Origin of the sequence: Pseudonocardia hispaniensis, assembly GCF_042658695.1 — a bacterium.
Taxonomy (GTDB): Bacteria; Actinomycetota; Actinomycetes; order Mycobacteriales; family Pseudonocardiaceae; genus Pseudonocardia; species Pseudonocardia hispaniensis.
Genome location: NZ_JBHSQW010000031.1, coordinates 32,524 through 89,364 on the forward strand (window position 1 = coordinate 32,524; position 56,841 = coordinate 89,364).

The 56,841-nt window shown below is 72.8% G+C and carries 52 protein-coding genes, 1 pseudogene and 2 riboswitches; of the genes and pseudogenes, 27 read left to right on the plus strand and 26 right to left on the minus strand.

From position 1 onward, the window contains the following. A partial coding sequence (locus ACFQE5_RS14405) for a thiamine phosphate synthase (protein WP_379585429.1) occupies positions 1 to 296 on the minus strand: 296 nt, incomplete at its 3' end. 31 nt (positions 297 to 327) lie between these two features. Continuing rightward, a riboswitch (TPP riboswitch) is annotated at positions 328 to 437 on the plus strand. Between ACFQE5_RS14405 and thiO the strand changes: the two genes are divergently transcribed. The 3 genes from thiO (at position 434) to thiG (ending at position 2,560) form a co-directional block, all read left to right on the plus strand. After that, a complete protein-coding gene (gene thiO / locus ACFQE5_RS14410; protein WP_379585684.1) occupies positions 434 to 1,591 on the plus strand; it encodes a glycine oxidase ThiO in 1,158 nt (385 codons plus the stop codon). Its footprint overlaps the riboswitch before it by 4 nt. Then, the gene (gene thiS / locus ACFQE5_RS14415) at positions 1,569 to 1,769 is read left to right on the plus strand and encodes a sulfur carrier protein ThiS (protein ID WP_379585431.1); all 201 of its coding nucleotides are present in this window, start codon (positions 1,569 to 1,571) and stop codon (positions 1,767 to 1,769) included. The genes thiO and thiS overlap by 23 nt, the downstream gene beginning before the upstream one ends. Positions 1,770 to 1,771: 2 nt before the next feature. After that, on the plus strand, positions 1,772 to 2,560 hold the full coding sequence (thiG, locus tag ACFQE5_RS14420; protein WP_379585433.1) for a thiazole synthase: 789 nt from the start codon (positions 1,772 to 1,774) through the stop codon (positions 2,558 to 2,560). A 26-nt stretch (positions 2,561 to 2,586) separates the two neighbouring features. On the opposite strand, the gene ACFQE5_RS14425 is transcribed toward thiG, so the two are convergent. The 8 genes from ACFQE5_RS14425 to ACFQE5_RS14460 form a co-directional block, all read right to left on the minus strand. Further along, the gene (locus ACFQE5_RS14425) at positions 2,587 to 3,087 is read right to left on the minus strand and encodes a MarR family winged helix-turn-helix transcriptional regulator (RefSeq protein ID WP_379585434.1); all 501 of its coding nucleotides are present in this window, start codon (positions 3,085 to 3,087) and stop codon (positions 2,587 to 2,589) included. A gap of 10 nt (positions 3,088 to 3,097) precedes the next feature. Beyond that, entirely contained in the window at positions 3,098 to 3,937 is an 840-nt protein-coding gene (locus ACFQE5_RS14430; protein ID WP_379585686.1) for an ion transporter, read from the minus strand. 53 nt (positions 3,938 to 3,990) lie between these two features. Next, positions 3,991 to 4,674: a MadR family response regulator transcription factor gene (locus ACFQE5_RS14435; protein ID WP_379585436.1), complete on the minus strand. Its 684-nt coding sequence runs from the start codon at positions 4,672 to 4,674 to the stop codon at positions 3,991 to 3,993. Further along, positions 4,671 to 6,035: a MadS family sensor histidine kinase gene (locus ACFQE5_RS14440; RefSeq protein WP_379585438.1), complete on the minus strand. Its 1,365-nt coding sequence runs from the start codon at positions 6,033 to 6,035 to the stop codon at positions 4,671 to 4,673. The genes ACFQE5_RS14435 and ACFQE5_RS14440 overlap by 4 nt, the downstream gene beginning before the upstream one ends. Positions 6,036 to 6,102: 67 nt before the next feature. Then, on the minus strand, positions 6,103 to 7,353 hold the full coding sequence (locus ACFQE5_RS14445) for an iron-containing alcohol dehydrogenase (protein ID WP_379585439.1): 1,251 nt from the start codon (positions 7,351 to 7,353) through the stop codon (positions 6,103 to 6,105). 282 nt (positions 7,354 to 7,635) lie between these two features. Further along, complete coding sequence (locus ACFQE5_RS14450; protein WP_379585441.1) at positions 7,636 to 8,751, minus strand: XdhC family protein; 1,116 nt, start codon at positions 8,749 to 8,751, stop codon at positions 7,636 to 7,638. Then, positions 8,744 to 9,946 carry a vWA domain-containing protein gene (locus ACFQE5_RS14455; protein WP_379585443.1) on the minus strand — a complete coding sequence of 401 codons (1,203 nt, stop codon included), beginning with the start codon at positions 9,944 to 9,946 and terminating at the stop codon, positions 8,744 to 8,746. The genes ACFQE5_RS14450 and ACFQE5_RS14455 overlap by 8 nt, the downstream gene beginning before the upstream one ends. A gap of 11 nt (positions 9,947 to 9,957) precedes the next feature. Further along, entirely contained in the window at positions 9,958 to 10,860 is a 903-nt protein-coding gene (locus ACFQE5_RS14460; protein WP_379585688.1) for an AAA family ATPase, read from the minus strand. Between the two features lie 564 nt (positions 10,861 to 11,424). Here ACFQE5_RS14460 and ACFQE5_RS14465 point away from each other — a divergent pair. Further along, on the plus strand, positions 11,425 to 12,036 hold the full coding sequence (locus ACFQE5_RS14465; protein ID WP_379585444.1) for a LysM peptidoglycan-binding domain-containing protein: 612 nt from the start codon (positions 11,425 to 11,427) through the stop codon (positions 12,034 to 12,036). 61 nt (positions 12,037 to 12,097) lie between these two features. On the opposite strand, the pseudogene ACFQE5_RS14470 reads toward ACFQE5_RS14465, so the two are convergent. After that, positions 12,098 to 13,002: pseudogene (locus ACFQE5_RS14470) on the minus strand (molybdenum cofactor biosynthesis protein MoaE). A gap of 32 nt (positions 13,003 to 13,034) precedes the next feature. Then, positions 13,035 to 13,514 (minus strand): cyclic pyranopterin monophosphate synthase MoaC, encoded by a 480-nt coding sequence (gene moaC, locus ACFQE5_RS14475; RefSeq protein WP_379585445.1) that lies wholly within the window; start codon positions 13,512 to 13,514, stop codon positions 13,035 to 13,037. A 422-nt stretch (positions 13,515 to 13,936) separates the two neighbouring features. Here moaC and ACFQE5_RS14480 point away from each other — a divergent pair, with 422 nt between their 5' ends. Next, positions 13,937 to 14,542 carry a transglycosylase family protein gene (locus ACFQE5_RS14480; RefSeq protein ID WP_379585446.1) on the plus strand — a complete coding sequence of 202 codons (606 nt, stop codon included), beginning with the start codon at positions 13,937 to 13,939 and terminating at the stop codon, positions 14,540 to 14,542. 78 nt (positions 14,543 to 14,620) lie between these two features. On the opposite strand, the gene ACFQE5_RS14485 is transcribed toward ACFQE5_RS14480, so the two are convergent. Beyond that, on the minus strand, positions 14,621 to 15,205 hold the full coding sequence (locus ACFQE5_RS14485; RefSeq protein ID WP_379585447.1) for a nucleotidyltransferase family protein: 585 nt from the start codon (positions 15,203 to 15,205) through the stop codon (positions 14,621 to 14,623). A 2-nt stretch (positions 15,206 to 15,207) separates the two neighbouring features. Then, a complete protein-coding gene (locus ACFQE5_RS14490; protein WP_379585448.1) occupies positions 15,208 to 15,387 on the minus strand; it encodes a hypothetical protein in 180 nt (59 codons plus the stop codon). Positions 15,388 to 15,500: 113 nt separating this feature from the next. On the opposite strand from ACFQE5_RS14490, the gene ACFQE5_RS14495 reads away from it, so the two are divergent. Beyond that, positions 15,501 to 17,741, plus strand: coding sequence for a helicase-associated domain-containing protein (locus ACFQE5_RS14495; protein ID WP_379585450.1), 2,241 nt, complete (start codon positions 15,501 to 15,503; stop codon positions 17,739 to 17,741). A gap of 11 nt (positions 17,742 to 17,752) precedes the next feature. On the opposite strand, the gene ACFQE5_RS14500 is transcribed toward ACFQE5_RS14495, so the two are convergent. The 4 genes from ACFQE5_RS14500 to ACFQE5_RS14515 form a co-directional block, all read right to left on the minus strand. Next, entirely contained in the window at positions 17,753 to 18,340 is a 588-nt protein-coding gene (locus tag ACFQE5_RS14500) for a GTP-binding protein (protein ID WP_379585453.1), read from the minus strand. Next, positions 18,321 to 18,893 (minus strand): DUF742 domain-containing protein, encoded by a 573-nt coding sequence (locus ACFQE5_RS14505; protein ID WP_379585454.1) that lies wholly within the window; start codon positions 18,891 to 18,893, stop codon positions 18,321 to 18,323. The genes ACFQE5_RS14500 and ACFQE5_RS14505 overlap by 20 nt, the downstream gene beginning before the upstream one ends. 54 nt (positions 18,894 to 18,947) lie before the next feature. Further along, a complete protein-coding gene (locus ACFQE5_RS14510; protein ID WP_379585456.1) occupies positions 18,948 to 19,370 on the minus strand; it encodes a roadblock/LC7 domain-containing protein in 423 nt (140 codons plus the stop codon). Between the two features lie 73 nt (positions 19,371 to 19,443). Continuing rightward, positions 19,444 to 22,884 carry a sensor histidine kinase gene (locus ACFQE5_RS14515; protein ID WP_379585458.1) on the minus strand — a complete coding sequence of 1,147 codons (3,441 nt, stop codon included), beginning with the start codon at positions 22,882 to 22,884 and terminating at the stop codon, positions 19,444 to 19,446. 507 nt (positions 22,885 to 23,391) lie between these two features. Between ACFQE5_RS14515 and ACFQE5_RS14520 the strand changes: the two genes are divergently transcribed. The 5 genes from ACFQE5_RS14520 (at position 23,392) to ACFQE5_RS14540 (ending at position 29,116) form a co-directional block, all read left to right on the plus strand. Next, a complete protein-coding gene (locus tag ACFQE5_RS14520) occupies positions 23,392 to 24,699 on the plus strand; it encodes an ABC transporter substrate-binding protein (RefSeq protein ID WP_379585459.1) in 1,308 nt (435 codons plus the stop codon). 83 nt (positions 24,700 to 24,782) lie between these two features. Continuing rightward, complete coding sequence (locus ACFQE5_RS14525; protein WP_379585461.1) at positions 24,783 to 26,444, plus strand: DNA repair helicase XPB; 1,662 nt, start codon at positions 24,783 to 24,785, stop codon at positions 26,442 to 26,444. 369 nt (positions 26,445 to 26,813) lie between these two features. Then, on the plus strand, positions 26,814 to 28,007 hold the full coding sequence (locus ACFQE5_RS14530) for a GAF domain-containing sensor histidine kinase (RefSeq protein WP_379585463.1): 1,194 nt from the start codon (positions 26,814 to 26,816) through the stop codon (positions 28,005 to 28,007). Positions 28,008 to 28,021: 14 nt separating this feature from the next. Further along, positions 28,022 to 28,627 (plus strand): response regulator, encoded by a 606-nt coding sequence (locus tag ACFQE5_RS14535; protein ID WP_379585690.1) that lies wholly within the window; start codon positions 28,022 to 28,024, stop codon positions 28,625 to 28,627. A gap of 168 nt (positions 28,628 to 28,795) precedes the next feature. After that, entirely contained in the window at positions 28,796 to 29,116 is a 321-nt protein-coding gene (locus tag ACFQE5_RS14540) for a PspC domain-containing protein (protein WP_379585465.1), read from the plus strand. 258 nt (positions 29,117 to 29,374) lie between these two features. Here the strand turns inward: ACFQE5_RS14540 and groL are convergent, their stop codons facing one another. Next, positions 29,375 to 31,003 (minus strand): chaperonin GroEL, encoded by a 1,629-nt coding sequence (groL, locus tag ACFQE5_RS14545; protein WP_379585467.1) that lies wholly within the window; start codon positions 31,001 to 31,003, stop codon positions 29,375 to 29,377. Between the two features lie 309 nt (positions 31,004 to 31,312). Beyond that, positions 31,313 to 31,516 carry a cold-shock protein gene (locus ACFQE5_RS14550; RefSeq protein ID WP_013677741.1) on the minus strand — a complete coding sequence of 68 codons (204 nt, stop codon included), beginning with the start codon at positions 31,514 to 31,516 and terminating at the stop codon, positions 31,313 to 31,315. 135 nt (positions 31,517 to 31,651) lie between these two features. Between ACFQE5_RS14550 and moeA the strand changes: the two genes are divergently transcribed. From moeA to ACFQE5_RS14570, 4 genes are all read left to right on the plus strand, one after another. Next, positions 31,652 to 32,881 (plus strand): molybdopterin molybdotransferase MoeA, encoded by a 1,230-nt coding sequence (gene moeA / locus ACFQE5_RS14555; protein ID WP_379585692.1) that lies wholly within the window; start codon positions 31,652 to 31,654, stop codon positions 32,879 to 32,881. A gap of 361 nt (positions 32,882 to 33,242) precedes the next feature. After that, positions 33,243 to 33,983 (plus strand): phosphatidylserine decarboxylase, encoded by a 741-nt coding sequence (locus ACFQE5_RS14560; RefSeq protein WP_379585469.1) that lies wholly within the window; start codon positions 33,243 to 33,245, stop codon positions 33,981 to 33,983. Positions 33,984 to 33,986: 3 nt separating this feature from the next. Continuing rightward, positions 33,987 to 34,973, plus strand: a complete 987-nt coding sequence (locus tag ACFQE5_RS14565) for a CDP-alcohol phosphatidyltransferase family protein (protein WP_379585471.1) — start codon at positions 33,987 to 33,989, stop codon at positions 34,971 to 34,973. A 41-nt stretch (positions 34,974 to 35,014) separates the two neighbouring features. Beyond that, positions 35,015 to 37,306, plus strand: a complete 2,292-nt coding sequence (locus ACFQE5_RS14570) for an AAA family ATPase (RefSeq protein ID WP_379585473.1) — start codon at positions 35,015 to 35,017, stop codon at positions 37,304 to 37,306. 60 nt (positions 37,307 to 37,366) lie between these two features. On the opposite strand, the gene ACFQE5_RS14575 is transcribed toward ACFQE5_RS14570, so the two are convergent. Both ACFQE5_RS14575 and ACFQE5_RS14580 read right to left on the minus strand, forming a co-directional pair. Beyond that, on the minus strand, positions 37,367 to 37,990 hold the full coding sequence (locus ACFQE5_RS14575; RefSeq protein WP_379585475.1) for a LytR C-terminal domain-containing protein: 624 nt from the start codon (positions 37,988 to 37,990) through the stop codon (positions 37,367 to 37,369). A 65-nt stretch (positions 37,991 to 38,055) separates the two neighbouring features. After that, a complete protein-coding gene (locus tag ACFQE5_RS14580) occupies positions 38,056 to 38,364 on the minus strand; it encodes a DUF3263 domain-containing protein (protein WP_379585476.1) in 309 nt (102 codons plus the stop codon). 203 nt (positions 38,365 to 38,567) lie between these two features. Between ACFQE5_RS14580 and ACFQE5_RS14585 the strand changes: the two genes are divergently transcribed. Then, positions 38,568 to 39,140 (plus strand): peptide deformylase, encoded by a 573-nt coding sequence (locus ACFQE5_RS14585; RefSeq protein ID WP_379585477.1) that lies wholly within the window; start codon positions 38,568 to 38,570, stop codon positions 39,138 to 39,140. A 74-nt stretch (positions 39,141 to 39,214) separates the two neighbouring features. Then, positions 39,215 to 40,120, plus strand: coding sequence for a S1C family serine protease (locus ACFQE5_RS14590; protein WP_379585479.1), 906 nt, complete (start codon positions 39,215 to 39,217; stop codon positions 40,118 to 40,120). Positions 40,121 to 40,160: 40 nt separating this feature from the next. Here the strand turns inward: ACFQE5_RS14590 and ACFQE5_RS14595 are convergent, their stop codons facing one another. Beyond that, entirely contained in the window at positions 40,161 to 40,799 is a 639-nt protein-coding gene (locus tag ACFQE5_RS14595) for a response regulator (RefSeq protein WP_379585481.1), read from the minus strand. Further along, positions 40,796 to 41,986 carry a sensor histidine kinase gene (locus tag ACFQE5_RS14600; protein ID WP_379585483.1) on the minus strand — a complete coding sequence of 397 codons (1,191 nt, stop codon included), beginning with the start codon at positions 41,984 to 41,986 and terminating at the stop codon, positions 40,796 to 40,798. Before ACFQE5_RS14600 ends, ACFQE5_RS14595 begins: the two co-directional genes overlap by 4 nt. A gap of 120 nt (positions 41,987 to 42,106) precedes the next feature. Here ACFQE5_RS14600 and ACFQE5_RS14605 point away from each other — a divergent pair, with 120 nt between their 5' ends. From ACFQE5_RS14605 to ACFQE5_RS14625, 5 genes are read left to right on the plus strand one after another with little or no spacing between them, the layout of a single operon-like run. Beyond that, complete coding sequence (locus ACFQE5_RS14605) at positions 42,107 to 42,244, plus strand: hypothetical protein (protein WP_379585485.1); 138 nt, start codon at positions 42,107 to 42,109, stop codon at positions 42,242 to 42,244. A gap of 14 nt (positions 42,245 to 42,258) precedes the next feature. Further along, on the plus strand, positions 42,259 to 42,936 hold the full coding sequence (locus ACFQE5_RS14610) for an ABC transporter ATP-binding protein (RefSeq protein WP_379585694.1): 678 nt from the start codon (positions 42,259 to 42,261) through the stop codon (positions 42,934 to 42,936). Beyond that, positions 42,933 to 44,906, plus strand: a complete 1,974-nt coding sequence (locus ACFQE5_RS14615) for an FtsX-like permease family protein (RefSeq protein ID WP_379585487.1) — start codon at positions 42,933 to 42,935, stop codon at positions 44,904 to 44,906. The genes ACFQE5_RS14610 and ACFQE5_RS14615 overlap by 4 nt, the downstream gene beginning before the upstream one ends. Further along, on the plus strand, positions 44,903 to 45,655 hold the full coding sequence (locus tag ACFQE5_RS14620) for an ABC transporter ATP-binding protein (RefSeq protein ID WP_379585489.1): 753 nt from the start codon (positions 44,903 to 44,905) through the stop codon (positions 45,653 to 45,655). Before ACFQE5_RS14615 ends, ACFQE5_RS14620 begins: the two co-directional genes overlap by 4 nt. Continuing rightward, a complete protein-coding gene (locus tag ACFQE5_RS14625; protein WP_379585491.1) occupies positions 45,652 to 47,799 on the plus strand; it encodes an FtsX-like permease family protein in 2,148 nt (715 codons plus the stop codon). Before ACFQE5_RS14620 ends, ACFQE5_RS14625 begins: the two co-directional genes overlap by 4 nt. A gap of 24 nt (positions 47,800 to 47,823) precedes the next feature. Here the strand turns inward: ACFQE5_RS14625 and ACFQE5_RS14630 are convergent, their stop codons facing one another. Next, entirely contained in the window at positions 47,824 to 48,273 is a 450-nt protein-coding gene (locus ACFQE5_RS14630) for a nitroreductase family deazaflavin-dependent oxidoreductase (protein WP_379585493.1), read from the minus strand. A 149-nt stretch (positions 48,274 to 48,422) separates the two neighbouring features. After that, positions 48,423 to 48,532, plus strand: a riboswitch (TPP riboswitch). On the opposite strand from ACFQE5_RS14630, the gene thiC reads away from it, so the two are divergent. The 5 genes from thiC to ACFQE5_RS14655 all read left to right on the plus strand — a co-directional run bounded on the left by thiC (position 48,522) and on the right by ACFQE5_RS14655 (position 54,728). Further along, the gene (gene thiC / locus ACFQE5_RS14635) at positions 48,522 to 50,168 is read left to right on the plus strand and encodes a phosphomethylpyrimidine synthase ThiC (RefSeq protein WP_379585494.1); all 1,647 of its coding nucleotides are present in this window, start codon (positions 48,522 to 48,524) and stop codon (positions 50,166 to 50,168) included. Its footprint overlaps the riboswitch before it by 11 nt. 41 nt (positions 50,169 to 50,209) lie before the next feature. Beyond that, positions 50,210 to 51,031, plus strand: a complete 822-nt coding sequence (thiD, locus tag ACFQE5_RS14640; protein WP_379585696.1) for a bifunctional hydroxymethylpyrimidine kinase/phosphomethylpyrimidine kinase — start codon at positions 50,210 to 50,212, stop codon at positions 51,029 to 51,031. Between the two features lie 51 nt (positions 51,032 to 51,082). Next, complete coding sequence (locus ACFQE5_RS14645; RefSeq protein ID WP_379585495.1) at positions 51,083 to 53,356, plus strand: xanthine dehydrogenase family protein molybdopterin-binding subunit; 2,274 nt, start codon at positions 51,083 to 51,085, stop codon at positions 53,354 to 53,356. An 8-nt stretch (positions 53,357 to 53,364) separates the two neighbouring features. Further along, positions 53,365 to 53,913 carry a (2Fe-2S)-binding protein gene (locus ACFQE5_RS14650; RefSeq protein ID WP_379585698.1) on the plus strand — a complete coding sequence of 183 codons (549 nt, stop codon included), beginning with the start codon at positions 53,365 to 53,367 and terminating at the stop codon, positions 53,911 to 53,913. Next, positions 53,910 to 54,728 (plus strand): FAD binding domain-containing protein, encoded by an 819-nt coding sequence (locus ACFQE5_RS14655; protein ID WP_379585496.1) that lies wholly within the window; start codon positions 53,910 to 53,912, stop codon positions 54,726 to 54,728. Before ACFQE5_RS14650 ends, ACFQE5_RS14655 begins: the two co-directional genes overlap by 4 nt. Before the next feature lie 134 nt (positions 54,729 to 54,862). Here ACFQE5_RS14655 and ACFQE5_RS14660 read toward each other — a convergent pair whose 3' ends face one another. Further along, the gene (locus tag ACFQE5_RS14660; protein ID WP_379585498.1) at positions 54,863 to 55,510 is read right to left on the minus strand and encodes a response regulator; all 648 of its coding nucleotides are present in this window, start codon (positions 55,508 to 55,510) and stop codon (positions 54,863 to 54,865) included. Further along, positions 55,507 to 56,739, minus strand: a complete 1,233-nt coding sequence (locus tag ACFQE5_RS14665) for a sensor histidine kinase (RefSeq protein WP_379585500.1) — start codon at positions 56,737 to 56,739, stop codon at positions 55,507 to 55,509. Before ACFQE5_RS14665 ends, ACFQE5_RS14660 begins: the two co-directional genes overlap by 4 nt. Positions 56,740 to 56,841 lie beyond the last annotated feature (102 nt).

Below are 56,841 nucleotides of genomic sequence, written 5' to 3' on the forward strand. Positions count from 1 at the left end.
AGGTGCAGCACGTCGGCGCCCGCGGCGAGGGCGACGTCCGCGCGGTCGTTGACCGCCAGCAGCGCACCGTGCCGCGCGCACGCCTCGGCCAGCACCTCCAGCGCCGCCAGCTCGGCGCGGGCCTCCAGCGGGCCGTCCGGGCCCTTGTCGCGCAGCTGCACGATGTCGACCCCGCCGGCGAGCGCCGCGTCGGCGAACTCGGCGAGGTCGCCCTGGCGGCGTCGGGCATCGGTGCACAGGTACAGGCGCGCGTCGGCAAGCCGGGCGCGCCGGGAATCACCGTCCAGTCCGGGCACGTTCGCAGACCTTACGGCGTAGAGTCGATCGAGGGTGACGCACGGGAGCCCGAGCTGCGGGCTGAGAGGGGACGCTCCGACGTCCCGACCGTCGAACCTGATCCGGGTCATGCCGGCGCAGGGAGCGGATGGTGGTTATGGGTAGTGGACGGTTGGCCGTCATCGGGGGCGGCGTGATCGGGCTGAGCTGCGCCTGGCGGGCGGCAGCGGACGGCTGGACGGTCACCGTGGTCGATCCGGCGCCGCGTTCGGGCGCATCCTGGGTCGCGGGCGGCATGCTCGCCCCGGTGACCGAGGCCTGGCCCGGTGAGGAGGACCTGCTCGCGCTCGGCGTCGAGTCGGTGGCGCGCTGGCCCGCGTTCGCGGCCGCGGCCGGCGAGGCCGCGGGAGCTCCGGTCGGGCTGCGCAGCGACGGGACGATCGTCGCGGCGACGGGCAGCGGCGACCGCGCGGAGCTCGACGCGCTGGCCGCGTATCTGGCCAGGCTGGACCGGCCCGTCGAATCGCTGTCCGGGCGAGCGTTGCGCAGGCTCGAGCCCGCGATCGGACCGGATGTGCGGGCTGGGCTCTCGGTGCCCGACGATCTCGCCGTCGACAACCGGATGTTGCTGGCCGCGCTGCAGGTCGCGGGGGAGAAGGCCGGGGTGGAGTTCGCCACGCGCTCGGCCACCGGGGTCCTGACCCAGGCCGGGCGGGCCAGCGGGGTGCGCTGCGCCGAGGGTCCCGACGTCGCCGCCGATGTGGTGCTCGTCTGCGCGGGCGCCCATTCCGGCATCGTGCATCCCGCCCTGGATGGCCTGGTCCGGCCGGTCAAGGGGGAGATCCTGCGGCTGGTCCGACGGCCGGGGGCGCTTCCGGCGCCGCGCCGCACGGTGCGCGCGCTGGTCGACGGCAGGCCGGTGTACGCGGTCCCGCGCGATGGCGACGGGCTCGTCGTCGGCGCGACCCAGGCCGAACAGGGCTTCGACACCACGGTGACCGTCGGAGGGGTCCGCGACCTGCTGCGCGACGTCGAGCGGGTGCTTCCGGGGGTCGCCGAGTACGCGTTGCTCGAGGCGGCCGCGGGGCTGCGGCCCGGCAGCCCGGACAACCTGCCGCTGATCGGCCGTCTCGGGGACGGTCTGCTCGTCGCCACCGGGCACCACCGCAACGGCATCCTGCTGACCCCGATCACCGTGGACGCGGTGCTGGCGCTGCTGCGGGGCGAGCCGGTCCCGGAGCCGGTCCGGGCCGCCGACCCCGCTCGTTTCACTCACGGAAAGGAGAACCCGGGTGCACGTGTGGATCAACGGTGAGCGTCATGAGCTGGCCGTCGGCGCGAACGTGCTGGACGCGCTCGACACGCTCGGCGCACCTCGCTCGGGGGTGGCCGTCGCGGTGGACGGCGAGGTCGTACCGCGGGCCGGCTGGGCGTCCACCCGGCTGGCCGCCGACGCGCGCATCGAGGTGCTGACCGCGGTGCAGGGAGGATGACGATGCTGACCGATGATCCCTTGGTCGTGGGCGGACACAAGATCGACTCTCGGTTGATCATGGGAACCGGCGGTGCCGGGAACCTGGAGATCCTCGAGCGCGCCCTGCTGGCGTCGGGGACCGCGCTGACCACGGTCGCGATGCGCCGCATCGACGCCGCGAGCGGGACCGGCGTGCTCGACCTGCTGCGCAGGCTCGGGATCGCGGTGCTGCCCAACACCGCCGGTTGTCGCACCGCCGCCGAGGCCGTCCTCACCGCGCGGCTCGCCCGGGAGGCACTGGAGACCGATCTGGTCAAACTCGAGGTCATCGCGGACGAGCGCACCCTGCTGCCGGACCCGATCGAGCTGCTCGACGCCGCCGAGCAGCTCGTCGACGACGGGTTCACCGTGCTGCCCTACACCAATGACGACCCGGTGCTGGCCCGCAAGCTCGAGGGCGCCGGCTGCGCGGCGGTGATGCCGTTGGGTTCGCCGATCGGCACGGGCCTCGGCATTCGCAACCCACACAACATCGCCATGATCGTCGAGCAGGCCGGGGTGCCGGTGGTGCTCGACGCGGGGATCGGAACCGCCTCCGAGGCGGCGCAGGCGATGGAGCTCGGCTGCGACGCCGTGCTGCTGGCCAGCGCGGTCACCCGGGCCGCAGACCCCGAGCGGATGGCCCACGCCATGCGCCTTGCGGTTGAGGCGGGGCGGGCCGCGCACGGGGCAGGCCGGATACCGCGGCGGTACTGGGCGAAGGCGTCCTCCCCGGACCCGGATGGCGCCAACGACGTCCTGGCTCCATGACGCGCTGAGCTGCCGGGCGCTGGGGTTCAGCGCTGGTCGGGGTCCGGCTGCTCGGCGCCCAGCCGCTCCAGCCCGTCGGCGAGACCGGCGATCTCGGCCGTCGACCAGTGCGCCAGCTTCTCCCGCCAGCCGCGTCGCCGGCACTCGTTGAGTTCGGCGAACCGCTCCCGGCCCATCGGGCTCAGCTCCAGCAGGAACGCGCGACCGTCCGCCGGGTCGGGCCTGCGTTCGACGAGGCCAAGCCGCAGCAGGGCCCAGACCTGACGGCTCATCGTCGACTTGTCGAGGCCGAGCTCCTCGGCGAGCTCCACCAGTCGCAGCGGGCCCGCCTGCGCGATCACCAGCAGCACGGCGTAGGCGCCCGCGTCGATCTCGGGGTGGATTCGGCCCGCGGCCTCACGCATCATCCGCCGCGCGCGGCGCAGCAACAGACTCAGTTGCTGGGCAAGGCGCTCCACCTGTGCGTCGTGATCGGACGTGCCGGGATCGTGCGGCGTCTCGCCCTCGGACGGCCCGACCGGATCCATGCCGCCGACCCTAAACCAGTCGTGTTTCCCCGGCCGGGCGTCCGTCGGCCGGAACGCTGTCGCGCAGCGCGGCCACCTCGGCCCGCAGCTCGCGCAGCTCGGCGAGGATCTCCCGGTTGGCGATCTGCTCCTCGGCGGCGTACTCGGCCTCCTTGGCCCTGGCCTCGGCCATGACCTCGTTCTCCATCGCGCTGACGACGACCGCGATGAACAGATTCAGCACCATGAACGAGGAGATCAGGATGTAGACCACGAAGAAGATCCACGCGAGCGGCACGGCCTGCATCACCTCACGCGCGACGTCCGGCCAGCCTTCGCCGGTCATCGTCTGGAACAGCGTGAACAGGGTGGTACCGAGATCTCCGAAGTACGTCGGCGCCACCGTCCCGAACAGCGCCGTCCCCATCACCCCGGCCACGTAGAGGATCAGCGCGAGAAGCACGGTGATCGACATCATTCCCGGCATGGCGGTGAGCAGTCCGCCGATCACCCGGCGCAGGCTCGGCACGGCCGAGACCAACCGCAGCGCCCGCAACACCCGCAGCGACCGCAGCACCGCGAACGGTCCCGATGCCGGGACCAGCGCGACCGCCACGACGACGAAGTCGAACGTGTTCCACGGATCGCGCCAGAACCCGCGCCCGTAGGCGATGAGGCGAAGCGCGACGTCGAGCACGAAGATCACCAGCGTGGCGTGGTCCACGAAGCGCGGCAAGCCGCCCATCGCGGCGGCGATCGAGGAGGTCTCCAGGCCCAGCGCGACCGCGTTGAGCACGATCACCGTGATCACCATGGGCTGAAACGCCGGGTGCTCGACGACCGACCGGGCTGCCCGATGTATCCGCTCCATCACGCAATGACATTACTGAGGGCATTTGTCGCCTTCGTGCCGACTCGGCCGGGTTAGAGCAGCCCCAGCTTCGTCGCCGCGTACACGGCCTCGGCGCGGCGCGACACCATCAACTTGCGCATCAGGTTCCCGACGTGGAACTTGACCGTCGTCTCGGAGACGAACAGCTCGGCCCCGATCGCCCGGTTCGACAGCCCACGTGCGAGCAGCCGCAAGACGTCGAGTTCGCGGTCGGTGAGCCGCTCCCGCTCGGGGGCTCCGCCCGAAAGCGAGCGCACCATCGCCGAGGCGCTGCGGGCGTCGAACGCGCTCTCGCCGCGCGAGACGGTGCGGATCGCGCGCACGAGCTCGGTTGTGTCGACGTCCTTGACGACGTAGCCGCGGGCCCCGGCCTGCACCGCCTCGACGACGAACCGGTCCTCGGCGAAGGTGGTCAGCACGAGCACCCCCAGCCCGGGATGCGCGGCGCACAGCCTGCGGCACACGTCCAGACCGTCGGCCTGCGGGCCCGCGGTCAGCTTGAGGTCCAACAGCACGACATGCGGGCGCGACGCGGCGACCGCGGCGATGGCGTCGGCGGGGGTGCCAGCCTCACCGACCACCCGCAGGTCCTCCTCGCGCTCCAGCACCGCGCGCAGTCCCTGGCGCAGGATCGAATGGTCGTCGACGAGCACGATCCGGACCGGCTCGGGCCGGGTCCGCGCGCCCGCAGGCAGCGTCCGCTGCGCCGGGCTCATCCTGCCCCCTCAGCGTGTGTCCCGGCGGCGTCCGCGCGCCCGGGAACCGGGATGTCCACCTGCACCTGCAGCCCACCGAGCCGGGCCCGCCGGAACGTCAGGGCGCCGTTCATCTCGCGGGCCCGCGCCTGCATGTTCACCAGGCCCCGATGTTCGCCGGACGGCCCGCCGAGGGTGGCCGCCCGCAGCCCGCGGCGCACCGCGTCGGGGCTGCCCCGGCCGTCGTCGGAGATGGTGAGCCGGATCCGGTCGGGCCGGTAGGCCAACCGCACCACCGCGCGGGCCGCTTCGGCGTGCACGGCGGTGTTGAACAGCGCCTCGCCCGCGATCCGGAACAGCGACTGCTCGGTCTCCGCGGGCAGGGCCACCGGCTTGCCGCCGATCCGCACCTCGACGTGCAGCTCGTCGGGCATATGCACCGTGGAGAGCCGGCGCAGCATCGCCGGCAGGTCCCTGTCATGGCTGCCGTCGTCGTTGAGCGCGTAGATCGCCGAGCGGAGTTGCTCCACGGCGCGGCGGGTGAGGTCCTTGGCGGTGTCGAGCTGGGCGCGCAGCCGCGCGTCGTCGATCTCCGAGCGCACCACCTCGATGTGCATGCCGGCCGACAGCGCGTACTGGGTGACGCTGTCGTGCAGCTCGCGGGCGATCCGGTGCCGTTCGTTGTCGAGTACCTCGCGCTGCCGGGCCGCGCCCAGCTCCAACTGAGCCGCCTCGAGTTCGGCGTTGCGCTGCTTCAGATCGGCGGCTTGGCGCGCGGTACGGGCGTACAGCCGCTCGGAGCGGTCGAGCAGCGCACAGTTCTGCAGCGCCGCCGCGGTCTGCCCGGCGAGGATGCGCAGCACCGATCTGTCGGTGTCGTCGATCTCGCGTTCGGGCGACGTCCACGCGACGAACCCGCCGACCGCGCGGCCGTCGAGCTCGATCGGAGCGTGCAGGTGGCTGCGCCTGGTCGCATCGCCGTGGTCAATCCCTTCGCCGGTGCCGTGGCCTGCGCGAATCCGTTCGACGTGGCGACGAATCTGCTCGGGGAGCTGGTCGAGGCGCGCCCCCTGCGTGCCGTCCGGGCCGAGCACGAGGTGCCGCGGCCGGGAGTCGGGCAACTCACCGTCGAGCAGGGCGAACACGACCCAGTCCGCGGACAGGTGATCCGCGACGGCCTCGACGACCGCCCGCACCAGCGCCGCGGAGCCCTCCATGCTGCGCACCAGCGCGGCGGAGATGCGGTCCAGCGCGACGATCACCCGGCGCAGTCGTTCGGCGGAGATCCGGTACTCGGGGTAGAAGGACGGCTTGCTGGAACGCAACCCGGTGAGCGCGTCGAGGTCCGGGCCGCGCGCGATCTGCCGCGTGTCGGGCCCCATCCGCCGCGGGTCGACCCGCCGGGGCGGGCGGGCCGCGGCCGTCATGTGCCCGCCGGCGGACACACCCTCACAGCGCCGCCTCGAACAGCTCTGCCACGTCGTCGACCGACGCCGGGCGTGGGTTGGTCGTGATGCAGGCGTCGCCGAGGGTCAGCTGTGCAAGCCGGGGGATGTCCGCGGCGGTCACGCCGAGCATGGCGAGCCCCTTGGGTACGCCGACCTCGTCGCCGAGGGCGCGGACCTGGTCGGCGACGGCCGCGACGGCGTCCAGCGGGCGGCTGCGTGACGCCGGCAGCCCCATGGCCTGTGCGATCGGCACGAACCGTTCCGGGGCCACCGCGCCGTTGAACCGGATGACGTGCGGCAGCAGAACCCCGTTGACCACGCCGTGCGGCAGGTCGAGCATGCCGCCGACCTGGTGGCTCATCGCGTGGGTCGCGCCGAGGATCGCATTGGTGAAGGCGAGCCCGGCCTCGAGCGCGGCCTGCGCCATCGCACAGCGGGCACCGCCGTCCGTGGGGCGGTGCATGGTCCGCGCCAGGTTGGCGTTGACCATCGAGACGGCCTGGAGCGCGTGGTGGTCGGTGAGCGGACCGTGGGCGAGCGAGACGAAGGCCTCGATACCGTGGGTGAGGGCGTCGAGTCCGGTGGCGGCGTTGAGCCACTCGGGCATCGTGAGCAGCAGCCGCGGGTCGATGATCGACACATCCGGCACGAGGGCCCGGCCCATGATCGTGATCTTGGTGCGCCGTTGGGTGTCTGTCACGATGCAGAACTGGGAAACGTCCGCACCGGTGCCCGAGGTGGACGGAATCATGACCATCGGCGGCACCGGGTTGGCCATCCGGTCGATGCCCTCGTAGTCGAGGATCCGCCCACCGTTGGCCGCCAGCAGCGCCACCCCCTTCGCCGCGTCGATCACCGAACCTCCGCCGATGCCGACCACGACGTCGCAGCCCGTGGCGGCGTACCGCTGGTAGCCGTCCTCGATCTCGTGGTCCTTCGGGTTGGGCGTGAGGTCGAGCCACAATCCCGGCTCGAGCCGGGCCTGGCGCAGGTGCCGCAGCAGCTCCGCGGGCCAGCCGGCCTCGAACAACCCTGGGTCGGTGACGATGAACGGCCTGCGGGCGCCCAGCCGGACCGCCGCGTGCGCCGCCTCGCCGAGGGAGTCCGGGCCGAAGACGATCTCCGGGGCGTGGAACTTCGACAACCGCCGAGGCGGCAGCGTCAGTCCCCGCTCGGGTCCGGCCGGATCGGCAGGTTGCTGGTCGAGGAGCACCGTCTCACCCGCTCGCCGGGCCTCGTTGATGAGGACCACATCGCCCTCCTACCGCAGGTCATGGCGTCCGGACCGCGTTCGGGCAAGCGGACCGCGCGTGACGAGGAGGTTACAAGAGGTGGCACGTCGCCGACAGGTTTGCCGAACCCGCGGCCGCGGCACCCGGACCTCCTCACCGGGCTGGGCTCACCCGCCCCTGGTCGGCGCTCGGGCGAGGACGTGCCGCCCTCCTCGACGGTGCGGGCGAACCATAGCCGTTCCCGCCCGGGGGGCGAACCCGCCGGGCGGGGTGGATCCGCCTGTCCGTTCGGACGGGTCGGGTCAGCTTGCGTGAATGGGTCCCTCGCGTTCGGCCAGCCGGACGCCCTCGCCGCCCCAGTGCAGCGCGATCATTTCCGCGGCGATCGAGACCGCGGTCTCCTCGGGGGTCCGGGCGCCGAGGTCGAGCCCGATGGGGCTGGACATCCGGGCCAGCTCCGCCTCGGTGAGCCCGGCCTCGCGCAGCCGGGCGAGGCGGTCGTCGTGGGTGCGTCGCGAGCCCATCGCACCGATGTAGCCGACCTCCGGCAGCCGCAGCGCGATCTCGAGCACCGGCACGTCGAACTTCGGGTCGTGGGTGAGCACCGTGATCACCGTGCGCCGGTCGATCCGTCCCGCCTCGGCCTCGGCCCGCAGGTAGCGGTGCGGCCATTCGACGACGACCTCGTTCGCGCTGGGGAAGCGGCTGGCCGTGGCGAACACCGGCCGCGCATCGCACACCGTGACGCGGTAGCCGAGGAACGTACCGATCTTGGCCACCGCGGCGGCGAAGTCGATCGCGCCGAACACGATCATGCGGGGCGGTGGGGCGAACGACTCGACGAACACATCGAGTCCTTCGCCGCGGCGCTGACCCTCGACGCCGTAGTGCAGCATCGCGTTGCGGCCCGCGTCGAGCAGCCCCCGGGCGTCGTCGCGGATGGCGTCGTCGATCCGGGCCGAGCCGGTACCGGCCGCGACCCGGTCGGGCCAGACGATCAGCCGCTTGCCGAGCCGCTCCGCCGGGCCGGCCACCACGGTCGCTACCGCGACCGGGGACTCCGCCCGGACGGCTTCGGTGACCTGGTCGAGCTGGGAGAAGGTCTCGGGCGAGACCTTCTCCACGAAGATGTCCAGGATCCCGCCGCAGGTCAGCCCGACGGCGAACGCGTCGTCATCGGATACCCCGTAACGTTGCAGCACCGGGCGGCCATCGGCGAGAACCTGTTCGCCGAGCTCGTACACCGCGCCCTCGACGCAGCCGCCCGACACGCTCCCGACCGCCTCCCCGCCCGACCCGACCAGCATCGAGGCGCCGGGCTGGCGCGGAGCGGAGCGGAACGTGTTGACCACCGTCGCCAGCGCCGCCGGCTCACCGTTCTTCCACCAGCCCTCGAGCTGATCCATCACGTCACGCATGATTCATCCCACCCCGCCGGCTCCGCCGGCCTCCGTCCTCCTGGCGCACCACCTTCAGCAACTCTTCCAGCGTGGCCAGGCTGTGCCCTGCCAACAACTCGTCCAAGTACGGCAATACCGCAACTATTCCGCCCTGCACCGGCGCGTAGCCCTGCTTACCTGCGTGCGGGTTGACCCAGATCAGCCGGTAGGCCAACCGGCGCAGCCGCTGCATCTGCTGACGGAGAAGATCGGGTTCGCCGCGTTCCCAGCCGTCGGAGAAGATCACCACGACGGCCCGGCGGGCCGCGCCCCGCTGCCCCCAGCGGTCCAGGAACGCCCGCAGCGCCTCACCCAGACGGGTGCCACCCGACCAGTCAGGAATCGCCCGGCCGGTGGCCCGCAACGCCCGTTCCGGATCGCGCTGGCGCAGCTCGCGGGTCACCCGGGTCAACCGGGTGCCGAGGGTGAACACCTCGATCGCGCCGGGCGCCCGCCGGACGACGATGTGCGCGAACCGCAGCAGCGCGTCCGCGTACGGCTCCATCGACCCGGACACGTCGATGAGCAGCACCAGTTTGCGCGGGCGCCGGGAGCGGTCCCGGCGACGCAGGTCGCGCAGCTCACCCTGGTTGCGCAGCGCGGCGCGCAGGGTACGGCCGGGATCGGCCTCGCCGTGCTTGCGCGGCCGTCGCCGCCGCGAGGTCCGGGTCGGCGGTTCGGGCCGCAGCAGCGCCAGCAGCCTGCGCAGATGCTCGCGTTCGGCCGGGGAGAGCTCACCGAGGTCACGGTGGCGCAACACCTCGGTTCCGCTGGCCGTGGCCCGGATCTCGGGCCCCTGCTCGGACTGCTCGTCGTCACCGTCGCGTCCGTTCGTGGGCATCAGCGAGGCGAGCTTGGGAGGTGGCGGTGGCCGCTCGTCCCTGATGGTCGTCTGGCTGCGGCCGGGTGGGTCGAACCAGGCCTCGAACGCCGCGTCGTAGCGTGGGATGTCGTCCGGGTCCGAGCACAGCGTCAACCGGCCCGCCCAGTAGGTCTGCACCTTGCTGGTGACGTCGAGGGAGTCCAGAGCGGACAGGAACGCCGCGACGCGGTCGGTCGTGATCGGCAGCCCGGCGTGCCGGAGCACCGCGGTGAAGCCGACCAGGCCGGGGATCGGGTCCGGGCGGTGGGTGTCGTCGGCCGCGATGCCGGCGACCGGAACGGTGCGTGCCACGCGGGCCCCGCTCAGGACGCGAGCAGCGAGTCGAGCTGGTTGCGCACCCGGTCCGCGTCCTCGCGGTACTTCAACACCGCGCCCAGCGTGGCGGCGGCGGTGTCGACGTCGAGGGTCCGTGCCCCGACCAGCTGCAGCGCCCGCGCCCAGTCCAGCGACTCGGCGACGCCGGGTGGCTTGAGCAGCTCGGCCTGGCGCAGCTTGTGCACGGTGCCCGCGACCTGCGCGGCCAGCCGGTCGGGCAGGCCGGGCAGCCGGCTGTGCAGGATCTCGACCTCACGCGCGACGTCCGGGTGGTCCAGCCACAGGTACAGACAGCGACGCTTGAGCGCGTCGTGCACCTCGCGGGTCCGGTTCGAGGTGAGCACGACGACCGGCGGCGTCGCCGCGCGGACCTCTCCGAGCTCGGGGATCGTCACCGCGTGTTCGGTGAGGACCTCCAGCAGGAACGCCTCGAACTCGTCGTCGGCGCGGTCGATCTCGTCGACCAGCAGCACGCTGGGCGAGGTCTGCAGCGCGCGCAGGATCGGCCGGGCCAGCAGGAACCGCTTGGAGTAGAGGGAGGCCTCGACGGCGTCGGCGTCGAGCTGTCCATTGCCGAGGCTGGAGGTGGTCTCGAGCGCTCGTAGGTGCAGGAGCTGGCGCGGGAAGTCCCAGTCGTAGAGCGCCTGGGCGGCGTCGATGCCATCGTGGCACTGCAGCCGGATGAGCTCGGCGCCGAGGATCTGCGCCAACGCCTGGGCCAGCGCGGTCTTGCCCGTGCCCGGCTCGCCCTCGCAGAACAGCGGACGGTTCATCTTCATGGCCAGGAACGCCGCCGTGGCCAGGCCCTCGTCGGCGAGGTAGCCGGTGGTGCGCAGGGCCGCGGCCAGCGCCGCGGGCGAGGAGTGGGCCCCGGTGATGGCGCCGTTCATCGGTGCGGTCGCGGGGCCGCTCACGGCTGCGATCCAACAGCTGCGCGGATGATCCGGGTACGTTCGTTCACGACTCCAGCATGACTCACCGGGTGCTCATCGGCCAGCCTGGGCGCCGAGACGCCTGTGCCCTGTGTGATGATCCGGTCACCGACGGTGCAGTAATTCGGTGTGACTCGATCGACAACATTTCCAGTTCGGCTTTAAAATCTTGACCGAGATCAGATTGTGATAAGGATACGCTGACCAGCGAAGATGTGGCCGTCGGCCAAAGCTGCGCGCGTGTTACAGTGACGATCATCACTCGCGATTGATTTGACGCATTCCGCCCCGGCAAACGTAGCGTCCGTGCTCGGTCGTTCCCGATGAGCGATCGGAATACATCCGGAACCGTCGCGCCAGGCCCCTGTCCCGCGGTTACCGGTCCGTCGACGTAAAGGACGGGACAGGGGTGAGGAAACAATTTCCGAGATGCAAGCAATTGTGTCCGGGATTGGGTCGGCCTCGACCGGCCGCCGGGTGCTCCCCGCCCGGACCCTCTTGGCGCGTAGGAGACCATCCGACATGACGCTCCTCTCGAAGCGAAGTTTCGCGCGTCTGGCCGTGGCCGGTGCGGTCGCGATCGGCGCCCCGGTCGCCGTCGCCGGCACCGCCAACGCCGCTCCGGCGAACACCTGGGACCAGCTCGCCCAGTGCGAGAGCGGCGGGAACTGGTCCATCAACACCGGCAACGGCTTCTCCGGCGGCCTGCAGTTCACGCCGAGCACCTGGCGGGCCTACGGCGGCACCGGATCCGCGCACAACGCCTCCCGCGAGCAGCAGATCGCCGTCGCGGAGCGTGTTCTGGCCGGTCAGGGCTGGGGCGCCTGGCCCGCCTGCTCCAAGAAGCTCGGCCTGCGCGGCACCCCGGCCACGCAGAATGCCGGGACCCAGCCGGTCAAGCGGCCCGCGGCCGCGCCTGCCCCGAAGAAGCCGGTCGCGAGCCGGCCCGCCGCGACGAAGCAGGTCCGGACGGGGCCGGCCGGCGGTCCGTCCTACACCGTCGTCGCAGGCGACACCCTGTCGAAGATCGCCACCGCGAACGGCACCACGTGGCAGGCGCTCCACGCGAAGAACCGCAGCGTCGTGAGCGACCCCAACCTGATCTTCGTCGGGCAGGTCCTGCAGATCGGCTGAGCCGATCCCGATCGCCCTGGGCGGGCGGTGCCGCTGCACGCCGGCCGCCCGTGGGCGGTGATCAGGTCGAGTTGACCCATTCGTCCGAACCATCGGTGAAGACCTGGTGCTTCCAGACCGGAAGCCTGCGCTTCACCTCTTCCACCAGCTCGGCGCACACCGCGAAGGCCGCACCGCGATGATCGGCGGCCACGGCGCAGGCCAGCGCCACATCGCCGATCTCGAGGCGACCGATGCGATGGCTCACCGCGATCGCCCGCACACCTCGTGCCCGGCCGGCAACGTCGCCGGCCACCTCGGCCACGATCTTCTGTGCCGTCGGATGGGCGCTGTACTCCAGGTGGCCCACGGACCGTCCGCCGTCGTGGTTGCGGACCACACCGGCGAAGGTGACCACGGCGCCCGCGGCCGCATCGTCGACCAGGCGGGCGTGCTCCTCGACGTCGAGGGGTTGCTCCCCGACGGCCGCGCGCAGCACCGCGACCTCGGCCTGGGTACCGTGCGGGCTCATCTGTGATCTCCTCCTCGGAGTTGGTCCACGGCGTGGTCGAGGACGTCCGCAAGCACGCCGAGGCCGTCGCGGACGCCGCCGGTCGAGCCCGGCAGGTTCACCACCAGTGTGCGTCCGGCGACGCCGGCGACGCCGCGCGACAGCACGGCCGTCGGGACCTTCGGCGCGCCGGCCCGGCGAATCGCGTCGGCCAGTCCCGGTACCTCGTAGTCCAGCAGGGCGCGGGTGACCTCCGGGGTGGAGTCGGTGGGCGAGATGCCGGTGCCACCGGTGGTGATCACGACGTCGACGCCGGTGGAGATCGCTGCGCGCAGCGCGTCGGACACGGGTTCGCCGTCGGGCGTCACGGTGGCGTCGGGGCAGTCGTACCCACGTTCGCGCAGCCACTCCACGATGATCGGGCCCCCGCGATCGGGGTAGACGCCCGCCGCGGCCCGGTTCGACGCGGTCACCACGTGGGCCCGGCGGACGGGGTCGGACGAGTCGGTCACGAACGCTCCTCGGGGCGGGTCCAGTGCCCGGTCTTGCCGCCTTCCTTGCGTTCGACGCGCACTCGGTCCAGCACGGCGGCCGGGTCGACGGCCTTGATCATGTCGTGCAGGGCGAGTCCGGCCACCGCGACGGCGGTGAGAGCTTCCATCTCCACGCCGGTCCGGTCGGTGGTGCGCACGGTTGCGCGGATCCGCACCTCGGCGCCGGTGGGCTCGAGGTCGAGCACCACGCCGCTGAGCGCGATCGGATGGCACAGCGGGACGAGATCGGGGGTGCGCTTCGCGCCCATGATCCCCGCGATACGAGCCGTGGCCAGGGCGTCGCCCTTGGGCAGCCCGTCGCGACGCAGCAACTCCACCACCTCGGCCGTCGTGCGCACGACGCCGGTGGCCACCGCGGTGCGCGCGGTGGGTTCCTTGCCGGAGACGTCCACCATCCGAGCGGCTCCGGTGCTGTCGACGTGGGTCAGCTCCACGGGCAGGACTCTACGGCGTCGCGCGACCCGTGGCGGGATGCGGTGCAACTCACGAACGCGGCCGACCCTGAGGTGATTCATATCACGTCAGGGCAACTGTGGCGTTCCGTATTCGTGCCGTTTTCTTCTCGTTATATGCCGCGCTGACCTGGGAGAACTGCGGACGCTGCACATCTGGACGTCGAAAACTACGTCGATGTCGTTCTCGATCGAGGGGTTTCCCCGGCGCGGTCGCGGACGTACCGTTTCCGGCGGCTCGATCCACCCCCGACACGGACGGGCCCCGGCACCGCAGCGCAATCCCTGTCCGGCGGTGACGGCCCCCGGAATTCGACGTGGGACAGGGACGGATCGAGCGAGCCAATTGGTTCGCCCTGCCCTCCCCAGGCAGCGCATCCGACGCGCAGCGGTGGAGAAAAGTCATGCCTCGCTACCGCGGTCAGCACCGAAAGCCGGTTGCGGCCGGTCGCGCCATTGCCCGCGCCGCCCTGGCCGGTGCCGTTGCGGGTGCTCCGATCGTCGTCGTCGCCCCGGCCGCGCACGCCGCCCCAGACGCGACGTGGGACCGGGTCGCCCAGTGCGAGAGCGGTGGGAACTGGTCCATCAACACCGGGAACGGCTATTCCGGTGGGCTGCAGTTCGCCCATCAGACCTGGCGAGGCTTCGGCGGCGGCGAGTTCGCTCCGGCCGCGCATCAGGCGACCAGGGCCGAGCAGATCGTCGTCGCCGAGCGGGTGCTGGCGAAGCAGGGCTGGGGTGCCTGGCCGGTCTGCTCGCGCAAGGCCGGCGCCGTCGGCCAGCCGGCCACCCCGCGCAACGTTCCGGCCGCTCCGGCGGCCCCGCAGCCCCGGCCGAGCCAGCCGGCCGCCCCCGCCGTCGGCACCTACGTCGTCAAGGCCGGTGACACGCTGAGCGGCATTGCCGCCGCGCACAACATCGCGGGCGGTTGGCAGGCGCTGTTGGCCAAGAACGCCGCACTGGTCAACGATCCCCACCGGATCTTCCCGGGCCAACTGCTCGCTCTCTGAGCCCGGTCCGTCGAACCAACGTCATGGAGTCACCGCACGCCTGAGCGTGCGGTGGCTCCATACGCGTGGGTGGGCGGGTCAGGCGCCGCGCAGCCGCGCCAACTGCTCAGGGGTGTCGACGTCGTCGGGCTCGGCGAGGTCGCCGCATTCGACGAGCCGTAGCCCGGGATGATCGGCGAGATAGCCGCGGGCACCGGCGTCGCCGACGGCGGCCTCGCACACCGCGCCCCAATGCCGCCGACCGATCAGGACGGGATGCCCAGGGCGACCCTGGTAGGCCGCCCGCAGCAGCGCCTCCGGCCCGGTTGCGGCCACCGCCAGTCTGGCGATGGCGCCGGACGTGACCCCCGGCAGATCCACCAGGTGCACCAGCGCCGCCTCGGGGACGGGGTCGAGCGCCGCGAGGGCGTCCAGCCCGGCCCGCAGCGAGGCACCCATGCCGTCCGCCCAGTCGCGGGCCTGGACGGCGAGCACGCCGGGTGGCAGCAGCGCCCGCACCTCATCCGCGGCCGCGCCCAGCACGACCAGGAGCGGGGCGGCCCCGCCGTCGCCGAGCACCCGCAGCGCCCGCCGGACGAACGGCTCGTCCTCGAACTCGATCAGTGCCTTGGGCCTGCCCATCCGTCGGCCGGCACCGGCCGCCAGCAACAGACCCGCCGGCACGACTACCGGTTGATCTCGGTGACGGGGTGCTCGTAGGGCACCTTGTCCAGGGGGAACTCCAGGTCGCCGAACGGCGACAGCGATCCCTGCAACGGCGCGGCGAGCTCGGTGACGGGGTGCTCGCCGTCGGGCAGCTCCGGCCAGGACGGGTCGATCCGGCCCGGGCGGTCGGGCTTCGCCACAGTGACCTCCTACGAGATTCGATCCCGGGGGGAGTTCCGGGTGATCGTTGCTCCAGTATCCCTCATCCGGATTGCGCGGCGACGCCGGGACGGCGGCCGCTACCGTGGACACGATGCCCATCTCGCTGGTCGACTGGCTGCGCGCCCAGGACGACGAGACCCTTGCCGCACTGCTGCGGTTGCGCCCCGACCTGGCTGTGCCGGTGCCCGCCGACATCTCCGTGCTGGCGACTCGGGTGGGGATCAGGGCGTCGGTGCACCGCGCCTGCGACGACCTGGATACCGCGACGCTGGCCGTCCTCGAGGCGCTCGCGGTGACCGACGCCGATGCCGCGCCCGTGCCCCGCGAGGAGATCGGCAGGATGCTCGGGGCTGACGTACCCACCGAGGTGCTCGACGCCGCACTGGCGGCGCTGCGCGAGCGGGCGTTGATCTGGGACACCGACAGCGGCCTCGCGCTCGTGCCCGCCGCCCGGGACGTACTGCCCGGCTACCCCGGTGGTCTCGGCCGGTCCGCCCCCAACCTGGCCGACTCGACCGCGCTGGCTGAGCTGCTCGCCGGGCTGGCCCCCGACGAGCGGCGAGTGCTCGAGGCACTCGCCGTAGGCCCGCCGGTCGGGCGCAGCCGTGGCAGCGCCGACCCCACCAGCCCGGTCGGCCGGCTGCTCGCCCGCGGGCTGTTGCTGTGTGTCGACCCCGAGACGGTGGAGCTGCCCCGTGAGGTCGGCCTCGCCTTGCGGGGCGAGCACCCCCTGGGTCGTGTCGAGCACACACCACCGGTACCCGCGACGATCGAGCGGGGCGCCGACGTCGTCGACCGCACCGCCGCCGGCGCCGCGCTGGACGTGCTGCGCAGGCTGGACCTGCTCGTTTCGGCCTGGAGCGAGGCCCCGCCACCGGCGCTGCGCTCGGGTGGGCTCGGCGTGCGCGAGCTGCGCCGCGCCGCAAAGGAGATGGGCATCGACGAGTCGGCCGCGGCGTTGCTGGTCGAGCTGCTCGTGGCCGCCGACCTGGTCGGTATCAGCGAGGGCCCCGCGCCGGAGTGGGTGCCGACCACCTCCTGCGACATCTGGGCCGCGGCCGGGCCCGAACAGCGCTGGTCGCTGCTGGCCCGGACCTGGCTCGAGCTACCCCGGCTACCCGGCCTGGTCGGGCGCCGTGACGAGGCGGACCGGCCGATCCCCGTGTTGTCCGACGCGGCGCGCCGGCCCCGCGCCGGGCGAGACCGCCGCCGGGTGCTCCTGGGCCTTGCCGAGCTGCCCCCGGGCACCGCCGTGCGCTCCCCGGCGGAGCTGAGTGGCCTGCTGGCCTGGCGCGCTCCCCGCCGGGGCGGGCGGCTGCGTGACGAGATCGTCGCCTGGACGCTCGCCGAGGCCACGGTGCTCGGTGTCGTCGCGCTCGACGCGCTGTCGGCGGCCGGCCGGGCGCTGCTGGACGACGGGGCCGATCCGGTTGCGGCGCTTCGCGCGGCCCTGCCCGAACCGGTCGGTCACGTTGTCCTGCAGGCCGACCTCACCGCGATCGCGCCCGGCCCGCTGGTGCCCGAGCTCGCCCATGAGCTGAACGTGATGGCCGATATCGAGTCGGCGGGCGGGGCGACCGTCTTCCGGTTCAGCGACGCGAGCGTGCGGCGCGCGCTGGACGCCGGACGTTCCGCCGACGATCTGCGTGAGTTGCTCGCCACCCGCTCGACCACCCCGGTGCCGCACGCGCTGAGCTACCTCATCGACGACGCCGCTCGCCGGCACGGGCGGCTGCGCGGCGGGGTTGCGTCATCATTCCTGCGGTCCGACGACGAGGTGCTGCTCTCGGAGGTCATGGCCCATCCCGAGGCGAGGGCGCTGGAGTTGCGCAGGCTCGCGCCCAGCGTCGCGATCAGCCCGCTGCCGCTGGCCGAGGTCCTCGACGGGCTGCGCGCGGCCGGGTTCAGCCCAGCCGCGGAGGATGCCGCCGGTGGGGTGCTCGACCTGGGCGAGCGCGGTCGCCGGATCGAGGCGCGCCGCCGACCGGCGACCAGGGGCACGGTCTCGTCCGCCGAACCCGACAGCGCCCGGCTGCAGGCCATCGTGTCCAAGATGCGGGCCGGCGATGCGATGGCCGGGGTGCGGCGCAGCGTCGCGGCCGCCACGACCCCGAACAACGGTTCCGGCACCACCCCGGCCGTTCTCCTCGACGCGGTGCGGGCCAGCGACACGGTCTGGATCGGCTTCGTCGACAGCCACGGGGTGGCCGGGGAACGGGTGCTGAAGCCGACCAGCCTCGGCGGCGGAATCGTCGAGGGCCGCGACGTCGTCGACGGCAACATCTACCGAGTTCCGCTGCACCGGATCACCTCGGTCGCCGTCGTCGAGTGACCCGTGCGTACTCAGCAGGCGCCCGCAGCCATCCGGTGCTGCATCGCGTGCTCGACGAGCGTGATCAAGGTCTGCTTGGTCGACTCCCGGTCCCGCGCATCACACGGGACGATCGGGATCGACGGGTCGATCGACATGGCCTCGCGAACGTCGGGGATGCGGTGCTGGAGCATCCCGTCGAAGGCATTGAGGCCGACGATGTAGGGCAGCCCTCGGTCCTCGAAGAAGTCGATGGCGGCGAAGCAATCGGCCAGCCTGCGACTGTCGACGAGGACCACCGCACCGATCGCGCCGCGCACCAGGTCGTCCCACATGAACCAGAAGCGGTGTTGGCCCGGCGTGCCGAACAGGTAGAGGACGAGGTCGGAGTCGAGGGAGACTCTGCCGAAGTCCATCGCCACCGTCGTGGTGACCTTGTTGGGGGTGGCCGAGAGGTCGTCGTGCGGCGCACTCGCCTCGGTCATGACGGCCTCGGTGGTCAGCGGGACGATCTCCGACACGGAGCCGACGAACGTCGTCTTGCCCACGCCGAAGCCACCGGCCACCACGATCTTGGCGGAGATCGTCGCCGCGCGCGGCCTAGAGCCGACGGAGTCCACTCAACACCCTTTCCATGAGAGCGAGGTCCGGCGCGCTGCCGGCGCTGCTCGCCGTCTGGTGCACGATGACGACGCCGAGGCCGGCCATATCACCCAGCAGCACCCGTGCCACTCCCAGTGGGAGGGACAATAGCGCGGCAACCTCCGCGACGGACCGCGGCTCCATGCACAGTTCGGCGACGGACCGGTGCTCCACCTGGAGCATCCCGAGCTGGCCCCGCCCCATCGGGCTGGTGGAGACCAGCGTCTCGATCGCCAGGTCGAAACCGGACTTCGTGCGCCCGCGCGTCCAGGCATACGGCCGCACCGCCGAGGCCCCCGCGGTGATCTCCTCCAGCGGATAGCTCGCCTGGTAGGCATCGAGCGGCACCGGCTGCGGGAGCGGGGCCGGGGCGGGCGGGACCTCGGTGGGAGCCGGATTCTCGCCGCGCCGCCAACCCCAGCGTGGCTGTCGTTGCTCCCGGCCCACGTCGTCGAGGCCGAACCCGTGCATCATGTCGGTGAACGTCGGCTCCGGAGGCTGCTGGCGCTCGTCGTTCGAACCGGTGTTCATCGCACCTCACCTACCCTTTGCCGAAGCTGCACTGACTCTGGACGGACCGATGGCTCAGCCGCCGATCGACCCCTGCAGCTCGGCACGCAACTCGGGGGTCAGCAGCTGGCCGACGCGGTCGACCAGCAGCGTCATCTCGTAACCGATCAAGCCGATGTCGCAGGTCGGCGACGCCAGCACCGACAGACAGGAACCGTCGCTGATCGACATGAGCAGGACGATCCCGCGTTCCATCTCGACGACCGTCTGCACCACGCCACCTGCGTCGAAACACCGCGCGGCGCCCTGGGTGAGGCTGACCAGGCCGGACGACACTGCCGCGAGCTGGTCGGCGCGGTCGCGTGGAAGCCGGTCGGAGGCGGTCAACAACAGCCCGTCCGCCGAGACGACGATCGCGTGTGCGACGCCGGGCACCCGCTCGGCGAAGTTCGTGACCAGCCATCCGAACCGGCTCAGCTGCGTCTGTGGTGCTGTCACTGGCTCTCCTTGCCGGCGCTCGCCGGGCCGGTGCCCGGTGGCGCTGTGCTGACCGATGACCGCATGCGCTCGATCATCGGTTCCTCTCGTCCTGTTCCTTACCCGTCGGAGCGGGTGCTGCCTCGGTGCTGCCCGGCTGGGGTGACTCGACGGATTCCCGCTGCTGGCGCAGCGCAGCCTCGCGTCCCTGCCGGACCCCCTGCTGGTAGCTCGCCAGCCTCCCGCGCACCGCCTCCGCGGTGCGGCTCGGCGACGAGGATGTCGCCAGCACCGCGGAGCCGGCTGCACTGCCGGGTACCAGCCGCGCGCGGGGCCGTCTCTTCGGGAGCCCCGCGGCGGTCAACTCACCACGACCGCTCGCCGGGGTCGCGGTGTCCTCGGCGGCGCGCCAGCCGGCGTCCGCGGCGGTGGCGAAGGCCGACTCGGTCGCCGGGGCCTGGGGCAGCTCCGCTCCGGGCGGGGGCGCCGGGCGGCCCGCCGCCGGTGCGGACGGGCGGGCTTGCGCCGACTCGGGCGAAGTACGGGCGCCGCCGGGCTGTTCCGTCTCCCAGCTCACCGGCAGCGGGCGGTTCGACCGGAACCAGGCGGACGCGATCTCCTCGAAGATCGGGGTCGTATGCCCCATCTCGAACTGCTGCTGGGACAGCGGCGCCGGAGGCCTCGGCAGCCCGCGGTCGGACTCGGCGATCGCCGGGATGCTCGGTGCGAACAGGTCGGTATTCGGCCGGGCCTGCGGCGTCTGTTCGGGAGCCACCTGCTGTGATGACCCCGGCGCGGCGTCGCGCGGACCGCCGGTCGGGGTGGGCCGGTGGGGCGCGGCGGGCGGCCCCTCGGCGGCATCGCCCTGTGGCCGTTCCTCGGCAGTGCCCGCGACGGGTACCGAGCGAAGGGGTGTCGTGGGTGGGGCCGGCAGGCCCTGCCGGTCCGTGGAGTGCGGCTGCTCGGGCGCGGCCTCGTCGGTGTCCGGGGCCGACTCATCGTCGGATGCTGCGGCCCTGTCGGTCGGGGTGGCGTCGGCCGGGGTGGTCTCCGCCGGGGTGGTCTCCGCCGGGGTGGCGTCGGTCGCGGTGGCCTCCGCGTCCGGAGCGGCCGCGTCATCGGGGGCGGTGTCCCTCGCGGCGGTGTCCCCCGTGCCCTGGGCCTGCCCGGTCGCTCCGTCGGCCGCCTCGGCAGGCCGGTCGGGCTGGTGTCCACCCGGCTGCTCGTCCGCCGCCGGCGATGCTGCGCCGTTGCGGCTGGGATCGACGGGTCGGCCATCGGGTCGCAGGGACGTCCCCGGCCGACGGACGGGCAGTGGCTGGCCGGGTTGCAGGAGAGGCATCGGGGTGAGACCCGGTCCGCCGCGCAGGTCCGGCGGGACCGCTGGACTCGTCGGCCCATCGCCGCCCGCCACCAGCGAGGACAACGAGCCGGAGCGAGAGTGGCCATTGGCCGCTGGCGGCCCGCCGGGTCGCGAGCCCGCCTGCGGACCGGTGGACCACTGCGGAGCGCCGGTCTGTGGGCCACCGGGCTGCGGACCGCGAGGTGCCGGGAGCGTCGCGCCGACCCCGGTGGGACGCTCGCCGTCGGACGTGGCCGGTGGCACGAGGTAGGGCGGGACGGTGACCGACGCGGTCAGTCCGGCGGGCCCCGCACCGGCCGATGTGCCCAGCCGGACGCCGATGCCGTGTCGGGCGGCCAGCCGGCCGACGACGAACAGACCCATCCGACGCGACGCCGAGACGTCGACCTCGGACGGGCCGCTGAGCCGCTGGTTCGCGTCGGAGAGTTCCTGACCCGACATCCCGACGCCCCGGTCGGCGATCTCGATGAGGATCGAACCGTCGGACGTCTGGGTGGTGCTCATGACCACCTGGGAGTCCGGCGGAGAGAAGTTCGTGGCGTTGTCGAGCAGCTCGGCGAGCAGGTGCACAAGGTCGCTCGACGCGCGGCCGATCACGGTGACGGTCGGCGGCGGCTGCACGATGATCCGCTGGTACTGCTCGATCTCCGACACCGCGGCCCGCAGGACGTCGATCACCGGAACCGGCGCGACGTTGCGCTTGGACAGGTCGGTACCGGCGAGGACCAGCAGGTTCTCGCTGTTGCGCCGCATCCGGGTGGCCAGGTGGTCGAGCCGGAAGAGGTTGGAGAGCTGGTCGGGGTCTTGTTCATTGCTCTCCAGCTGCTCGATGAGCTGCAGCTGACGCTCGACCAGGGCCTGGCTGCGCCGGGAGAGGTTGACGAACATGGCGTTGACGTTGGCCTGCAGCGCCGCCTGGTCGGCCGCCAGCCGGACGGCCTGGCCGTGCACCGCGTCGAAGGCGCGGGCCACCTGGCCGACCTCATCGCGCGAGTCGAGCGGCACCGGCTCGACGTCGGCCTTGGGCGCCACGCCCGCCCGCATGCCCTCGACCGCTTGTGGCAACCGCCGTTCGGCCACGTCGAGCGCGGTGTTCCGGAGGATTCGCAGCGAGCGGATCATACGCCGGGCGACCAGGATCATGACCGTGAACGCGAGCAGCAGGCCGAGCATCAGGATGACCGAGTTGACCCCGGCCTCGTTGCTCGCGGACGTCTGCAGCTCCTCGCTGGTCGTGGTGAGCTCCTGGCGCACGGCGCTCGCGGTCTTGCCCACGTCCTGCAGGACCGGGTCGAAGAGCCCGCTCACCTCGGCCCGCGACGGCACCGGCGGGGGCGCATCGGCGGGCCCGCTGACGGCCGCCGTGACCAGCCGCGCGCGGGCGACGTTCGGTGCGGCTGAACCGAGCCCGGCGAACCTGACCCGCTGCCCCGCGTCCAACGCCGACCGGAAGGTCGTCAGCGCGGCTCCGAGCCGAGCCTCCGCGGCCTGCACCTGGGCGGCGTCCGGTGGCGTGAGGGTCCGCTCGATGGCCGCGGCGGTCAGCACCGCGTACTGCAGCGACATCTCCTCCCGAACCGCCTCGAGCCTGCCCAGCGCGATCGCGAGTCCGTTGACCTCGGTGAGGTTGATGCCTCGCAGCAGCGCGTCGTTGACCTCACCGAGCCGCCCGAGCAGCTCGGTGTAGCGCACCGTGACGGCGGAGGCCGGCGCGTTCGAGTTGGTGACCAGGGTGCGCAACGCGGGCAGCTGCTCCAGGGCCTGGACGAGCTGCTGGCGCTGCACGCCGACGAGCTCGTTGTCGACGGGGTCGATCCCGTCGAGGGCGGAGCGGGCCTGCGTACCGGACTGGTCGACCTTCTCGAACTGGCCCTTCAGGGCGGCCGAGTCGGACGGCCGGCCTCCGGCGACGAACGCGCTGGCGACGAGCCGCTCCTGCTGGAGGTCCGCGACCATGGTCGAGACCTGTTTCTGCAGGACCACGAGCCGGGAGATCTGTGCGAGGTCGGCCGCCTTGCCCGCCTGGTCGGCGATCCGAAGCGTCCCCAGGAGCAGTGCGAGCACGGTCGGGACGAGGAGCAGCACGACGAGCTTGACGGTCAGGCTCCAGTGCCGGGGCCGCCAGCGCTCGGCCCGCTCCGGGGTGGACGCGGCTTGCTCGGTCTTGGTCACGTCGACATCTCCCAGATGCGGCCGGGCGATGCGAGCGTGGGGGCCCGGAACATCGCTCGGCCGACTGCCGGTGGACGGCCCCGGCCGGCCAGCACGCGACCCACGGCCGCACGGCGTGCGGTCGGTGCTGACGTGAGGGGGACAGGGGTGCAGGTGGGGAGCGTCAAGCTGATGTCCGTGGCGAGTCGGGGGTGGTGGTGCGGCGGGCACCGGACCCGCCCACCTGGTTCAGGCACCGGCCCCCGACACGCCGGGCCCCGGATCCGGGGCCGCTGGTCTCGCGGACCGATACCGTTGCCGGTTTCGTCACACAGTTGCAGGGCGGGAGTCTAGCCATTCCCGGGGGGCGGGGCGCGCATCGGGCCATCGCGGCGCGCCGAACGGCCGGATCGGCAGCGACGAACGCAGCGTCGTCCGGCCCCGGATCGGGCGTCGTTTTGACACCCGGGTGTGTGACCGGAAATGCTCCGTACCACCAAACCAGCTACTCCAACCAGGTGAGGCACGATGGGAGAGTTGCCGGGTCGGCTCGGTCGGCGGAAGTTCCTCTCGATCGCCGGGGCAGCCGGCGTCGTGGCGGCGACCGGCGCCTTCGCCGCGGGCTGCGGCACCTCGGCCGGCTCGGGCGCAGACCGGATCAAGATCGGTTATGTGAGCCCGGCCACCGGTCCACTGGCTCCGTTCGCGGAGGCCGACGAGTTCGTCGTCGACTCGGTCCGCAGCCACTTCGCCACGCACCCGATCCAGGTGAACGGACGCAGCTTCCCCGTCGACATCCTCTACCGGGACAGCCAGTCCGATCCGGCCCGCGCCGCAGACGTCGCCACGGACCTCATCACCAACGGCGGAGTCCACCTGATGTTGGTCTCCTCCACGCCGGAGACGTCGAACCCCGTCAGCGACCAGTGCGAGGCCGGCCAGGTCCCCTGCGTCGCGACCATCACGCCGTGGCAGCCGTGGTTCTTCGGCCGCGGCGGGCAGCTCGGCAAGAAGTTCGAGTGGACCCACCTGTTCTTCTTCGGGCTCGAGGACTTCGAGAACGTCTACGCCGACATGTGGGACTCGATGCCCACGAACAAGGTCGCGGGGGCGCTGTGGCCCGCCGACTCGGACGGGCTCAGCTGGGGTGACCCGGCCGCTGGGTTCCCGCAGTTCATGGCCAAACGCGGCTACCGGATGATCGACCCGGGCAGCTTCCCGACCGGTACCCAGGACTTCTCCCGGCACATCGCCGCGTTCAAGGAGGCGAAGGCGGAGATCCTGGTGGGGGTGCCGACGCCGCTCGACTTCGCCACCTTCTGGCGCCAGGCGACGCAGCAGGGTTTCCGCCCGAAGATCGTCACCATCGCCAAGGCCAATCCGTTTCCCTCGAGCGTCGAGTCGCTGGGTGCCGAGCTCGCCGACGGCATCGCGACCGACGTGTGGTGGTCGCCGCACTACCCGTTCACCTCGTCGCTGACCGGGCAGTCGGCCGGTCAGCTCGCGGAGGCCTACACCGCGGCCACCGGCAGGCAGTGGACGATGCCGATCGGCTTCACGCATGCGCTGTTCGAGGTCGCGGCCAAGGCCTTCGGCTCGGTTCCGGCGATCGACGACCGGCGGGCGCTGGCCGAGGCGATCTCGACGATGAAGATCGATACGATCTGCGGGCCGCTGGACTGGACGCGCGGTCCGGCCCCCGGCGTGGCACGGGCGCCGATGGTCGGGGGGCAGTGGCGGGCCCGGCGTGGCGGGAAGTTCCCGTTCGAGCTGGTGATCGTCAACAACGCTCAGCACCCCGACATCCCCACCTCCGAACGGTTGACACCGCTGTAGCCGACCGGTCGATCGTCGGGCCGGGGTGGTATCAACGACGGACGGTGCGGTCCTCGTAGCGGGCCGGCCAGCGAGGAGATGCGGTGACCGACGGACCACTGATCGTCCAGTCCGACAAGACGCTCCTGCTCGAGGTCGACCATGACAGCGCCGCCGCGGCGCGCGCCGCGATCGCGCCGTTCGCCGAGCTCGAGCGGGCCCCCGAACATGTGCACACCTACCGGGTCACCCCGCTGGCGCTGTGGAACGCCCGCGCCGCCGGGCACGACGCCGAACAGGTCGTCGACGCGCTGGTCCGGTACTCCCGGTACGCGGTGCCACAGCCGTTGCTCGTCGACATCGTCGACACGATGGGCCGGTACGGGCGCTTGCAGCTGACCAACTCGCCCGCGCACGGCCTGGTACTCGTCGCGCTCGACCGCGCGGTGCTGGAGGAGGTGCTCCGGCAGAAGAAGATCGCGCCGATGCTCGGGGCGCGCCTCGACGACGACACCGTCGTGGTGCATCCGTCCGAGCGTGGCCCGCTCAAGCAGGCCCTGCTGAAGATCGGGTGGCCTGCCGAGGACCTGGCGGGCTACGTCGACGGGGAGGCGCACCCGATCGTGCTGACCGAGGACGGCTGGTCGCTGCGGGACTATCAGCGTGAGGCCGTCGAGGGATTCTGGGCGGGCGGGTCGGGCGTCGTGGTGCTGCCCTGCGGGGCGGGTAAGACGCTCGTCGGCGCGGCCGCGATGGCGCAGGCGCAGGCCACCACGCTGATCCTGGTCACCAACACCGTCGCGGGACGGCAGTGGAAACGCGAGCTGATCGCGCGTACCAGCCTGACCGATGACGAGATCGGTGAGTACTCCGGCGAGCGCAAGCAGATCCGACCGGTCACGATCGCGACCTACCAGGTGATGACGCGCCGGTCGAAGGGCGAGTACCGGAACCTCGAGCTGTTCGACTCCCGGGACTGGGGCCTGATCATCTACGACGAGGTGCACCTGCTGCCCGCGCCGGTGTTCCGGATGACCGCCGACCTGCAGTCGCGCCGAAGGCTGGGGCTCACCGCGACGTTGGTGCGCGAGGACGGCCGGGAGGGCGACGTGTTCTCGCTGATCGGGCCCAAACGGTACGACGCGCCATGGCGCGACATCCAGGACCAGGGCTGGATCGCGCCCGCCGAATGCATCGAGGTCAGGGTGACGCTCACCGACGCCGAGCGCCTCGGCTATGCCACCGCGGAGGCCGCCGAGCGCTACCGGATGGCGTCCACGGCGCGGACCAAGCTGCCGGTGGTCAGGGCCATCCTCGACCGCCACCCCGGCGAACCCACCCTGATCATCGGGGCGTACCTGGAACAGCTCGACGAACTCGGCGCCGAGCTGGGCTGTCCGGTCATCCAGGGGGCCACGAGAACCTCCGAGCGCGAGGCACTGTTCGACGCGTTCCGTGCTGGTGAGCTGCGCATGCTCGTGGTCAGCAAGGTGGCCAACTTCTCCATCGACCTGCCCGAGGCCACGATCGCGGTGCAGGTGTCCGGGACGTTCGGCTCCCGGCAGGAGGAGGCCCAGCGGCTGGGCAGGCTGCTGCGGCCGAAAGGTGACGGCCGGCAGGCCCACTTCTACTCGGTGGTCGCCCGGGACACCCTCGACACCGACTATGCCGCGCATCGACAGCGGTTCCTCGCCGAGCAGGGCTACGCCTACCGGATCGTCGATGCCGACGACCTGCTCGGACCTGCCCTTCCTGAGTTTGGGTGACCCGAAGCCCTCAATCGTGAGGACTGCGCCCGGGGGTGGATCCGGGGACACTGGAGCCGTCGACTCATCGCGGGGGGGTGATCGCATCTCGGTCCTCGGCTGGATACTCGTCGGCGGGGCGGCCTGGGTGGTCGTCGCCGCGGTGACGGCGGTGCTCGTCGGCCGTGTCATCCGGTCGCGCGACCGGCAGGTGCCCCGCGATGACTCCCCGCGGCGCGGGGAGGATGTCGCGCCGAACCTCGATCGTCCGGATGACGGGAACGACGAAGCGCCGGTGGCCGACCGCCGGCGACACCGGGGCTGATCCGCCACCACCTGGCCGACGGCACCGCGTGGTGCGGCCGGGCCTCGGTATGCGATCGTCGCGGAGTGTCGTCGCGCCAGCGGGCCGCCCGCGAGCGGGCCCTCGACCAGCAGCGGTTGCTCGACGCGTTGTTCATCGAGCGCGACGGGCTGCTCGGCGTGTTCGACCGCGTCCTCGCGCTGCGCGGCACCGCCCAGGTGCTGCGCGATGCCGTGGGTGCCGACGTCGGGTTCGTCGCCGACCTCTCCGCCTCCGACGAGGTCGTCATCCGATGGCTGTCGGGAAACCGCACCGACTCCCTGCAGGACCTGGTGGTTCCGATCGGGCAGGGGGTCGGGGGCCGGGTGCTGGCGCTGGGTCGTCCGGTCCGGGTCAGCGACTACGTGAGTGCGGCGAGCATCACCCACCCGCGGCATTTCGACACCGCGGTACAGGCAGAGGCGCTGGGGGCGATGCTCGCGGTGCCCATCCTCGACGGGGTGCGCACGATCGCGGTCGCCTACGCCTCGCTGCGCGGGCCAGGGGAGTTCGGCGACCGGTCGGTGCGGACGATGGAGGGGATCGCGGCCGAGGCGGCGAGGGCGCTCCGGCTGGCGGCGCTGGCCGAGGCGGGTCGCAAGGACGCGGTGTCCGCGGAGCGCAGGCGGATGCAGGCCTCGTTGCACGACTCGGTCGGCGCGATGCTGTTCTCCATCGGCGCGCAGGTCCGCGACCTGCGCAGCTCGCTCATCGACAACCCGGCGCTCGGGAACCGGCTCGGCCAGTTGGAGGCCGACATCTCCGCGGTGTCGGCCGCGCTGCGTGAGGCGCTGCTCGCGCTCGCGGAGTCCAGCCCCGAGCGCGCCCTGCCCGTCGAGCTCGCGGAGCATTGCCGCAGCTTCGAGGCCCGGACCGGGGTGCCCGCCCGGTTCGTCCAGCTCGACGAGGTGCCGCCGCTGGATGCCGAGCGCACCAGCCTGCTCACCGGTGTGGTGCGCGAGGGCCTGCTCAACGCCGAGAAACATGCCCGCCCGCGGACGGTCATCGTCAGTCTCGGCGCGGTGGAGGGTGGGATCCAGGTAGCGGTGGCGGACGACGGCGACGGGCTCCGCGCCGGGGGCGCCGCCGATCCTGCGGAGTCCTCCGGGCTCGGCCTGGCGATGTTGGCCGAGCGGGCAGCACGGCTGGGTGGCAGGCTCAGCCTCGTGCACGCGGAGGACGAAGGCGCGACACTGCGGATCATGTTGCCGCTGCCCCCGGAGGACGGGGGTGTCCGGTGAACACGGCCAGGGTGATGGTGGTCGACGACCATCCGGTGGTGCGCGACGGTGTCGCGTTGCTGCTGCGCGGCGAGCCTGCGCTGAGCGTCGTCGGCGCGGCGGAGTCGGGCCGCGTCGCCCTGCATCGGGCCCGCACGCTGCGCCCCGACCTCGTGCTGCTCGACCTGCGGCTGCCGGACATGCTCGCCCCGGAGGTCGTGGTGGGGCTGCGGAAGGTGTGTCCGGCCGCCCGCATCGTCATCTTCACCGCGCACGGCGACCACCACGGTGTCCAGGCTGCGCTCGACGCCGGGGCGCACGGTTGCCTGGTCAAGGACGCGGCGGGCACCGACCTCGTCTCGGCGCTGCGCCGGGTGCTGCGTGGCGAGCGCGTCATCGATCAGCGGATGGTCCCCGGTGGGAGCGGAGACCGGGCGGCGGTGGCGCGCAGCGGACTGACCCGAAGGGAGTACCAGGTCCTCCGGCTCGCGGCGCAGGGCCGCACGAACCCGGAGATCGCGGAGTCCACCGGTCTGGCGCGCAACACCGTCAAGACCTACCTGCAGTCGGCGCTGCACAAGCTCGGAGCGCGCAACCGCGTCGAGGCCATCGGCAAGGCCAGCGAGGCCGGGCTGCTCTGACACCAGCGCGTTGTGGAGCCATGACGCCGTCCGGCGGCGCCTCACCAGCGCGTTGTGGAGCCATGACGCGCTCGGGGCCGCCTGCAGAGCGGGCTCGGGGTGAGCTCCGGGCCGGGATCGGGGTCGTCCCGGAGGTTGCGGGCGCGCCGCGGGGTCATGCTCGGTGGTATGGAACAGACCACCGATGCCACCGCCCGCCCTACGACCTCCGGCCCCGAGACCGAGTTCGCGGCCCCGTACGCCGCGCTCCCGCCCGGCCCCTCGCCCGCGCCGTCGGCCGGGCCCTCGACCACCGAGGACAAGCGCTTCACGCTCCGCCGCAGCCGCACCGACCGGATGCTCGGTGGCGTCTGCGGCGGCCTGGCCGAGAGCCTCGGCGTGGACGCCGCGCTGATCCGGATCCTCCTCGTCGCGCTCACCGTGCTCGGTTTCGGTGCCGGCGTGGTGCTCTACGTGGCGGCCTGGATCCTGGCCCCGGAAGCCGACTGACGGTGTGACCACCGCAAGGGGCCAGGTCGTTGGCCGTCCGAAGTGGACTTATCCCGACCGTGCCGTCCGCTGTGAGGACCTCGTCGGTGAAGAGCCGCGACCGCCGGACGACCGGCCCGAGCCTGCTCCGTGGAGGCCGATCCGGGGGGAGGTGCGTTGCCGACGCCGGCACCTCCCTCGCGGCGATGACCTCCGGGAACGCCACAGGGGCGGCACCCGCGAACGGATGCCGCCCCTGTCAGGACGTGCCGGACGGACTCAGAAGTCCATGCCGCCCATGTCGGGCGCGCCGCCGCCGGCCGGGGCCGCGGCCTTCTCCGGCTTGTCGGCGATGACGGCCTCGGTGGTCAGGAACAGACCAGCGATCGAAGCGGCGTTCTGCAGCGCCGAGCGGGTGACCTTGGCCGGGTCGATGATGCCGGCCTTGATCAGGTCCTTGTACTCGCCGGTCGCGGCGTCCAAGCCCTCACCGGCGCTCAGCCCGCGAACCTTCTCGGCCACCACGCCGCCCTCCAGACCGGCGTTGATCGCGATCTGCTTGAGCGGGGCCTCCAGCGCCACCTTGACGATGTTCGCCCCGGTGGCCTCGTCCCCGTCCAGCCCCAGGCCCTCGAACAGCCCGGCGCCGGCCTGGATCAGGGCCACGCCGCCGCCGGCGACGATGCCCTCCTCCACCGCGGCCTTGGCGTTGCGCACGGCGTCCTCGATGCGGTGCTTGCGCTCCTTGAGCTCGACCTCGGTGGCCGCGCCCGCCTTGATCACCGCGACGCCGCCGGCCAGCTTGGCCAGCCGCTCCTGCAGCTTCTCGCGGTCGTAGTCGGAGTCGGTGCGCTCGATCTCGGAGCGGATCTGGTTGACCCGCCCGGCGATCTGGTCGGCGTCTCCGGCGCCGTCGACGATGGTGGTCTCGTCCTTGGTCACCACCACCTTGCGGGCCCGGCCCAGCAGCGACAGGTCGGCGTTCTCCAGCTTCAGCCCGACCTTCTCCGAGATCACCTCGCCACCGGTCAGGATGCCCATGTCGGTGAGCATGGCCTCGCGGCGGTCCCCGAAGCCCGGGGCCTTGACCGCGACGGACTTGAAGGTGCCGCGGATCTTGTTGACGACCAGGGTGGCCAGGGCCTCGCCCTCGACGTCCTCGGCGATGATCGCCAGCGGCTTGCCGGTCTGCATGACCTTCTCCAGCAGCGGGAGCAGGTCCTTGACCGTCGAGATCTTGGAGCTGACCAGGAGGACGTACGGGTCCTCGAGCTCGGCCTCCATCCGCTCGGCGTCGGTCACGAAGTAGGGCGAGATGTAGCCCTTGTCGAAGCGCATACCCTCGGTGAGCTCCAGCTCCAGCCCGAAGGTCTGCGACTCCTCGACGGTGATCACGCCTTCCTTGCCGACCTTGTCCATCGCCTCGGCGATCAGCTCGCCGATCGAGGGGTCGGCGGCGGAGATCGACGCGGTAGCCGCGATCTGCTCCTTGGTCTCGACCTCCTTGGCGGTCTTCAGCAGCTGCTGGGACACCGCCTCGACGGCCTTCTCGATCCCACGCTTGAGCGACATCGGGTTGGCCCCGGCAGCCACGTTGCGCAGCCCCTCGCGGACCAGCGCCTGGGCCAGGACGGTGGCGGTGGTGGTCCCGTCACCGGCGATGTCGTCGGTCTTCTTGGCCACCTCCTTGACCAGCTCGGCCCCGATCTTCTCCCACGGGTCCTCGAGCTCGATCTCCTTGGCGATCGACACACCATCGTTGGTGATGGTGGGTGCGCCCCACTTCTTCTCCAGGACGACGTTGCGGCCGCGCGGGCCGAGTGTCACCTTGACGGCGTCGGCGAGGGTGTTCATGCCGCGCTCGAGCCCGCGGCGCGCTTCCTCGTCGAACGCGATCTGCTTCGCCATGAGGGTGTGGTCCTCCGGTTGGGATGACTCGTGACGTCGAGCCCGGCGCCCGCGACGGACGACCGGCAACCCTGCGCCGGCCTCACCGACCCGACTCTGGCACTCCAACATGCCGAGTGCTAGAGCCGTTTTTAGCACTCGGGGTAGGCGAGTGCAAGGCGACCCCCTCGCGCCGGAATCCCCGCGAGGACCAGGTAGTGGCCCACGTCCCGGTCCTCGGGGACGGCGGTCCGCACGACGCCGCAGGGGGCCGGTCCCAGCTGGGACCGGCCCCCTGCGGCGTGCGACATCGGTCGTAGCGTCCGCGGCTCAGATGCGGCGGACCGCCTCGGCCTGACTACGGCCGTCCCGGCCCGCCGTCGTTTCGAACTCCACCCGATCGCCCTCGTCGAGCGTGCGGAACCCGTCGGCCTGGATCGCCGAGTAGTGAACGAAGACATCCGGCCCGCCGTCAGTGGCGATGAAGCCGTAGCCCTTCTCGGAGTTGAACCATTTGACCGTGCCCTGAGCCACGGCACCTCCTGTTGTTGCGAACGAACGGGTTCGACGCTACCGCAGTTCCGGTGGCTCGGCGCCGCTGATTCGAGACGGGATGTGTCGTGGGCTCCGCCCTGATGGGCATGCGGTCGGCGGACCCGGCAAGATGCGATCGTGACCAGCTCTCGTCCGCCGCGCAGCGTTGCCGAGCACCAGGCCGTCGTCGCCGCGTTGGTGCCTCCCGCTCCCGTCCACGTGGTGCCGCTGGTCGAGGCCCGCGGTCTCGTGCTGGCGACCGACCTGATCGCGCCGATTGCGCTGCCGCCCTTCGACAACTCCGCGATGGACGGCTATGCGGTGCGGGCGGCCGACGTGGCGGGTGCCACGGCGGAGCGTCCGGTGGAGCTCCCGGTGGGCGCCGACATCCCGGCGGGCCGCACGGACGTGCCCGCGCTCGAGCCGGGTACCGCGCACCGAATCATGACCGGCGCTCCGCTGCCCGCCGGTGCCGACACGGTGGTCCAGGTCGAGCTGACCGACCGTGGTCTGCGCCGGGTACGGATACAGCACGGTCCGCCCGCCGGTGCGTTCGTGCGCCGGGCAGGCGAGGACGTCGCAGCGGGGGCGGTGGTGCTGCCCGCCGGAGTGGTCCTCGGTTCGGCCCAGATCGGGCTGGCGGCCGCGGTCGGTTCGCCGACGGTCCAGGTGCGGCGCCCGCCGCACGTGCTCGTGCTCTCGACCGGCTCGGAGCTCGTCGCCCCGGGCGCCGAGCTGCGACCGGGTCAGATCTACGAGTCGAACGGCCCGATGCTGGCCGCCGCGGTGCAGGACGCGGGGGGGCACGCCGAGCTGTTGCGCTTCGTCCCCGACGACGTGGCGCAGTTCACGAAGGTCCTCGACGAGCGCATCGCCGAGGGTGTCGACCTCGTGCTCACCTCCGGTGGGGTCAGTGCGGGCGCCTACGAGGTGGTCAAGGACGCGCTGACCGGCCGCGGCGTGGAGTTCGTCAGGGTTGCCATGCAGCCGGGCGGGCCGCAGGGCGCGGGCCGGCTCGATGGTTCCGGTGTGGCGGTGGTGACGCTGCCGGGGAACCCGGTCAGCTCGCAGGTCTCGTTCGAGGTGTTCGTCCGCCCGGCCCTGCGCGCCGCGCTCGGCCACCCGCATCCGCGGCGGCCCGTTGTGACGGCCCGGTTGGCCGAGCCGATGGACTCGCCAGCGGGTAAGCGGCAGTTCCGCCGCGGCATCCTCGACGCCGCCGACGGGACGGTCCGGGAGGTGGGTACCGCGGCATCGCATCTGATCGGCGCGCTTGCCCGGGCCGACTGTTTGATCGTCCTCCCGGAGCAGGCGACCACCATCGAAGCGGGTGCGCAGGTCGAGGTCTGGCTGCTCGAGGGGTGAACGATCACTCAAAGAGTGGTACAGATCACACGCAATGTGTGCAACATTTACCACATACGCACCGTCATACACGCAGACGCTCGGCCAATCGTGCGGATCGTGGGGTTGCCCACCCTGTTATCTGGACGACGCCCGGGCGCTGGGGGAATACTTCTGAAGCGCGGGGGGTACCTACCTCTTGACGCAACGGACCTACCGCCCGTCGCTGGGGAGCGGACGAGCGGTTCCACGGCCGGGGTCGCTGTCTCGGGGGACAGCGGCCCCGGCCCTTTTGTATGGGACGTATCGCGTACGGTGGCCGCCGTCACCCGGCGCGAAACACTGCCGATGCGTTCCTCTCCTCAGGAGTCGACCCGCCGCAATGTCCGAACACAACGGAAGTACGCAGATCGCGAACACACCGGCAGGGACGTCCGTGGGGCATATCGCCGGGCTGGTCCGGGCGGCGGTACCGCCCATGCACCCCGGAGGTAGGCCGGTCGTGGCCGCGGTCGCGGCCGGCGCAGCCCTGATCCGGCTGATCACCGGCCGTGGTGGTCTCCTCGGGGCCGCCGCCACCGCCGCCACCGCCGCTTTCTTCCGGGAGCCCCGCCGGGTTCGTCCACCGCGCGCCGGTGTGGTGCTCGCCCCCGCCGACGGCACCGTTGCAACGGTCGCCGAGGTCTTGCCGCCGCCCGAGCTGGGACTGCCCCGGGTGCCCACGCCCCGGGTCAGCGTCTTCCTCTCCCTGCTCGACGTGCACGTGCAACGCATCCCCGTGGACGGCCGGGTACGCGCCGTGGAGTACCGCCCCGGCGCGTTCCTCTCCGCCGACCTGGACAAGGCAAGCGAGGACAACGAGCGCAACGCGGTGCTCATCCAGACCGCCGACGGTGCCCGGGTCGGGGTCCTGCAGATCGCCGGACTGCTGGCCCGGCGGATCGTGTGCGACGTCCGGCCCGGCGCCGAGGTGGCTGCGGGTGAGACCTATGGCCTGATCCGCTTCGGTTCCCGGGTCGACACCTATCTACCGCTGGGCGCGCGGCCGCTCGTCGCCGTCGGGCAGCGCACGATCGGGGGGGAGACGGTCCTCGCCGAGCTCCCCCTCGACCAGGCGGGCTGAGCGATGCCCAGCTACGTCGCCGGGATCCGGCTGCTGCCCAACGCCGTCACCGTTCTCGCGTTGTGCGCCGGGCTCTCGGCGGTGCAGTTCGCCCTGGCCGGGCGCTTCGAGCTCTGTGTGGCCGCCGTCGGGGCCGCCGCGCTGTGCGACGCCCTCGACGGGGGCCTCGCCCGGCTGCTCGACGCCAGCTCCAAGATCGGCGCCGAGCTCGACTCGTTGTCCGACCTCGTCTCCTTCGGGGTCGCGCCGGCCCTCGTGTTCTACATCTGGCAGCTGGGGGGCAACCGGTTCGGCTGGATCGTCGCGCTGATCTTCGCCGTCTGTATGGCGCTTCGGCTGGCCCGCTTCAACTCCGTCCTCGAGGACACGTACCGGCCGCCGTACGCCAAGGAGTTCTTCGTCGGGGTCCCTGCCCCGGCCGCCGCCCTGGTCTCGGGCGTCCCGCTGTACCTGTGGCTGCACTTCGGGCCGGGCTGGTGGTCCACCCCGCTCACGATCGGGCTGTGGGTGCTGGTCGTGGCCGGGCTCATGGTGAGCCGGATACCGACCCTGTCGCTGAAGGCGGTCCGGGTCTCGCCGCGGCTGATCGTGCCGCTGCTCGTGCTGGTCGGTCTGGCCGCGGCGGTCCTGCTGACGGCCCCGTTCCTCGGGCTCACCGTCGTCGCCCTCGGATACCTGGTGCTGATGCCGTACACCGTGTACCGGCACCACTGGCTGTCTCGGCATCCCGAGGCGTGGAACGTCCCTGTCCGGCAGCGTCGTGCCGTCGCCAGGGCCGCTCGCTCCACCCGTAGGCTCGGGCTGCGTCCGCCGTTGCGCCGCCGGGTCGCCGGTTCGGCGAGCGCCGTCGCGCGAGTGGTGCGCAGGCGCGGGTTCGAGGACCGGCTCGAGGCCCGTAACGGCCAGTCCGGTCTGGCCATCACGACCACCCCGGACGCCACTGAGCCGGGGCAGCGCGCCCGCAGGCGGCTGGGGCTGCGCCGCCGCTGACTCGGCGCCGCCGGACTCGGCGCGGCCGCTAGCGTGAGGGGGTGTCCACGCCTGAGATCACCCTGGTCGCCCGTCTGTCCGCCGCGGCCACCGACGCCCGGCGCGGCGTGGTCCGCCTGCACCCCGAGATCCTCGACGCCCTCGGGCTGCGGTCCTGGGACGCGGTCACTCTCACCGGCTCGCGTATCACGACGGCGCTGGCCGCCGCCGCGGGCCCGGACACCCCGCCTGGTCAGGCCCGCCTGGACGACGTGACGCTGTCCAACGCCGGGCTCACCGACGGCGCGCCCATCGTCGTGGCGCCCGCGCCGGTCACCCCCGCCGTTCGGGTGCTGCTCGCGGGGTCCGTGCTCGCCCGCGGCATCCCGCCGGAGACGTTGCGGCTCGCACTCATGGGCAAGGTGCTGACCACCGGCGACGCCGTCTCGCTGCTGCCCCAGGACATCGAACCCCCGCCCGGTGCCGACCTGACCGCCACCCGGCGCGGCCTGGCCACGGCGGTCGGTGGCGGGTGGACGAGCGAGTTGCTGACCGTGGTGGCCGCCGAGCCCGCCGGGGTCGTCGCGGTGCAGCCCTCGACGGTGGTCGGATGGCAGGACGGGCCGACGACCGGGGAGCCCGGACCGCACCCGTCGGCCCGGCCGGTCGCCGTGGCGGGGCCGCATAACGGCCGCATCCTCGTCCCACCGGTCAGCGAACCCCCCGCCGAACGGGTTCCGGCCGTCGATGAGCTGGCCGGGAACGTCGACCGGGCCCGCCGACTCGTCGAATGGCTGGAACTGACCTTCACCCGTCCCGAGTTGCTGGAGCGGCTCGGCGGAACGCCCCGGCTCGGGGTGCTCGTGGCGGGTCCGGAGGGCGTGGGCAAGACGACGCTGGTGCGCAGCGCGGCGGCCGCGGTCGGCGCGGGCTGCCAGGAACTGGCCGCCCCGGCCGCGGCCGCGCTGGAGCCGGGCGCGGCGGCCACCCGGGTGTACGAGGTGATCGACGCGGCCCGCGCCGCCGTCCTCGCCGGCACCCCGATGGTCCTGCTCATCACCGACATCGACGCGCTGCTGCCGGCCGCGGCACCGCCGCCGCTGGCCACGATCGTGCTCGACGCGCTGCGCGCGGCGGTCGGCATCCCCGGCCTTGCGCTCGTCGCGACCACCGCGGCACCGGAGGCCCTCGACCCGCGGCTGCGGGCGTTCGAGCTCGTCGACCGAGAGCTGAGCCTGGCGTTACCCGACACGCGGACCAGGTCCGAACTGCTGCGCAGGTTGCTGGCCGGGGTGCCACTGGCCGCGGACGTCGACCTGCAGGCCATCGCCGAGCGGGCGCCCGGCTTCGTCATCGCCGACCTCATCGCGGTGCGCCGGGAGGCCGCGGTCCAGGCGGCGCTGCGGCACCGGGACCAACCGATCCCGGCCGACACCGATCCGCCCGCAGACGCCCCGCTGACCCAGCCGCGGATCCATCAGCAGGATCTGCTGGACGCCGTCGGCGCTGTGCGTCCGATCTCCATGTCCTCGTCGGACACGCTGCAGACCGGCGGGATCACCCTGGACCAGGTCGGCGACATGGCCGACGTCAAGCAGGCGCTCACCGAGGCGGTGCTGTGGCCGCTGCGCTACCCCGACTCGTTCGCCCGTCTCGGCGTGGCGGCGCCACGCGGGGTCCTGCTCTACGGCCCGCCCGGGTGCGGCAAGACGTTCCTGCTCCGCGCGCTGGCCGGGACCGGGCAACTCAACGTGCTGTCGGTGAAGGGAGCCGAACTCCTCGACAAGTACGTGGGGGAGTCCGAGCGCGCGGTCCGCGAACTGTTCCGCAAGGCCGCCGACGCCGCGCCCACTCTGGTGTTCCTCGACGAGGTCGACGCCCTGGCCCCCCGGCGCGGCGCTTCCGCCGACTCGGGGGTGGCCGACCGCGTCGTTGCGGCGCTGCTCACCGAGCTCGACGGGGCCGAGCCGTTGCGTGACGTGATCGTGGTCGGCGCGACGAACCGTCCCGAACTCATCGACCCGGCCCTGCTGCGTCCTGGACGGCTGGAGCGGCTCGTCTATGTGCCGCCGCCGGATGCAGCCGCGCGCGCGGAGATCCTTCGTGCCGCCGGGCGCAACACCCCGCTCGCCGCGGAGGTCGACCTCGACGCGCTCGCCGGCGAGCTGGAGGGCTACTCCGCGGCCGACTGTGCCGCCGTGCTCCGTGAGGCGGCGCTCACCGCGATGCGGGAGTCGCTGGACGCCGCCGAGGTCACGGCCGCGCATATCGCCGCGGCCCGCGCCGCGGTCCCGCCGTCGCTCGACCCGCTCCAGCTCGCCGAGCTCGCGGCCTACGCCGAACGCCGACGCTGAGGGCCGGGCGCGGCGACCGGCATCGCGCCGGTCGCCGCCTGCGATTCCGGGCGCTGGAGATCAGCGGCGCTGGTAGTCGTTGGTGACGATGACGATCAGACCGGGGCTGGCGTCGGCGAGCCCCTCGAATCGCGGCTCGACGCGCATCCCGAACTGGCGGCCGAGCGCCTGGGCGGCGGCCTGCTCGTCGCTACCGGGCCGGTAGTAGACGGTGGTGGTCGGGATGATGCCGCTGGGGTAGTTGGCGACGTTGGTCACCTGCCATCCCGAGCCGCGGAAGTCGTCGGCGGCTCGGGCGGCGAGCCCGGTGATCGTGCTGTTGTTGTAGACCCGGACGGGTGCCCGGACGATCCCGGCGCCCTCGTGGGAGCCCGCGCCCTGGGCCAGGACACCCGATCCTGCGCCCGCCGGGGCGGGGGCGGCCGCCGTGGTCGGCGGGGCGGCGATGCCATCAACGGGGCCGAATGACGGAACGGGGACCTGGCCGTCGGTGGACCTGGACGCGCTCTCGGGCGCGGTGCCGGTGACCGACGCGCTGGACGGCGCGGCTGCGGGCGGGGCCTGGTCGCCCCCGGCGGTCAGCGACGCCAGCCCGATCACACCGGCCACGACGCCGACGCCGAGCAGGGCGAAACCGCCGATGCGCAGCGGCGAGGAGCCCCCGGGCGAATCCGGTTCGGACACAGCAACCTCCGTCTGCGCTGGGCCATCAGGCTTCGGACATCGTGATCGACGTGATCACTGTGCCGTTACCAGGGCTCGATTCCCAGGCGACGCGCCGCACGGGTGCGTTGCCGACCGGCGCGCAACCTGCGCAGCCGCTTGACGAGCAGAGGATCCGTGGCCAGTGCCGCGGGCTTGTCGATGAGTGCGTTGAGCACCTGGTAGTAGCGCGTCGCCGACATGTCGAACAGTTCGCGGATCGCCTGTTCCTTGGCGCCCGCGTACTTCCACCACTGAGCCTCGAAGGCGAGGATCTCATGCTCCCGGCGCTCGAGTTCCTGGTCCGGGCTGCCGACCGGGTTCGCGGCCCGGCTGGGTTCCGTGGCGGACTCCATCACGCTCCTCGGACATCACTGCGCTGCTGGCCTACCCGCCGAATGACAGGGCTGTCGTTCGGCGGCGGTCATTAGACCACGCGACTCCGACAACAAGGGGTCAGGGACGCGCCGATCCACCGGGTTCGAATCGCGACCGTGACAAAGACGGCCCGGTGGCCCCGCTGAAGGTTCGGCATGACCGGCGACCGTAGTCTTCGGGTGTGACAGTTCGCCCCATCCGGATCTTCGGCGACCCCGTCCTGCATACCCCGGCCGCCCCGGTGGAGGCGTTCGACGATGCTCTGCGCGAGCTGGTCGAGGACATGTTCGACACGATGGCCGCCGCGCACGGTGTGGGGCTCGCGGCCAACCAGATCGGGGTCGGGCTGCGGGTGTTCGTCTATGACTGTCCCGACGAGGCCACGCGCACGATCAGGCGCGGCGTCGTCGTCAACCCCGTGCTGGAGACGTCGGAGATCCCGGAGACGATGCCCGACCCGGACGACGACGAGGAGGGTTGTCTCTCGGTGCCCGGCGAGCAGTTCCCGACCGGCCGGGCAGACTGGGCGAGGGTGACCGGGGTCGACGCCGACGGCAAGCCGGTCGAGGTGGAGGGGCGCGGGTTCTTCGCCCGCTGCCTGCAGCACGAGACCGATCACCTCGACGGAATCGTGTATGTCGAGCGCCTCATGGGGCGCAACGACCGCGCCGCCCGCAAGGCGCTGCGGCGCCACGGGTGGGGGGTGCCGGGGCTGTCGTGGGATCCGGCCGTCCAGCGGGCCGAGGAGGTCTGAGACCCGCGGGAACACGCCGTCTCGGCCTGACGTTCTGCAGCTGCAACGATGTAAGTGCGGCAAGGGTGGTCGTGATGGACGAGCTCGATGCCTACTCCAGGACGGTCAGCGCAGTGGCCGCCGAGCTCATCGGGCGGGTGGCCGCGGTCCGGATGTCTCGCGGCACCGGATCCGCCGTGGTCATCGGGCCCGACGAACTGCTCACCAACGCGCATGTGGTGGGCGAGGGGCACAGCGGTCATGTCGACTTCGTCGACGGCTCCGAGGTCCCGGTCCGGGTCGCAGGCTCCGACCCGCTGTCCGATCTGGCGCTGCTGCGCGCACGCACCGTCGCCGGACTGCCCGAACCCGTCCGGCTCGGGGATGCCGATCGGCTCGTCGTCGGGCAGCTCGTCGTCGCGGTCGGCAACCCGCTCGGCCTGGCCGGGTCGGTGACCGCGGGTGTGGTCAGCGCGCTGGGGCGATCGCTGCCGACCCGCAGCGGGCAGGCCGGGCGGGTGGTCGAGGACGTCATCCAGACCGACGCCGCGCTCAACCCCGGTAACTCCGGCGGCGCGCTCGCCGACTCCCACGCCCGTGTCGTCGGCATCAACACCGCGGTGGCGGGCGCGGGGCTCGGCCTGGCCGTCCCGGTCAACGCGACGACGCTGCGGATCGTCGATGCGCTGCGTACCCACGGCCGGGTCCGCCGGGCCTATCTCGGGGTGGTGGGCCGCCCGGCGCCGGTGCCTGCGGCGGTGGCCGAACGCTGCGGGCGGCGCACGGGGCTGAAGCTGGCGGAGGTGATCCCGGGTAGCCCCGCGGCCCGGGCCGGCCTGCGCCCCGGTGATCTCGTGCTGGACGTCGGCAGGCGTCCGGTTCACGACGCCCAGGGCGTCCAGCGGCAGCTCTTCGGCGATGCCATCAACACACCGCTTCCGGTCACCGTGCTGCGCAACGGTGCGATGGTGGACGTCATCGCCGTTCCCACCGAACTGTGAGTGCGTAACAGTGTTCTAACACTGTTACGCACTCACAGCGCTAGCTGACCAGGCCGTTCTCCCAGGCCCACGCGGCGACCTCCACCCGGTTACGGGCGGCGAGCTTCGTGTGCACGTTGGCCAGATGCGTCTTGACCGTGGACAGCGAGACGAACAGCTCGGCCGCGATCTCGGCATTGGTGCGGCCGCGGGCCACGGCGCGCACCACGTCGAGCTCGCGCGGCGAGAGCGCATCGGTCCGGGCGAGCGCGGGGCGGGCGGGTTTGGCGAGCTGCTCGAGCAGCCGCACCGTCACCGACGGCGAGACCAGCGCATCCCCGGCCGCCGCCGCCCGCACCGCCTCCACCAGCAGCCGCGGCCCTGCGTCCTTCAGCAGGAACCCGCAGGCGCCGGTGCGCAGCGCGCCGTAGACGTATTCGTCGAGGTCGAACGTCGTGACGACGACGACCCGCGGCGGCTGCGGATCGGCCATCAGCTGCCGGGTCGCCTCGATCCCGTCGAGCTCGGGCATCCGGATGTCCATCAGCACCACGTCCGGACGCAGCTCGCGGGCCAGCCGCACCGCCTCGACGCCGGTGCCCGCCTCGCCGACGACCTCGAAGCCCTCGGCGCCGAGGATCAGCCGGAACCCGGTCCGCACCATCTCCTGGTCGTCGGCCAGCAGCACCCGCGTGGTCACCGCCCCGACCCCGGACCGGTCAGCGGCAACCGGGCGGCGACGGTCCACACCCCGGGGCCGGTCGGCCCCGCGGTCAGGGTGCCATCCAGCGCGGCGACCCGCTCGGCCATCCCGACCAGCCCGAACCCGCCGGTGCCGCCGAGCGGCCCCCCGGAGGCCTGGGCGCGGACGCCGTCATTGCGCACCGACACGAGCAACGCGTCCTCCCGGATCCGGATCTCGATCTCCACGACCGCCGCGGCGAGTGCGTGCCTACGGACGTTGGTCAAAGCCTCCTGCACCACCCGGTAACCGGTCGCGGCGACCCCCGCGGGCAGCATCGCGTGCTCCATCCCGGGGTCGGTGCGCAGCCGCACCAGCGTGCCGTCCGGGTCGAAGCGCTCGACGAGAGTCCGCACGCCGACCAGGTCGGCGCCGGGTGTCCGGCCGCCCTCGTCGTCGACGGAGCCGTGCTCGCCGCGCAACACCCCGACCATCCGGCGCATCGCGGCGAGCGCATCCCCGCCGGCATGCTCGATCGCGGCCAGCGCCCGATCGACCTCCTCCGGCGAGCGGCGGGCGACCACGCTCGCGGCCTGAGCGGCCACGACGATCCCCGTGACGTGATGGGCGACGACGTCGTGCAGCTCGCGGGCCAGCTCGAGCCGCTCGGCCGTGCGCACGTCCGACAGCTGGGCCCGGCGCCGGGTGTCGGCCTCGCGCAGTGCCAGACCGATGGCCATCGCGCCGCCCCAGCCCAGGGTCGACAACAGCGTGAACGCACCGGCTGTGGTCCCGATCTCGCCGCGCAGGTACGCCGAGCCCACGATCGCCGCAGCCGAGGCGAACCCCACCGTGATCGCCGTGCGGTGCGGCGCGACGCGCAGCACCGTGATCGTCATGACGGCGAGGGCGAGCTGTTCGGTGAACGACAGCGTCGGGCGCCCGAACACCGCGGCGACGGCGGTGACGGTCAGCGAGGACCCGAACACGACCGTCGCAAGGGGGGCGACATCGACCCGGGGGCGGTGCCGCAGCAGCACGAGCGCGGCGATCGACGCGCCGGTCAGCGGGGTGAGCGCGCCGAGCGGACCGGTCGAGACGATGGAGACGGTGTCGATGAGCAGCCAGAACCCGTAGCCGAGCAGTTCGCCGGTGAGGAGCAGGTGCCGGGACAGCCGGGCCGCCCGGCGGGGTTGGCCGACCACGACGCGGAGCCTAGATCGGGGAGACGGTGCCGCACCCTCGGCCGAAAGTACGAGCCGGCGCCGCACGATCGATCCTTCGCCCGAAGCGCCTGCCGGGCCCGCCAGGGGATCGTCGCGGCCATGGACGTGATGGTGACCGGCGCCTGGGGTGTCGGGGTGCTGCTGCTGGTCGTGATGGCCGTGCTGCCATGGCTGGAACTGCTCGTCGGCGACGGAGCACGGCACGGTCACCGGGCGCGCTCGGGGGGCGCCCGGTGACCGCGGCACAACCGGTGCTGGCCGCCAGCGGGGTGACCAAGCGGTTCGGCGCGGTGACGGTGCTGGCCTCGGCCACGGTGACGGTGCACCGCGGCGAGACGGTCGCGGTGACCGGGCCGTCGGGGTCGGGGAAGTCGACGCTGCTGCACTGCCTCGCGGGGATCCTCGTTCCCGACGAGGGTCGGGTGCTCCTCGACGGTGAGCGGATCGATGATCTGTCCGACGAACGGCGAACCGCGTTGCGCCGCAACCGGTTCGGCTTCGTCTTCCAGTTCGGGCAGCTGCTGCCCGAGCTCCCCGCCGTGGAGAACGTCGCGCTGCCGCTGCTGCTGGCCGGGATGGCGCGCCGGGAGGCGGTCGCCAGCGCTGCCCAATGGTTCGGCCCCCTCGGCCTCGCCGGGCTGGAGCAGCGCAGGCCCGGCCAGCTCTCCGGCGGCCAGGAACAGCGGGTCGCGATCGCACGGGCGCTCGTGGCCCGGCCCGCCGTGGTGTTCGCCGACGAGCCGACCGGCGCGCTCGACTCGGTGACCGGAGGACAGACCGTCGCGCTGCTCACCGGGCTGGCCCGCCGCACCGGCACCGGACTCGTCGTTGTCACCCACGACGCCGAGGTCGCCGCCGCCTGTGACCGGACCGTCGTCATCCGCGACGGCCGGATCGCGACCGCCGGGCTTGCCGAGGCCGCACCGTGATCGCCCTGAGCCTGCGGCTGCTGCGCGCAGGTGGACGCTCCGCCTGGGCGGCCGCGGGCCTGGTCGCGACGGGGGTGGCGGTGGCGACGGCGCTGCTGGCGTTCGCGCTCGGCACGCTGCACGGCCTGGACGCCCGGGAGCAGCGGACGGGCTGGCGCACTCCGGCCGCGGCGCCACCCGGCACCGCCCCGGTCGCCCGGCTGCTCGTGCGCACCGACCACGTCGCCGACCGCGCCATCCAGCAGATCGACATCGTCGACCCGCGTCCGGACGCGGCCGGACCACCCGGGCTGCCCCGGATGCCGCGGCCCGGTGAGCTGTGGGTCTCGTCCGCGCTGGCCGAGTTGCTGCGCAGGACGCCCGCCGACGCGCTCGCCGCGCGCTACCCGGTGACGGTGCCCACCGGAGTGATCGGCGATGCCGGGCTGCTCGGGCCGGACGAGCTGGTCGCCGTCATCGGACGCCCCGCGGGCGACCCGGTGCTGACCGCGCCGGTCCGATCCGAGGTGGTCGCGGTCGCCGGGTTCGACCGCCCCGGCGAGGGCTTCGGGCTCGCCGAGGCCTACCGCCAGCTCACCTATGTGGCCCTCGCGCTGCTGGGCTTCCCCGTCGCGAGCCTGCTCGGGGCGTCGGCCCGGCTGAGCGCGGCCCGGCGCACCGAGCGGCTGGCCACGCTCAGGCTGCTCGGCGCGTCGCGGCGGCAGGTCACGGTAGCGGCGGTGACCGAGGTGACGGCGGTGGCCGCCGGGGCGGCCGTGCTCGGAATCGCCGCGGAGTGGCTGCTGGCGCCCGTGATCGCCCGGATCTCGCTGGCGGGCAGCACCTGGTTCTCCGCCGACGTCCGCCCCGCGCCGCTGGCCGCGCTCGCCGCGTTGGCCTGCGTGACGCTGCTGGCGGCCGGGTCCGCCGTCGGTGGGCTGCGCCGGGTCGTGATCACCCCGCTCGGCGTCGTCCGGCGGGACCGCCCGCAGGGCGCGCGGCTGGTGCGGCTGATCGGCCTCGCCGCGGGCGTCGCGGTGTTCGTGCTCGCGAGCCAGGCGATCGGAGCCGCGCCGTCCAACCTCGTCGGGCTGGTGTTCGGGATCGGGGTGCTGGCGTTGTTCGGGGCGAGCTCGCTGATCGGGCCGCTGGTCGTGCGACTGCTCGGCGGCGTGCTCGCCCGCCGCGCCCGCTCGGCGCCCGCGCTGCTGGCCGGGCGCCGGCTGCTCGACGACCCCAAGGCGGCCTTCCGGCCGCTGGCCGGGGCGACCCTCGCCGTCTTCGTCGGCGCCTTCCTGGCCCCGCTGACGGCGATGCTCCCGGGCGGGTCGGGCGAGGACCCGGACACGCTGTGGGTCCGGGTGCCCGCCGAGCGGGGCGCGGCGGTGACGGCGGCGGCCGCGCAGCGGCTCGACGCGCTGGGCATCGCGGCGCAGGTGGGCCCGCCCGGGACGGGCCTCCGGGAGGGGACGGTCGCCGTTCCCGTCCGCCCCGCCGATGCGGCCGACCGCGACCGCGCCCGCACCGCGCTGGGCGTGCTCGTCCCCGGCGTGCTCGTGCGCACCGACGAGGAGGCCGTTACCGAGGAGACCGTGCTGCTCGGCGACGTGCGCCGCGGCACCCTCGTCGTGCTCGTCGGCACCCTCGTGATCGCCGCGACGGCCACCGGCACCGCGGCCGCCGCCCGCGTCCTGGACCACCGCAGGCCGCTGCGGATGCTGGCGCTGGCCGGCACCCCGCTGCGGGTGCTCGACCGGGCACGCCGGGCCGAGACGGTGCTGCCGATGCTCGTCAACGCCGGGATCGCGCTGGCCCTCGGCCTGCTGTGCGCTTCCCCGTTCGCGGGGCCGACCACCGGGTCGGCGCCGTCGGGGCTGGTGCTGTTCGGCGGCGTGCTGCTCGGCGGCTTCGCCCTCGTCCTCGCCGCGTCGGCGGCCAGCCGCCCGCTCCTGCGATCCGTGACAACCCATACCGTTCAGGAGGACGTGTGACGACCCTCGACCCGCCGCGGCACGCCGTGTCGGCCGCATCCGCCGTGGACCTGGTGAAGATCTACGGGCACGGCGGCGCGGCCGTGCGCGCCCTCGACGGGGTGAGCCTGGAGATCCCGGCCGCGCGCTTCACCGCGATCATGGGCCCGTCCGGCTCGGGCAAGTCGACGCTGATGCACTGCCTGGCCGGGCTGGACACGCCGACCTCGGGCCAGGTCCTGCTCGGCGGCACCGACCTCGGCCGCTGCCGCGACGCCGAGCTGACCGCGCTGCGCCGCGACCGGATCGGCTTCGTGTTCCAGTCGTTCAACCTGCTCCCGCAGCTCACCGCCGGCCAGAACATCGACCTGCCGGCCCGGTTGGCCGGCCGCCGCGTCGATCCGGCGTGGCGGGCGCGGCTGGTCGAGCTGCTGGGGATCGGCGACCGGCTCACCCACCGCCCGGCGCAGCTGTCCGGTGGTCAGCAGCAGCGGGTGGCGGTCGCGCGGGCCCTGCTGGGGCGGCCCGATGCCGTGTTCGCCGACGAACCCACCGGCAACCTCGACACCGCCAGCGGGCACGAGCTGCTCGAGCTGCTGCGGACCTCGGTGCGCGAGTTCGACCAGACCGTCGTCATGGTCACCCACGATCCGGTCGCGGCGTCGTTCGCGGACGCGGTGGTGCTGCTGCGCGACGGGCGGCTCGCCGGTGCCGTCGCCGATCCGCGGCCCGAGACCGTCGTCGAGGCGCTGGCGAGGGTGACGGCGTGAACGCTGCATCCGCGGCGCTGCTCGCCGAGACCCGAAGGCGTCCGGGGCGGCTGCTGCTGACGGGGCTGGCCGTCACGGTCGCGACGGTCTTCGCCGCGGGCACGCTGCTGCTGGGCGAGACGATGCGCAGCTACCTCACGGCGACGAGCATGCAGACGCCGACCGCGGCCGCCGCCGTCGTGCTGCCGGAGCGCCTGCCCGACGCCGCGCGCGCCGATCTGGTCGACCGGGTCGCCGCCGTCGACGGCGTCACCGCGGCGGTGGGGGTGTGGACGCGCTTCGCCTCGGTCCGCGGCCCCGGGGTGGCCGGGATGTGGCGGCTCGGGTCCGACCCGATGGGCGGGCCGCTGACCCGGCTGCCGAGCGGAGCGCAGGAGGGGCGGCTACCCGCCGCCGGCGACGAGGTCGCGGTGGGCGCGGGCACCGCGGAGCGCACGGGGGTGCGCCCCGGTACCCGGCTGGTCGTCGAGTCTCCGACGTCACCGCGTCAGGTGGTGGTCACCGGCGTCGTCGCGTTGCCCACCGAGGCGGTCAACAGCCTGATCGCGCTGCCGCATGCGGTGGCGACGCTCGGCGGCACGCTGGACCAGGTGGACGTCACCTCGTCCGAAGTGGACGCGGAAATCACGATCGGCGCCGTGCTCGGCGCCCCGGATGCCGTGCGCACCTCGGCCGAGCAGCGCGCGGCGGAGGCGCGCCAGGCCTCGGGCACGGTGGATGCGGTGCTGGCCGGGGTGTCGGTGTTCGCGGGTCTGGCGCTGGTCGCGGCCGCGGTCGTCGTCGCCTCGACGTTCCGCATCGTCCTCACCCAGCGCCGCACCCAGCTCGCCCTGCTGCGGTGTGTCGGGGCCGGTCGAGGCCAGCTCGTGCGCGCCGTGCTGGCCGAGGCGACGGTGTCGGGGGTGGTCGCGGGCGTGCTGGGTGCCGGCGTGGCGGTGGCGGCGGGCTACGCGCTGGTCAGTGCGTTGCGGCTGGGTGGCCTGGACGCGCCGGCGCTGGTCGTGCCGTGGCCCGGGATCGCCGCGGCGGGCCTGATGGCCGTGGCGGCGACGGTCGTCGCCGCGCTGGTCCCCGCCGTCGCGGCGGGCCGGACACCGCCCGTGGCGGCGCTGGGCGCAGCCGGTGCCGCGGAGACCGGCGTTCCGCGCCGCGGCCCGCGGGTCATGGTGGCCGCCGGGCTGGGCATGGTCGCGGCCGGGCTCGCCGTCCTCGCCGTGACCGGCGGGGGCGGCGAACTCGCGCTGGTGATGCTGGCGGTCTCGGGGCTGGTGGGGTTCGCGGCGCTCGTCGCGTCGGGGCCGCTGCTGGTCGGAGCGCTCGTGGCGACGGCCGGGCGGGCGGTCGCGGCGCTCGGCAGAGGCCCCGGCCGGCTCGCGGTGGCGAACGCGAGGCAGGTGCCGCGCCGCACCGCGGCCACCATCGCGGTACTCACCCTCGGCGTGGGGCTGACCTCCGCGCTGCTCGTCGCGCTGGCCCAGACCGAGGCCGGTGCGCAGCGCACGATCGCCCGGCAGTTCCCGACCGAGATCATCGTCACCGCGTCGGATCCCGGCAGCGTGGCGGCGCTGGCGCGGCGGCTCGGGACGCACCCGGCGCTGCGCGTGCGGGCCGAGGCGGAGCAGGTGCTCATCGACCCGGCGCCCGGTGTGGACATCGCCGCGGCCCGCGGCGCCGTCGACCGCGCGCTGGGGCCCGATGCCCTCGTGAGCTACGCGGGTGATCTCCGGGCGGAGCTGGAGTCCACTCTGGCCACCGCGCGGCTGATCGGGCTGGGTCTGGTGGGGATGACGGTGCTCGTCGCAGTGGTCGGCGTCGGGGTGACGCTGATGCTGTCGGTCACCGAGCGGACCCGGGAGACGGGCCTGCTGCGGGCCGTCGGGCTCACCCGCCGCGGGGTCCGGTCGATGATCGCCTGGGAGGCGGCGCTCTGCGGGCTCGCCGCGGCCGTGGTCGGGGCGCTGATCGGCGCGGCGTACGGGCTGCTGGGGGTGCGCGCCCTCGACGCCGGTCTGGAGTCGTGGACGATCCCGTGGTCGCAGCTGGCCGTGGTGGTGGCCGGGATCGTGACGACGGCGGTGCTCGCCGCGGTCGCGCCGGCCGTCCGAGCCGGCCAGACCCCGCCAATCGTCGCTGTGAGTGCGTAACAGTGTTAGAACACTGTTACGCACTCACAGGTCGGTGTGACCTGCGGGTTCGAGAACGAAGACCGGGATGATCCGGTCGGTCTTGGTCTGGTAGTCGGCGTAGGCCGGGAAAGCCGCGACGGCGCGCTCCCACCACTGGGCCCGCTCCTGGCCGCTCACCTCACGGGCGACGTACTCGCCGGTGACGGCGCCGTCCTGTAACTGCAGGCGCGGCTCGGCCTTGACGTTGTGGTACCAGGCCGGATGCGTGGGGGCCCCGCCGCGCGAGGCGACGATCGCGTAGGAGCCGTCGTGTTCCACCCGCATCAGCGGCACGAGGCGTAGCTTGCCGCTCTTCGCGCCGCGCATCGTCAGCAGGACCACGGGGCTGCCGTTGATCTCGACGCCGTCGGTGGTGCCGGTCTCGAGGATCGTCTCGGTCTGCTTGCGCACCCATGCGGTCGGGCTCAGCGCGTACGCAACGTTCACGCTCATATGCCCCGAAACCCGTTCCTGGCGGTGGCTATTCCGGGCGGGGCCGGTGGCGTGGCGCTCCTGCGCGTCCGAACGGTGCCGAGCGTGACGTGCGCCGGGAGGGGCCGTGGTACCGAGCCGGTCTGGTGCCCGTTACGGTCGGGAGACACGTGAACACGCGCGGGAGCTCGTAACTCAGCGGGCTGAGAGGGCGGCTGGTGCCGCCGACCGCAGAACCTGTCCGGGTAATGCCGGCGTAGGGAGGAAGCATGACCTCGTCGTTCCTGCAGGACGCGACCGTCCGCCCGACGATCACCACGGGCCCGATCCATGGCTCGCGGAAGGTCTATCTCGACGGTCCGGACGGACTGCGGATCCCGGTGCGCAGGGTGGCGCTGTCCACCGGCGAGCACCACGACGTCTACGACACCTCGGGCCCGTACACCGACCCGGGCGCACAGCTCGACATCCGCGCCGGGCTGCCCCGGGTGCGTGAGCCGTGGATCGCGGCCCGCGAGCCGATCGGCGGCGCGGTCACCCAGCTCGCCTATGCGCGGGCCGGCGTCGTCACGCCCGAGATGCGGTTCATCGCGATCCGCGAGGGCATCGACGTCGAACTCGTTCGCTCGGAGGTGGCGCGCGGGCGGGCCGTGATCCCGGCCAACCGCAATCACCCCGAATCCGAGCCGATGATCATCGGCAAGCGGTTCCTGGTGAAGGTCAACGCCAACATCGGCAACTCCGCGGTGACCTCCTCGATCGAGGAGGAGGTCGACAAGATGGTGTGGGCGACCCGTTGGGGCGCCGACACGGTGATGGACCTGTCCACCGGCAGGAACATCCACGAGACCCGGGAGTGGATCCTGCGCAACTCCCCGGTGCCGATCGGCACGGTGCCGATCTACCAGGCGCTGGAGAAGGTGAACGGGGATCCGGCGAAACTCTCCTGGGAGATCTACCGCGACACCGTGATCGAGCAGTGCGAGCAGGGCGTCGACTACATGACCGTGCACGCGGGCGTGCTGCTGCGCTATGTCCCGCTCACCGCAAAGCGGGTCACCGGGATCGTCTCCCGCGGTGGGTCGATCATGGCCGCCTGGTGCCTTGCGCATCACCGCGAGTCGTTCCTCTACACCCACTTCGAGGAGCTGTGCGAGATCCTGCGGACCTACGACGTCACGTTCTCCCTCGGTGACGGGCTGCGTCCCGGCTCGATCGCCGACGCCAACGACGAGGCCCAGTTCGCCGAGCTGAAAACCCTCGGCGAGCTCACCGCGATCGCGCGCGCCCACGACGTCCAGGTGATGATCGAGGGTCCCGGCCACGTCCCGATGGACAAGATCGCGGAGAACGTGCGGCTGGAGGAGGAGTGGTGCGACGAGGCGCCGTTCTACACCCTCGGTCCCCTGGCCACCGACATCGCGCCCGGCTACGACCACATCACCAGCGCCATCGGCGCGGCCACGATCGCCCAGCACGGCACGGCGATGCTCTGCTACGTCACCCCCAAGGAGCATCTGGGCCTGCCCGACCGGGACGACGTCAAGACCGGTGTGATCACCTACAAGATCGCCGCACACGCGGCCGACCTGGCCAAGGGGCATCCGCGGGCCCAGGCCCGCGACGACGCACTGTCTCAGGCGCGCTTCGAGTTCCGCTGGGCCGACCAGTTCGCGCTGTCGCTCGACCCGGACACCGCGCGGTCCTTCCACGATGAGACCCTGCCCGCCGAGGCGGCGAAGACGGCGCACTTCTGCTCGATGTGCGGCCCGAAGTTCTGTTCCATGAAGATCACCCAGGACGTTCGGGACTACGCCGAGGCGCACGGGCTGACCAGCGTCGAGGCGATCGAGGCCGGAATGGCGGAGAAGGCGCGGGAGTTCACCGGACGCGTCTACCTTCCGGTGACGGAGTGAGGAGCGTGGAACGGCCGATCGGAACCGCCCCGCCGCGCGCGATGACGATCGCGGGCACCGACTCGGGTGGTGGTGCCGGGATCGCGGCCGATCTGCGGACGTTCGCCGCCTGCGGGGTGCACGGCTGCCTCGCGGTCTGCGCGGTGACCGTGCAGAACTCGGTCGGCGTGACCGGGGTGCATCCGATCCCGCCCGAGACGGTCGCCGCCCAGATCACGAGCGTGGCGAGCGATATCGGCCTGGACGCGGTGAAGACCGGGATGCTGGCCGGGGCCGAGATCATCGCGGCGGTGGCCGACGCCTGCGACGCGAACGGTATCGGCGCGGGCCGGGCCACCCCGCTGGTGATCGACCCCGTCGCGGCGTCGATGCACGGCGACCAGCTGCTCGCCGACTCGGCGCTGGACTCGTTCCGCACCCTGCTGTTCCCGCGGGCCACGGTGGTCACCCCCAATCTCGACGAGGTGCGGCTGCTCATCGGCATCGATGTGCATGACCGTGCGGGCCAGTACGAGGCGGCGAAGGTGCTGCACGGGCTGGGTCCGCGGTTCGTCCTGGTGAAGGGCGGACACCTGCGTGAGGACACCGACCGCTGCGTCGACCTGCTCTATGACGGACGCACGTTCACCGAGCTTGCGGGCCCGCGCTTCGACACCGGCAACACGCACGGCGGTGGCGACTCGATGGCCGCGGCGATCGCGTCCGGTCTGGCCCGTGGGATGTCGCCGCCGGAAGCGGTCGCGTTCGGGAAGCGCTACATCGTCGAGGCCGTCCGGCACTCCTATCCGCTCGGTGCCGGGCACGGTCCCGTGTCGTCGCTCTGGACGCACCGTCCCTGGTGGAGCGACCCTGTGAGTGCGTAACAGTGTTCTAACGCTGCTCCGCACTCACGGTGGGGGATAGGCTCGGGCGTGATGAGCATCTTGGGCACGCGCGTGGTCCGCACCGAGGATCCGGTGTTCCTCACCCGGGGCGCCACCTACACCGATGACCTGACCGATGAGCGACTGACGGGAGCCCTGTACCTGACGTTCGTCCGTTCCCCGCTGGCGCATGCACGGATCACCGCGATCGACGTCGAGGCCGCGCGGCAGGCCCCCGGCGTCGTCGCGGTGTACACCGGCGCCGATCTCGGCCTCGACCCCGTGCTGCTGTTCCCGGGGGCGAACCGGGGGATGCGCCGTCCCTGGCTCGCCACCGAGAAGGTGCGCTTCGTCGGGGAGCCGGTGGCGGCCGTCCTCACCGAGGAGCTCTACCAGGGCCCCGACGCCGCTGAGCTGGTGGAGGTCGACTACGACCCGCTGCCCGCGGTGATCGACCTGACCGCCGCGGCCACCGATGAGGTGCTGCTGTTCGAGGAGGTCGGCACGAATACCGCCGCGGCCCACGGCATCGACGACGAGCCCGCCGCGGACCTCTTCGACGACTGCGAGGTCGTCGTCAGCCGCGAGATCGTCAACCAGCGGCTGGCCGCGGCCCCGCTGGAGACCAGGGCGGCCGCGGCGGCCTGGGGCGCCGACGGCCGCGTCACGGTCTTCTGTTCCAACCAGAACGCCCAGGGCGCCCGGGACGAGATCGCCCGCTGGCTCGGGCTGGACCGCGACCTCGTCCATGTCGTGCTGCCCGATGTCGGCGGCGGCTTCGGGGCCAAGATCGGCGCCGACCCCGAGTTCGCGCTCGTCGTGCATCTGGCGAAGTTGCAGGGGCGGCCGGTCCGCTGGTCCGAGAGCCGCTCGGAGAACATGACGGGGATGGTGCAGGGGCGCGCGCAGCGCCAGACCATCACGATCGGCGGCAGCCGCGACGGCACGGTCAAGGCCTACCGGCTCGACATCCTCGCCGACGCGGGCGCCTACCCGCGGCTGGGCGCGTTCCTGCCGCAGTTCACCCGGATGATGGCGCCCGGCACCTACGACATCGAGCGGCTCGAGACCCGCGCCAGGGTCGTCGTCACCAACACGACCTCGATCGGCGCCTATCGTGGCGCCGGACGTCCCGAGGCCACCGCGGCGATCGAGCGGGCGATGGACCTGTTCGCCGCCGAGATCGGTATGGACCCGGCCGAGGTCCGTAAGCGCAACGTGATCGCCCCCGGCGCGTTCCCGTTCACCACCAAGGGCGGGGTCCAGTACGACAGCGGCGAGTACGCCAAGGCCATCGACAAGGCGCTGGCCGCGGCGGGTTACCCGCAGCTGCGCGCCGAGCAGGCCGCCCGCCGCGAGCGGGGCGACACCACACTGCTCGGCATCGGTGTCTCGTCCTATGTGGAGATCACCGGGGGCGGTGCGTACGCCGAGAACGCGGCGGTGGAGGTGCATCCCGACGGCACCGCTACCGTGCTCACCGGAACCTCCCCGCACGGCCAGGGCCACGCCACCGCATGGGCCATGCTCGCCAACGAGCACCTCGGTATCCCGATCGAGAAGATCACCGTGAAGCACGGCGACACCGACCTGATCCCTCAGGGGTCCGGGACGATGGGCTCGCGGAGCCTGCAGACCGGCGGCGTCGCCGTGTATCAGGCCGCCGGGGAGCTGGTCGAGCTGGCCAAGCAGCGCGCCGCCGACCTCCTTGAGGCCAATGTGGACGATCTCGAGGTCGACAAGGCGAACGCGGCCATCGCGGTCCGGGGCGTCCCGGGAGCGAAGAGCCTGACGTTCGCCCAGCTCGCCGAGCGGGAGCCGCTGCGGGTCGACACGGTATGGGACGGCCAGAAGCCGAGCTTCCCGTTCGGCGCGCACGTCGCGGTGGTCGAGGTCGACCGGGAGACCGGCAAGGTCACCGTCGAGCGTCTCTTCGCCGTCGACGACGCGGGCCCCGTGCTCAACCCGCTGCTGTTCGACGGGCAGCGGCACGGCGGCATCGCCCAGGGCATCTCGCAGGCGCTGCTCGAGGAGGTCGTCTACGACCCCGAGGGCCAGCCGCTGACCGCCACGTTCGCCGACTACGGGTTCCCGTCGGCCGCCGAGCTGCCCAGTTTCGACCTCGTCGACATGCAGACGCCGACGCCGATCAATCCCTTGGGGTACAAGGGAGTCGGTGAGGCGGGCACGATCGGCGCGACCCCGGCCGTGCAGAGTGCGGTCGTCGACGCCCTGTCGCACCTGGGCGTGCGCCACATCGACATGCCGACCACCCCGCTACGGGTCTGGGAGGCCATCCAGGCCGCTGCGGAGGGCGCCAAGTGAGCACCAGGGTGAAGGTGGAGATCACCGTCAACGGCCAGTCGACCAGCGCGGACGTCGAGCCGCGGCTGCTGCTCGCGCACTACCTGCGGGAGCACGTAGGGCTGAAGGCCACCAACATCGGCTGCGACACGACGTCGTGCGGCGCGTGCACCGTGCTGCTCGACGGCCAGTCGGTGAAGTCGTGCACGGTGCTTGCGGTGCAGGCCGATCAGCAGTCGGTCACCACCCTGGAGGGGCTCGCCGACCTCTCGCCCGGCGACCAGCCGCATCCGATGGTGCGGGCGTTCCGCGAGGAGCACGGCCTGCAGTGCGGCTTCTGCACGCCGGGAATGGTGCTGGCGGCGGTGAGTCTGCTCGCCGAGAACCCGGACCCCACCGAACGTGACGTCCGGGAGGGGCTGGAGGGCAACCTCTGCCGGTGCACCGGCTACCACAACATCGTCCGCGCCGTGCTGTCGGCGGCCGGAAAGGACCCGGACGCCGTACCGCGCGCGGAGGCCGAGGGCGACGCCGCGCGCACCGCGCCGGGGTTCTCCACGAGGGAGGCGGGCGCGTGATCCCCGTCGGATTCGACTACGCCCGGCCCGACTCGGTCGACGCCGCGCTGGCGCTGCTGGCCGAGCACGGTGAGGACGCCACGATCCTGGCGGGTGGGCATTCGTTGCTGCCGGTGATGAAGCTGCGGCTGGCCGCGCCCGAGCTCGTCGTCGACATCGGACGGCTCGGCGAGCTCGACTACATTCGCGCCGACGGGCCGGAGATCGCCATCGGCGCCGGAACCCGGCACCACAGTCTGGAGATCTCGGAACTACTGGCCGCCGAGGTGCCGCTGCTGCCCGCGGTGGCCCGCACGGTCGGGGATCCGCAGGTGCGCCACCGTGGCACGATCGGCGGCTCGCTGGCACACGCCGACCCCGCCTCGGACCTGCCTGCGGCGGTGCTCGCCCTGGACGGGAGCGTCGTGTTGCGCAGCCCGCGCGGCGAGCGCACCGTTCCGATCACGCGGTTCTACACCGGCGTGTTCTCCACGGTGAAGGAGCCCGACGAGCTGATCGTCGAGGTCCGGGTGCCGCACACCGGATCGGCGGGCTGGGCGTTCGAGAAGTTCACCCGGCGGGCCAACGACTGGGCGATCGTCGGCGTTGCCGTCGCCGATGGCCGAATCGGGCTGGTCAACATGGGCTCCACCCCGCTGCGCGCCTCGGCCACCGAGGCCGCACTCGCCCGCGGGGCGTCCATCGAGGAGGCGGCGTTGCTGGCCGATCAGGACACCGATCCGCCGGCGGATATCGCGGCTACCCCGCAGTACCGCCGTCACCTGGCGAGGGTCCTGACCGGACGCGCCCTGCGGACCGCCCGACCCCGATCATGATCGGCATGTGGGAAGCCGCGGCCGCGATTTTCGCGGCTCCGGCCGCCGAAACGCCGATCAAGCCCGGAGCGACGGCCTGGGTGGACGGGCGGGGCGACGGGCCGGAGTGATGGCCGGGCGGCACGAACGCCGGTTCAGGGGACGAGGCCCGCGGTCTGGGCAGCGATCGCGGCCTGGGTACGCGAGCGCAGGCCGAGCTTGGTCAGCACGCGCGACACGTGGGTCTTCGTGGTCGCCTCGCTGATCACGAGCTCGGCGGAGATCTCCGCATTGGACAGTCCGCGCCCCAGGCAGGCCAGCACATCGGTCTCCCGCGGCGTCAGCTCGTCCAGCCCCGGCACCTCGGCGTGCGCGGCCCTTCCGCCCGCGGCGAACCGCCTGATCACCCGGCGGGTGATCTCCGGAGCGAGCACGCCATCCCCGCGAGCGACCGCGCGCACCGCGTCGAGCAGCCGCGGGGCGTCGACCGACTTGAGCAGGAACCCCGCGGCGCCGGCCGCGAGCGCGGAGTCGACGTAATCGTCCAGGTCGAACGTGGTGAGCACCAGGACCTGCCCCTGCTGGGCGGTCATGAGCTGCCGGGTTGCCTCGATGCCGTCGACGCCGGGCATCCGGATGTCCATCAGCACGACGTCGGGTTGCAGCGTCGTGGCCATCCGCACCGCCTGCGCTCCGTCGGCCGCCTCGCCGACGACCTCGATGTCAGGCGCGGATTCCAGGATCATCACCAATCCCGTCCGCACCGCGGCCTGATCGTCGGCCACCACCACCCGGATGCTCACTGGTTCCCCCCGGCGGGTCTCGCCACCGCCGAGCCCGGCGCGTCGACCGGCAGCTCGGCCCGCAGCCGCCAGACCTCGGCCTCCCGGCCTGCGGCGAGCGACCCGCCGACCGCCTGGGCGCGTTCGCGCAGCCCGAGCAGCCCGGTCCCGGTACCGCCGGCCCCGCCGGACCCCGCGGTCAGCTCGTTGGTCACCTCGATCACCAACCGTCCGTCGTCGTGGCGCAGGTGCAGCCGCACCGCGCCGCCGGGGGAGTGCTTGGCCGCGTTGGTGAGCGCCTCCTGCACGATCCGGTAGGCGGCCAGCTCCACCCCGGCGGCGGCCGCCTGTCCCACGGGCCGCTCGTCGACCAGCTCCACCCGCAGCCCGCTGGCCCGCGCCGAGTCGAGCAGGGGGGCAAGCTGGTCGAGCCGGCCAGGCGCGGTGCGCGGTTCGGTCGCGCCGTCGGCGCGCAGCAGCCCGATCATCGTGCGCATCTCGGCCAGTGAGGCGACGCTGTTCTCCCGCACCGAGGTCAGTACCCGCCGCATCGTCGCCGGATCGGCGCCGGCCAGCGAGAGGGCCGCCTCGGACTGCAGCGCGATCGCGGAGAGCTGCCCGGCGATGACATCGTGCAGGTCGCGGGCCATCCGGGCGCGCTCGGCGGCGACGGCGGCGGCGCGGTCGAGCTCGGCCATCCGCTGGGCCGCCTCGGCGCGGGCGCGTTCTGCCTCGGCCTGTTCGCGGTGGCGGCGCACCTCGGCCGCCCACAGCACGGGCACGACCAGGATCAGCCACAGGCTGAGAAGGTTCAGCAGGGCGGCCCGCCCACCCTCGTGGACCAGGCTGAACCCGGCCGCGCCGACGACCGCGACCGCCGCCGCGCCCGATACCACCCAGCTGGCCCGGTGCGGGGTGTACAGCACCGCGCAGTAGAGCTGGTCGGCGAAGACCAGCAGGATCCCCAGCGCGGTCGTACCGGTCAGCAGCGGCCCGCAGAGCACGGCCAGGACGCCGAAGGCCAGCGCGAGCAGCGGCCGGGTCCGCCGCTGGGTCTGGCCGAGGCAGGCCAGCGCCAGCGCCCCGGCCGAGACCCAGATCGAAGGTTCGGGTCCGGGCGGCCCCCAGTTGATCCGGACCTCGGGCACGATCCACTGCAGCAGCAGCCCGATCCCGAGATAGCCGACGGCCACCATGCCGTCCTGGACCCACCGCCGCTCGGGGACTCGACGGGCACCCAGCGCGATCACACGTCCATCTCAGCACGCCGGCGGGCACCCGACGTCCGACGAAGGATGTACCCCGCGCCCGGTGAAGATCGGTGGGAGGACCGACGACCGGGAGTCGGATCG

Bases quoted from the DNA above. Each gene is read 5' to 3' on its own strand.
- thiO (WP_379585684.1), top strand. From the start codon at position 434: ATGGGTAGTGGACGGTTGGCCGTCATCGGGGGCGGCGTGATCGGGCTG.
- thiG (WP_379585433.1), top strand. From the start codon at position 1,772: ATGCTGACCGATGATCCCTTGGTCGTGGGCGGACACAAGATCGACTCT.
- ACFQE5_RS14425 (WP_379585434.1), bottom strand. From the start codon at position 3,087: ATGGATCCGGTCGGGCCGTCCGAGGGCGAGACGCCGCACGATCCCGGC.
- ACFQE5_RS14430 (WP_379585686.1), bottom strand. From the start codon at position 3,937: ATGGAGCGGATACATCGGGCAGCCCGGTCGGTCGTCGAGCACCCGGCG.
- ACFQE5_RS14435 (WP_379585436.1), bottom strand. From the start codon at position 4,674: ATGAGCCCGGCGCAGCGGACGCTGCCTGCGGGCGCGCGGACCCGGCCC.
- ACFQE5_RS14440 (WP_379585438.1), bottom strand. From the start codon at position 6,035: ATGGGGCCCGACACGCGGCAGATCGCGCGCGGCCCGGACCTCGACGCG.
- ACFQE5_RS14450 (WP_379585441.1), bottom strand. From the start codon at position 8,751: ATGCGTGACGTGATGGATCAGCTCGAGGGCTGGTGGAAGAACGGTGAG.
- ACFQE5_RS14460 (WP_379585688.1), bottom strand. From the start codon at position 10,860: ATGAACGGCGCCATCACCGGGGCCCACTCCTCGCCCGCGGCGCTGGCC.
- ACFQE5_RS14465 (WP_379585444.1), top strand. From the start codon at position 11,425: ATGACGCTCCTCTCGAAGCGAAGTTTCGCGCGTCTGGCCGTGGCCGGT.
- ACFQE5_RS14480 (WP_379585446.1), top strand. From the start codon at position 13,937: ATGCCTCGCTACCGCGGTCAGCACCGAAAGCCGGTTGCGGCCGGTCGC.
- ACFQE5_RS14495 (WP_379585450.1), top strand. From the start codon at position 15,501: ATGCCCATCTCGCTGGTCGACTGGCTGCGCGCCCAGGACGACGAGACC.
- ACFQE5_RS14505 (WP_379585454.1), bottom strand. From the start codon at position 18,893: ATGAACACCGGTTCGAACGACGAGCGCCAGCAGCCTCCGGAGCCGACG.
- ACFQE5_RS14520 (WP_379585459.1), top strand. From the start codon at position 23,392: ATGGGAGAGTTGCCGGGTCGGCTCGGTCGGCGGAAGTTCCTCTCGATC.
- ACFQE5_RS14535 (WP_379585690.1), top strand. From the start codon at position 28,022: ATGGTGGTCGACGACCATCCGGTGGTGCGCGACGGTGTCGCGTTGCTG.
- ACFQE5_RS14540 (WP_379585465.1), top strand. From the start codon at position 28,796: ATGGAACAGACCACCGATGCCACCGCCCGCCCTACGACCTCCGGCCCC.
- groL (WP_379585467.1), bottom strand. From the start codon at position 31,003: ATGGCGAAGCAGATCGCGTTCGACGAGGAAGCGCGCCGCGGGCTCGAG.
- ACFQE5_RS14560 (WP_379585469.1), top strand. From the start codon at position 33,243: ATGTCCGAACACAACGGAAGTACGCAGATCGCGAACACACCGGCAGGG.
- ACFQE5_RS14565 (WP_379585471.1), top strand. From the start codon at position 33,987: ATGCCCAGCTACGTCGCCGGGATCCGGCTGCTGCCCAACGCCGTCACC.
- ACFQE5_RS14580 (WP_379585476.1), bottom strand. From the start codon at position 38,364: ATGGAGTCCGCCACGGAACCCAGCCGGGCCGCGAACCCGGTCGGCAGC.
- ACFQE5_RS14590 (WP_379585479.1), top strand. From the start codon at position 39,215: ATGGACGAGCTCGATGCCTACTCCAGGACGGTCAGCGCAGTGGCCGCC.
- ACFQE5_RS14605 (WP_379585485.1), top strand. From the start codon at position 42,107: ATGGACGTGATGGTGACCGGCGCCTGGGGTGTCGGGGTGCTGCTGCTG.
- ACFQE5_RS14630 (WP_379585493.1), bottom strand. From the start codon at position 48,273: ATGAGCGTGAACGTTGCGTACGCGCTGAGCCCGACCGCATGGGTGCGC.
- thiC (WP_379585494.1), top strand. From the start codon at position 48,522: ATGACCTCGTCGTTCCTGCAGGACGCGACCGTCCGCCCGACGATCACC.
- thiD (WP_379585696.1), top strand. From the start codon at position 50,210: ATGACGATCGCGGGCACCGACTCGGGTGGTGGTGCCGGGATCGCGGCC.
- ACFQE5_RS14645 (WP_379585495.1), top strand. From the start codon at position 51,083: ATGAGCATCTTGGGCACGCGCGTGGTCCGCACCGAGGATCCGGTGTTC.